This is a genomic window from Spirosoma sp. KCTC 42546, assembly GCF_006965485.1.
Classification (GTDB): Bacteria; Bacteroidota; Bacteroidia; order Cytophagales; family Spirosomataceae; genus Spirosoma.
Map to the genome: position 1 here is coordinate 57,672 of NZ_CP041360.1, position 57,671 is coordinate 115,342.

Consider the following 57,671-nt stretch of genomic DNA (forward strand, 5'->3'; position numbering starts at 1 on the left):
CTACCTATTTACCAACAGAACCTGCCGGTTTATCGGATTCTTTACAAGCCTAAACGGCTCGAATTAAGTTTATTCCGAATTGTTGGTGTGGTTGGCGTAATCGCTTTATTTGCTTCAGGTGGGCTAATTACCGTTCGGCAGTCAATAGCGGGGTATTACAACGGGTTAGGTGACTATTATATAGCCAGCAACGAGCCCACGTCGGCCAATGCGTTTTATCAACTTGCACTGGAGCAGGAGTTTCAGAATCATAAATCCAATTACGGACTAGCCTCGCTGGCGCTGGCGCAAAATAACCAGACGGCGGCTGCTTTTTACTTCCAGCAGGCACTTCTGAAACAGCCCAGCCCGCAGGACTATGCCGGTTTGAGCCAGACATACTTAAAAACAGACTTGTTTTTCGAGGCTGTCAAGGCGTTGCAACGCGGTATTCGGGCGTTTCCGAACAGTGGCGAATTGCAGAATAACCTGGGTTATCTCTACGCCCGCACCAGCGTTGCCGATTCGGCCTATTATTATTTCAAATCGGCAACGGCTACTGCCGATCGTACCGAAGTGCCGGAGTCGAATTTGTTGGCGTTTTATGCCCGCAACCCAAACGTATTAGCCGCTGATTCGACCCTGGCTACTAGTGCAACCGAATCATCGTACGAATCCTATCAGGCAAATGCATTGGTGTTGCGGATTGTGGCTAACCGAGATACCGCACAGGCGCAAAAACCAACCTGGTTATCTGGCGAAGCCGTAAATCAGGGGTTAAGTGTAGGGCGTTTTGCCAGTTTGTATAATTATGCACTAGCAACTCAACAAGCCGATAGCACAGAAACAAACCTGTTCCGAAACCTCTCAGAAAATCCAGCGAACCAGGACTTTACCGATGATCTGTTGTTAGCCCGTGCCGTTGTCGAGTATAAACGACATAACCATTCGGATGCGTTTGGCCTGATGGGGCAGTTGGCTGAGGGCAATCAGCAAAACGGGTCGCCTTACCGGTCTGTTGCTGGTTTGTGGTTACTAGAGCAAGGCTTATACCATAAAGCCGCCGAAACGTTTGGGTATAATTCGGATACAACGTCCATTTACTACCGGGCTGTTGCCTACACGAAAGCCAATGATCTGGCTATTGCGCAGGGATTATGGGAAACCGCAGCTAAAAACGATCCCGCCGTAGCCGCGTTGAAGCAAGTACTTTATCAGGAACATAAACCCGAATCGGATCTGGAAAAAGCCTTCTATGCTACCTATCGACTTGATGACCCCAATCGGGGTGCCTATTGGGAAACGATTCAGGAGCCTAGTCTAAAGACAGTAGCGGGTGTAGCCTTGGCCAACGATTTTCTCGACCATTTACAGTGGCGCAATGCGCAGCTAGTCCTGTCTGGCTTACCTGACTCAAAGCAGGTAAGTCCAGTGGCCATGTCTTTACGAACTGTTGCGGCTATTCGACTATCTGCTTTTCGACGCAGTGTTGGTTCGGCAGAAACAATGGCAAAGAAGATGATTCTGCCCCAACATCAGGCTGATCGTGACTATTGGCTGGGACAAACCTATGAACGAACTCATCGAATTGCCCAGGCGAAGCAGAGTTATCTAAGTGCCCTTCAACAAGCTCCGCTGGCCGCCAGGCTGGTTACAGCAACCGCTCAATTAGACCGGCAACAGAAACAGACAAAACAGGCTTACGATCTGGTTTTAAAGGCTTTATTTTATAATGACGATAATGCCGAACTCCTAAAAATGTACGTCAACTTGTGTCTGGATTTAAGCCTGTTCGACTACGCCGAAAGTGGCCTGTTCCGACTTCGAGCTGCTACTACACCCGCCGATTATCAGGCATTTCAGTTGACTTATCAGGAAAAACTAGCGTCAATCGAAAAGAATAAGGAGAAATTTCTGCAATGAAGTAGCTTTGTTAATCAACCCTAAGCTATGGACCGGAAATTAAATTGGCTCAAAGAAGCCTTCAGCCGCGACCTGAGGATTATGCAGCAAGGTCAGGTAGTAGGTGGTATGCATCGTGATGTATTGAGTCGTGATGTAGAGGCTTATCTGAATAGTACCCGCCTGCGATTTGACGTAACCGGTTTTCTTATTCATTCGGTCAATATTCACGACCTGAATGCCGGCAACCAGATTATTGGGCATATTGCATTTAGTTTCGGAAAACGGGCTGAACTTAAACTGACATCAGGTGAAAGCTACCTCTGGAAACGCCCTAATATGCTTATGCGGGAGTGGGACATGATCCGCGAAGCCCCCGACGGCTCACCTGAAAAAGAATTGGTCAGTTATGACTTAACCCGCCAATTTTTTAAAGAAGCTGGCGATATTAGCGTGAATGAGGATGAGCAGTCCACAGCTACTGTTGATATCATTATTTTAACCGGATTATTCATCCGAAATTATTTTCAGCGCCGTCGCCGGATAGCCGCAGGAGCTATAGCTGCAACCACATAAGCCTACTAGACAACCTGTTATGAATATTATAGAAACGCGCAATATTGCCAAACGCTACGTAATGGGTACCGAAGTAGTTGATGCCCTTAAGTCAATTACGATCAGCATTAAAAAAGGAGAATACGTTGCATTTATGGGACCATCGGGGTCGGGTAAATCAACGCTGATGAATATTGTTGGTTGCCTGGATTCGCCTACGTCGGGCCAGTATATTCTGAATAATCAGGATGTGAGTAGTATGGGCGAAAACGAACTGGCCGAAGTTCGGAATAAAGAAATAGGCTTCGTCTTCCAGACCTTTAACCTGTTGCCCCGACAAACATCGCTCGAAAACGTAGCCTTGCCACTCATTTATGCGGGCTACAGCAAAGCGGATCGTACCGAGAAAGCGATGCTGGCACTCAAAAACGTTGGTCTGGAGAATCGGGCTGGTCACCGGCCGAATGAGCTTTCCGGTGGGCAACGTCAGCGTGTGGCTGTGGCCCGTGCGTTGGTTAATGACCCCAGCATTCTGCTCGCCGATGAGCCAACGGGTAACCTCGATACGAAAACGTCTTATGAAATCATGGATCTCTTCGACCAGATACACAGTAAAGGCAATACTGTAATTATGGTAACTCACGAAGAGGATATCGCTGAATATGCCCACCGTATTGTTCGGCTTCGTGATGGCCTGGTTGAAACGGATCGCTTGAACGCAAACATCCGAAAGGCGCAGGCGCTGATGCAATCGTTAGAGTAAGGCCGAAGTGGATGATTAGGGGTAAATAGTCTATATTTAGCCCATTCCTAACTTATCTTTCTTACCTGGATGTTCCGTAAAATTCTTCTCGCTCTACTGGTTGTTCTGGTCGTGATTCAATTTATACGGCCTGAAAAGAACCAGTCAACAGGCGTATCGGCAAACGACATCACGACGAAATATGCTGTTCCTGCCGATGTGCATGCCGTTCTCAAACGGTCCTGTTTCGATTGCCATTCCAACAATACCGTTTATCCGTGGTACGATAACATCCAGCCGGTCGCTTGGTTTCTCAATCACCATGTTGACGAAGGTAAGGGTGAGCTCAACTTTTCGGAGTTTGCAACCTATACACCTAAGCGGGCTCGTCATAAGCTGGAAGAAATAGGCGAGACGATCTCAGAAGGCGAAATGCCTTTAGACTCATACCTCTGGATTCACCATGATGCCAAACTCAAGCCTGAAGAAGCAAAACTTGTAACTGATTGGGCTAAAGGATTACAGGCGCAGATTCAGGTGCCGCCCGGAGAAGACAAAGAAGGCGAGCATCATCATGAAGAGCATTAAGTAAAGGTCAGTTGTTTAAACTTTTTCCTTTATAGAAAAATCTAGGCTGCTTTTTTGTCATCCCGACGCCAGGAGGGATCTCAAGCTTCTGTGTTAGTTAAGCTTGAGATCCCTCCTGGCGTCGGGATGACAAAAAAGTGTAAACAGCTTCAAGGTTAAAGATCAGCCCTTCTTATTTTTTTACGATTACTTCTCCCGGCAGCAACCACACACCACGAGCAGACTGCCCATAAAACGACGTGCCGAAGGGAATCTCTTCCCGGCGGGTACGCCCATTTTTCAACCGAATACTAACGACGGTTGTGCGGGCATCTACAGGTGTAAATGTTTGTGGTTGTTCCACCGAAAATACACGGAGTGGTCCCCGGTTTTCGGTGACGGCTAATCGGCAACGCCCTTGAGCATTCGGTAAACTAGCCAATGCTTTGGCATTACCCGGTACATAGAAGCCAGTTTGGTCAATCGTGAGTGCTGAAAAGCCACCTTTCCCGTCGCCTTTTAGCACCAGGCCATTGAAGGCATCCATACGCCCGGCAACCATATCGCTTCCGTGCTCATTGCCAACCAGAATGGCATCCAGATTGCCATCCCCATCTACGTCCTGAGCAAGCATACCGAATACGGGGGCTGTTTGTGCCATGATCGGCAATGGGCGAACCTCAAACTTGCCATTCCCTTTATTTTCGATATAGCTACTCATTGTATACGTGGCCGTAAGTTTCAATGCCTGGTTTCGCTCGTCTTCGGTTAAAATCTGGCTTATGGTTGCTTCACCGAATGGGCCGTACTTAATATATCGTTTCTTAATGCCGATCATTTGCTTCACCATATCGTCCCAACCGAAGTAGGGGTATTCTTCGTACTGGCCTTTGGCATTTTTGAAATAGACCGTCGGGAAAGCGTCGTAGAATCCGTTATTATCGAAGTCGCCTGCATAAATCCGTACAGGGTGTTCAGTAGTGGCCCGGAGCAGGGTGTTCTGTCCCATATTTCCCGCCAGATAATCCACATCGCCGTCATTATCGAAATCACCGGGTGTCAACGAGTTCCAGAACCCTAGTTTATCGGTCAACCCGCTATTGCCGAGTGGCTGGAAATGGCCCTTTTCATTCCGAAGCATCGTTAAGGGCGCCCATTCGCTGGCTAGTAGTAAATCAACATAACCGTCGTTATCATAATCCGTCCAGAGCGCGTCGCAGGTTAGGCCGCTTTTGGCGAGCGTTGGGGCCAGTTGAGCCGTTACATCTGTAAAACGTGGCTTCCCTTTCTGGCTATCATTTCGAAGCAGAAAGCTGGGTACGCCCATTGGATATTTATAGGGCTCAACACGCCCGCCAACAAATAAATCGAGGTCACCGTCCTTATCGAAGTCGGCGGCTTTTACACAGGAACCATTGACCCGGAACGGAGGCAATGCATTTGGGTCCAGCGTAAAATTGCCTTTCCCATCATTCACGTAAAGTCGATGGCGTAATGCCTGCTCTAATTGATCGGCTGGGAATTCGGTGCTTCCACTGACGGCATATAAATCTAAATCTCCATCCGCATCGGCATCGAATAGCAGGAGTCCGGCATCTTCAGACAGTTTAGTGGGCAATGGTTTGAGTACAAAATGCCCGTTGGGTTGCTGCAACAGCGCTTCTGTTGAATATTTGGAACTCCCACCAACAACCATATCCACCAGGCCATCACCGTTTACATCGCCGGTAGCCAGGGCTGGGCCGTATTCCGTTAGTTTGTGCAATAAGGTTTTTTGCAGGTTAAAATCAATAATGTCTGTTTCTTCGTGTCGATAGGTGATGCCCAAATCAGCCGTTACATCCTTCAGCAACGTTTTGTACGTTGGAATGGCTTCGTTTGCTTCACCGGGTTTGGCGTCAACTGCTTTGACGATGATTGTCTGATCGGCCTTAACGTTCGGGATAATCTGAATCCGACCACCGGGCCAGGTTACTTTCAGGCTTTTGATACTGGTAACTTTCCCTAAACCAAAATGAGCAATGGGCTCAACGCTCGATAAAAAGCCCCGGTAAGGCGTATGTTCATAAAACTCTTTTCGGCCATCGGGCAGCTCATATTCCACAAGGGCACCAAGCCCCATAATATTAGCTCCGTCGCCCTGAAACTGGATACGCAGATAATGCGACTGTTCGGATTTTTTATCCGTCAGCGTATTTCGATAGACAAAAGCCTCATCGTCGATATTATTGACAATATAATCCAGATCACCATCGCCATCGAAATCCGCGTAGGCGGCACCATTCGCAAAATTTGGTTCGCTTAGGCCCCAGAGGTCTGTTACATTCTCGAAGGCCGGGCCGCCCGCATTGCCCCGATTCCGATAGGCATAGTCACTAACCTTTACCTGGGGAATTTTTGCGGTTAATTCTTTACGGAGTGCGTCTGTCAGATAGGTATTCACGGAACTGTAGTAGTTCGTAAAATCCCGATCTGTTACATCGCGCGGGAAGCCGTTAGTAATCATCAAATCCCGATACCCATCGTGGTCAAAATCGGCTAACAAGGGCGACCAGCTCCATTCGGTTTCGGCTACACCCGCCAGCATGCTGATTTCACTGAAAATGGGCATGCCAGCATGCGATGTATCTGTGGGCCGGACTCCTTGATTGAGTTGCAATGTATTACGGGCATACTGATGCTCATACCCCAGGCGGTCCCATTCCTGATAGGCAAAATAACTGCTGGGGCCCATGAGGCTCTTTTTACGAAGATTATCCTCAGGAAGCATATCTACCGCAATTATGTCGGCCAGGCCATCGCCGTTAATATCGGCCACGTCATTTCCCATGGCTGATGAACTGGTATGCTTAAACGACTCGTGAGCGCGGTTTGTGAACGTACCATCGTGGTTATTGACGTATAGCACATCACTACTGGCGAAGTCATTGGTCACGTAAATATCTTTCCAACCATCGCGGTTGATATCGCAGATGTTTATGCCTAGCCCAAATCCCTCTGCCACTGTGCCTGCCTGCTTGGTTACGTCGGTAAAGAAGGCGTGACCACGTTTTGGATCAAAGTCGTTGCGATAGAGCCGGTCCGTGTTAGGTGATGTACCGTCATCTACTCGAGCACGCAGGTTATTCGGATTTTTTGGATCGGCAATCTGATCAACCAATACGTACAGGTCCAGGTCGCCATCGTTGTCGTAATCAAAAAAGGCGGAGTGAGTCGAAAATGTAGTATCGGCAATGCCATAATCGGCGGCCATTTCGCGGAATTTGGGAGCGCCATCGGCATCATTTCCCTGATTGACATATAATAAGTTGGTTCGTTGGGTCGCCTTTTTCTGGAGTGTGGTTGATATATACACATCCAGCTTGCCATCAGCATTGATGTCAACTATTGATACGCCAGAACACCAGCGTCCCCCGCCCCCTACACCGGCAGATTCCGTAACGTCTTTAAAATGCAGTTTGCTCGTGGCCGATTCAGTTTCGTTGATATAGAGTTTGTTCGAAACCTGATTTCCGGCAAAGAATACGTCCGGTTTTTTGTCCCCATTAAAATCACCAACCCCAACGCCCCCACCATTATAGATATATTGGTAATTGAGAATATTTAGCGTATCGCTATCAGTTATGGTATTAGCGAACGTGATGCCTGTTTCAGAAGAATCGAGTCGCTCGAAAAGGGGTTTCTCGCGACAGGCTGAAAGTACAAATAGAAATGCGACGGGTAAGAGCCAGACGCCATTTCGAGAGGTTGGTTTCATGAATAGGGTTATGCCGTTTTACGGTGGCAGAATAAGCAGATTATCTTGCAATTTACCCATAAAAAATGCCCCGAATACAAGTCTGAGCATTTTTAACATAGTTAGTCTACGGATTGACCCCCGCAGGTTTATTTTTACGGTTTCGGAAGCGAACTAGTGCTGGCTGAAAGGTATCTCGTTCAACGAAAATCACTATACCCAAAAAGAGACCGAATAAAGCCATGTGTACAGGCACCGCGACCCAAAGGTTGGGGATCGGAAATTGCCAGGATGCATAAATCAGTAGACCCGCGCCAAGCAGGTAGCCAATTGCCGAAAGAACATGATAAGGAACGGGATAATACTTCTCGCCCAACCAATAACATAGTACCATCATAACCAGGCTGGATATTGAAAAGGCCACTGCACAGCCCATATAGCCAATAATTGGGATGAGAAGCAGATTGAGGCCAATGGTTACGCCTGTTCCAATAACGGTAATAAGGGTGCCATAGCTCGTTTTGTCGCTCAATTTGAACCAGAAGGAAATATTATAATAAACGCCCAGCAACAGGTTACCCAACAAGAGTAATGGAACTACATCTAACCCAACACGGTACGCCTTCGACCGTAAAAATAGTTGGCCAAGCAGATCAAGGTTCAGGCTCACGCCAACCCAGATCAGCACGCAAACGATAATAAACCATTTTGTAACATTGGCCAGTAAGGTTGGTGCGTTTTTGTCTTCGGCCTGCGAGAAAAAGAAAGGATCGGCGGCAAACTTGAACGATTGAATCGCTAACGCCATAAAAACGGACAATTTGAGGCAGTTACCGTAAATGCCCAATACCGCTTCGGACGATAGACCTGGATAAAAACCCGGTGGCAGCAAATGACGAAGAAACAGTCGGTCGGTGAGTAAATTAAGTACGCTTGCCAGATTGGTAAGCATAATTGGGAACGCGTAAACGATCAAAGCTCGGCTCTGTGATCCATTAAGTTGGAATTGGAAGCCTGAAAATGCTTTCCGGATGATAATAAAGTAAAGGGCATTGCCGATTAGGTTGGCTAAAAAGGTGTAGCCCGGCCCTATTTTCGGGCTGTAAATCAAATCAGCCAGGGGCTGTAATGATGTGAGGTATTTGCCTTCGTAAATGTCTTTGGCAAAAATCAGAAAGAAGACATTTAACGCAACCACAATAACAATGTTCGTGATTTTTGCCCCAACAAACTCACGGGCTCGGTTCTCAACCCGCAACCGGGCAAATGGAATCGCCACGATGGCATCAATGGCAACTAATAACGCCGACCACTGGATAAATCGCTCCTGACCAGGGTAGTTGAGCCAATTGGTTATTGGTGTTGCCAGACTGAACAGGACGATAGAGGACGATACACTGATGCAGATAACAATACTTAGTGATTGGTTGAAAATGCGGTTCTTTTCTTCGACAGGTTGGTTTTTGGAACGAGCAATAAATCGGAAAAACGCGGTTTCCAACCCCAGAGTGTACACAACGAGCAAGACACCAATCCAACCATAAAGCTCAACGTTTGAGGCCATGGCAGCTGGTTTAGCAAATGCATAGGTTTGAATAGGTACCAGCGCGTAGTTGAGTAACCGACCCAGAATTGTACTAATGCCGTAGAGCGCCGTGTCGCCCGCTAATTTTTTAAATGTACCCATTGATAAAAGAATGTCCGGCCAGTAGTAGCCTGCCTTGTTCGGGCAGACAAAGTTAAGACCTTTGGTTATCTTTGCACTTCCAGTCGAAACAGGCTACCGGCTGTTTCGCGTAACTTGCACTTATTCTACTGAAACAGCCGGAGCCTGTTTCGGCCAAGTCCATGTCTCTCAAAATCTCCTCTGCGCTGATTTCCGTTTTTTATAAAGACGGTCTCGAGCCTCTGGTTCGTTTGTTAAACGAACAGAACGTCAAAATTTATTCGACGGGCGGCACCCAGGCATTTATTGAACAACTCGGTATCCCGGTTACGGCCGTTGAAGATATCACCGGCTATCCGTCTATTTTTGGTGGGCGTGTTAAAACGTTGCACCCAGGTGTAATGGGCGGTATCCTGTATCGTCGTGACGTACCCGAAGACCTTGCACAGGCTGAGCGTCACCAGATTCCACCGATCGATCTAGTCGTTGTCGATTTATATCCTTTTGAGGAAACGGTGGCATCAGGTGCTTTGGATGAGGACGTTATTGAGAAAATTGACATTGGCGGTATTTCGCTCATTCGGGCTGCTGCCAAGAATTACAACGATGTGCTGATTGTATCATCGCGCAGTCAATATGCTGAAGTTGTAGCGTTGTTGAGCGAGAAAAATGGCGCTACTGACATTAAGGATCGCCGGGAATATGCGGGTAAAGCGTTCGCGGTTACGTCGCACTATGATTCGGCCATTCAGTCTTATTTTGCCGGAACTACACAACGTGCGGGCACAACCGGGCCCATTTATGATTTCAAAACCCTCCCACCCAATCACCTGCGCTATGGCGAAAATCCGCATCAGCAGGCAACGTTTTACGGTGACCTGGAGGCTATGTTCGATAAGCTCCATGGTAAGGAGTTGTCTTATAATAACCTCGTGGATGTTGATGCCTGCGTGAGTTTGATTGATGAATTTTCTCATGATGAAGCCAAGGCGTTTGCCATCATAAAACATACCAATGCCTGCGGGATTGCTACCGCTCCAACAAGTAAAGGGGCATATCTAAGTGCACTCGCCTGCGATCCGGTATCGGCTTTTGGCGGTGTGGTAATCACCAACGTGCCGGTTGATCTGGAAACCGCCGAAGAACTGAATAAGCTCTTCATGGAAATTCTGATTGCGCCCGATTATGCACCCGAAGCACTGAGCCTGCTCAAGTCGAAAAAGAACCGAATATTGCTCAAACGCAACGCTGTGGCACTACCCACGGTCATGTTCAAAACGATTTTGAACGGAGTATTAGAGCAGGATAAGGACAACCAGACCGAAACAACCGACCAATTCAAGGTTGTTACGCAGAAAGCTCCAACCGATAGTGAAAACCGAGCTCTGGAATTTGCTTTGAAAGTGTGTAAGCACACGAAGTCAAACACAATCGTTCTGGCGAAAGAAGGTCAGCTTTTAGCTAGTGGTGTTGGGCAAACGTCACGCGTGGATGCGTTGAAGCAAGCGATTGAAAAAGCACACTCGTTTGGATTCGATCTGAATGGGTCGGTTATGGCTTCAGATGCATTTTTCCCGTTCCCGGACTGTGTTGAAATTGCGGGTCAGGCGGGAATTACGGCGGTTGTACAACCCGGCGGCTCTATTCGCGATCAGGATTCGATTGATTATTGCAATCAGAACGGTCTGGCCATGGTCACGACTGGGGTAAGGCATTTTAAACACTGACTTTTTTGTCATGCTGAGGAACGAAGCATCTTAAGGCGTCAAAACTTGAGAGTCAACTTACATTAAGATACTTCGTTCCTCAGCATGACAAAAACTAGACTTTATGCGACTCCTTTACACAATCTGGTGCGCTATTTGTTTGATAGTGCTGTACATCGTGCTGTTCCCGTTCCAGTTTGTGTTTTTGCAACGCGACTCATGGAAACCCATCGCCCATAAAATCAACTCAATCTGGGGGATGTTGTTTTTTGTCGGAATAGGGATTCCGGTTCGGATTGATCGCCGGTTTCGACCCGATCCTGACCGAACCTATGTATTCTGCGCGAACCATTTTTCGTATCTGGACATAGCCGTAATGGGCGTGGTTGTGAAAAACTACTACGCGTTCGTTGGTAAAAGCGACGTGAAGCATATTCCCCTGTTGGGCTATATGTTCGCTAAGTTGCACGTTCAGGTGGACCGAAGCCAGCCGAACAGTCGGGCTTATTCATTAGCTAAATCGATTCGGACGTTGGCATCGGGACGGAGCATTATGATTTTTCCGGAAGGAGGCATCAAAGCTCCCGAACCACCCCAGATGGTACCTTTTAAAGACGGTGCGTTTACGATGGCCATTCAGCAACAAGTACCGATTGTGCCGGTTTCGCTGCTGAATAATTATCAGATTCTACCTGATAAAAGTCCGGTTCGGTTTCATTGGCATCCGCTTCGGGCCGTTATTCATCCCCCTATCGAAACAAAAGGGATGACATCAGACGACATAGAACGCTTAAAAGAAGAAACGTATAAAATTATAAACGCTGAATTAATGAGCGGAAAGAAAGTAGTGGCTTAACATTCGCTCTTTCAGTCATTCGCTCTTTCGCTATGAAAGTAGATCACGAAACATTGCAGAAAATTGCCCATCTGGCCCGGCTGGACGTAAAACCAGAAGAGGAAGCCGATCTGCTCAACAGTCTGAATGGCGTATTGACCTGGATGGAGCAACTCAACGAAATTGACACCACGGGCGTTGAACCGTTAACGCATATTTCAATGGAAACTAATGTGTTGCGTGACGATGTGGTAGGTAATCAATTGTCTCGCGAACGGGCGCTTTCCAATGCTCCTCAGCACGACGAGCAGTTTTTTGAAGTCCCTAAGGTGTTGGAATAGAAGAAATAATTAGGGGTTAACATCGGCTGGACCGACCATCCGTAGGCCAATAATGCCTACGGTAATCAGGAGAATAAAAAATAATTCACCCCACGACCAGCTGATCTTCAGCCAGATCACATCGGCCGCTTTGATAAATACCAGTGAGACGGCCATCCAGACCGCAAAAGCGGTTGTTGTGGATATGGTGCGCATGGCAGCTGCCAGCATTACTGTATTAACTATACCGAAAACAACATAGGCTATCCAGGGTAGCAAGGCAGGCATTCCCCCATCGAGTCGGTAAAATGTGGTCCAGCGAAGGGCTTTCAAATCATCCCATCGCATATATTTGAGCGAATACGTCCAGGCCATTTCGCAGGCTGCTGCACCAAATAGATACAGCCACGATAGGATATTTTGCTTTATCACGGCTTTTTCTAAAAAGGCGAAAGAAACGAGTATTCATCCCTGAATCCAACCGTCTCTGGTTAACAAATTGTTTCTATTTTACCATAACAGTTAAGAATGGAATTTGTCTAAAAACCCGTTGTAAGAGCCTAATAATGCGCATAAAATGAATCATTTATTGCATAAAAAAGGACCGAGGTTAGCTCGGTCCTTTTTTAGTATTGGCTAAGGTAGTTACGCCAAGATAGGTTTTACAATCTTGCCCGCCACGTCTGTCAATCTAAAGGGACGGCCCTGGAACTGGTAGGTAAGTTTTGTATGGTCGAAGCCGAGCAAATGTAAAATAGTGGCCTGAAGGTCGTGGACGTGTACTTTATCTTTTACCCCATAATAGCCAATATCGTCGGTTTCACCATAGGAGAATCCTTTTTTAACGCCACCGCCCGCCATCCAAACCGTAAAGGCATCAAGATGGTGATCGCGTCCCATGAAAGGAAGCACCTGCCCGTCGCGATTTTCCTGCATGGGTGTTCTGCCAAACTCGCCCCCCCAAACTACCAGCGTATCATCTAACAAGCCCCGCTGCTTGAGGTCTTGCAGTAGCGCAACAACAGCTTGGTCTGATTCTTTACACTTTGTGTGAAGACCAATGTCAATTGAGCCGTCGGCACTGGTGCCGTGGGTATCCCAACCCCAGTCAAAAAGCTGTACAAACCGTACTCCACGTTCAACCAGCCGACGGGCCAACAGGCAGTTCCGGGCAAACGAGCCTTTGTTTGGATCGACGCCGTAACTTTCCAGAATATACTGTGGCTCGCTCTTAATGTCCATTGCATCAGGTACGGACATTTGCATCCGAAACGCTAATTCGTATTGGGCAATACGGGTCAGGATTTCGGGATCTTTAACATCGTCGTACTGCTGTTGATTGATCTGGCTGATGGCGTCGATGGTTTGCTTCCGAACATCCCGGTTCATGCCACTAGGATCTGATGCGTACAGCACCGGATCGCCATCGGTACGGCATTGAACACCCTGATACACCGTTGGTAAAAAGCCACTGCCCCAGATGGACTTACCTGCATCGGGCTGTTTGCCGCCCGATGCCAAGACGATATAACCCGGCAGATTATCGTTTTCAGTGCCAAGCCCATACGTTACCCAAGATCCCATACTTGGGCGACCCAGCCGGGCACTTCCCGTATGCATAAGCAACTGGGCAGGCGCATGGTTAAACTGGTCGGTGTGCATGGCTTTCAGGAAGGTGATATCGTCTACAACACCCTGCAAATGGGGCAAATAGTCAGACACCCACGCACCCGATTGCCCGTGTTGGGCGAATTTGCCCTGTGGGCCCAGCATTTTCGGAACCCCCCGAATAAAGGCAAACTTTTTGCCTTCGAGCAATTCCTGCGGACAGTCTTTACCATTATACTTAGCTAGTTCAGGCTTATAGTCGAACAACTCCAACTGACTCGGCGACCCAGCCATATGGATGTAAATGACCCGTTGTGCTTTGGGTAAGAACTGCGATGGGTGAGGGGCTGTCGGTTCTCCAGAAGGCAAAGCACTCCCAACGGTATTATTTTGAGGGTCGTTTTTCCCGAAAAAGCCGCAGCTTTCTAAAACAGAGCTAAGTGCCATAGCACCCAGTCCTGTTGAACAGGTATGCAGAAAATGCCGCCTTGTTTCGCGTTCGGCCGCTGCCTGTTGGAGTTCCTGAAGGAGTTTGTTCATTGTGTAATGCGGGTGGAAACCCGCTTTTTGTCACTATGAAATGTAAAAGTGGGTTTCCACCGCACGGACCGCCCGCGTTGCTTATTCTTTCGTAATCACTTCATCCAGATTCAACATCGTATTGGCCGTTACGGTTAAAGCGGCTAACTCAGGCGAAACCTTTTTACAATCGAAGCCCAGTCGATCTAGTAAGTTCTCTGCTTCACCGGGTTTCTGGCGGTAGTATTGCTCGGTATTTTGGTAAAGCCGAAGCAGTACGGCCAGCTTTTTCTGATGTAGGTCGCGGAGCATAACTCGCCGGAAACCGGCTTGAATCTGTCGTTCTGGCGATGAACCATGAGCCTGCATGAAGTCCGCTAAATTCTGGGCGGCTTCAACATAAACAGGGTCGTTGAGGGTCACTAAAGCCTGTAAAGGCGTATTAGTCCGAAGTCGGCGTAGTTGACAGAATTCCCGACTGGGGCTATCGAACGTTACCATCGACGGATAAGGTGCGGTTCGTTTCCAGTAGGTGTACAAAGCGCGTCGGTGCAGGTCTTCTCCCGTGCTTTGTTTCCAGCTTTCGCCATCGTAGGGCGACTGCCAGATGCCGTCGGGCTGCATGGGCATTACGCTGGGCCCGTATAATTTACGGCTCAACAGGCCACTCACGGCTAGGGCCTGATCGTGTACCGCTTCGGAAGATAAACGAACGCGTGGCCCACGAGCCAATAGTTTGTTATAAGGGTCTTTGGCGATCAGTTCCGGCGAAGCATTCGATTGTTGCCGATACGTAGCCGACATCACCATCCTTTTTAAGAGTTTTTTTACACTCCACTGGTCTGTTTCCATGAACTCTACCGCCAAATAGTCGAGTAGTTCCTGATGGGTGGGTTGAATGCCCTGCGTACCCATATCTTCCACGGTTTCAACAATACCCGTACCGAACAGCTGTTCCCAAAACCGGTTCACGGCCACGCGCGCCGTTAGCGGGTGCTCCCGACTCACCATCCAGCGGGCCAGACCAAGTCGGTTTTTAGGCTGGTTAGGGTCCATGGCTGGGAATGATTTTGGTACATCAGGGGTCACCTGTTTTCCCTTCACCATCCAATTGCCTCGTTCAAAAACGTGTGTTTGCCGGGCCAGATCGCCCGAACCATCGAGCATAATTGGCGTTTGCTCCGTGTCTGTATTCAGAAGGTCCAACAGCACTTTAGATTTCTCCCCAATAGCGTTCTGTGGCTGACCGGGTAGGACAGCAACAAAAGCCACCCACTTTATCTGCACCCAGTCTTTTGGTTTTTCGGGACTATTCAGCGATAGATACAAACTATGCCGTCCCTGAATAGGTGGCAGCAGAATCATCTGAACGGTATCTTTCCCCGGCTTGGGTGTGGGAAATTGCGCTAGAACAGGACCATCCAGCTTATCCTGGTGAAGTGTAACTGTAGCATTGGTTGCTTTTGTACCCCATTTTAGTAGTAGTCGTGGTCGTCCGGTTAGCGTTACGTTTTTGATCCGGCATGAGCCTTTATCCTGAAAACCAAAATACTTCGCATCAAGAAGAGACGCATTCACATATTGATCGAAATCGTGCGAATTAATTTTAGGCTCAACCGTTCGAACCAGATGGGTAAACTGATTGATGCTGGCCTTGGCTTGTTGCGGATTACGGAGGGTACTGGCTATGTAGTGTTGTAAACCAACAAGTTTGAGTGAGTCGGCGGGTTTGTAAAAGCGGAGTGTTGGGGTGTCGCTCGTTACATCTTCGTCGCGGGTATTGTTGAAAAACGCGAGGTATTTGTAATATTCGTCGTGCGTAAATGGGTCGTAAGGGTGACTATGGCATTGGATGCAGGCAAAAGTTGTTCCCCCAAATACATCCCAGGTTGTGTTCACCCGGTCGATCACGGCCGCCGTGCGAAACTCTTCGTCCTGCGTTCCGCCCTCGTCATTCGTCATGGTATTGCGATGGAAGCCCGTTGCAATGAGCTGATCATCAGTAGGATCGGGTAACAAATCGCCCGCCAGTTGCTCAATCGTGAATTGATCGAAGGGTTTGTCCTGATTAAAGGCTTTGATGAGCCAATCCCGATAGCGCCATATTTTACGGCCTGGATCGCGTTCATACCCTTTGGTATCGGCGTAACGGGCCAAATCAAGCCACATACCAGTCCAGCGTTCGCCGTAAGCCGGTGACTTAAGCAGCCGGTCAACAACTTTTTCGTAGGCATCCGGCGATTTATCACCCAAAAAATCGGCTACTTCCTTTTCGGTAGGTGGGAGGCCTGTCAGGTCAAGCGATACCCGCCGGATCAACGTTGCCCGATCGGCTTCGGGAGAGGGTTTTAAGCCATCCTGTTTCAGTTTATCAAGAATAAAATTGTCGATTTCATTCGTTGCCCAATCGGTTTCATCATTTGCTGAGATACCCAGCCGACTCAAAAACGTACCAATTGCGGGAACAGCTGGTTTTTGAACAGGTTGGTACGCCCAATGGTCACCCCACTCGGCTCCCTGGTCAATCCATTTTCGAAGTAGATCGATTTCGTCGGGTTTCAGAGCCGGATGATCGAGTGGCATTCGTTCGTCAGGGTCGGTCAGCGTAAGCCGACGGATCATTTCACTGGCATCGGCATCGCCGGGAACAATGGCGAGTTTACCCGATTTGGCTGGAGCAAGGGCTTCCTGCTTAAACAGGAGCGAAAAGCCGGCTGCTTTTTTTACGCCCCCGTGACAGATAATGCAGTTTTTGTTGAGTAAAGGCTTAATTTGGGTATTGTAGTCCACTCGCTTCTCGAAAATTCCGAGAAATGATGAAAGTAGTAAGGCCATTGCCAAGCCTGCCACGCCAACAAGTATCCATTGAGTTCTCATAAAATTGATACAGGCACATCGCCAGCTACTAAAAGCAGATGAACTCGTTTTTGTACTAGTCAACTCACTGAGGAATGTAATTTTAACGAAGAATTAGCCTAAACCGTTCAGGTTGAGCGGCTACGTTACCGCACACGGACGTCTACCTGAGCTGTATCATCTTCGCCATTCGTAGTGCCGTTTCCTGGAACGGAGTCTGGGTCAGATGTTGTAGCAGCCACAATCTGGGCTGTGCACACTCCTCGCCCAACAGCTGTTGCTGTTGCTCGAAAAATCAACGTAAAGCTACTGCCAGCAGGCAAACTGCTTATACCACTTGTAGGATTGCCGCCTGATAAACCAAAGTCGTCACCCGGTAAGAATGCCTGGCCAGCAGGCAAGTAAGCCGTTATACTTAATCCCGTTGCCGATAAACCGCCTTGATTGGTAATAGTCAGTGAGTAACTAATCACTTCATTCAATCTTGGGGTTCGATTATTGACCGACAGGCGTATGCTCACATCGGCTTTGGCGGGGTCGGGTACAGGCTGATTGCTAATGACATTAGGTAATGGAACCTGATTTGGGTTAGGGGACACGAACACAGAGCCACCAACCTGACGGGTTCGGAAGTCTACCTGAGCAGCATCATCCTGACCATCGCCTGTACCAGAATTGGGCTGGCTATCAGGATCGTTGGACGTAGCCTGCGAAATTTCCGCTGCGTTTTGGTAGGTGCCGCTAGCCGTTGGCTGAGCCACAAAACTCAGTGATTGCGTGGTGCCCGCCGGTATATTCATGACCGAACTGGTCAGTACGGAGCCATTAGCCGAAAAATTTGCGGATGATACAAAGGTTAAATTAGTTGGCAACCGATTTTTAACCAGTACATTAGTTGCCTGTCCTGGTCCATTATTACGAACGAGTAAACTGATTGTAACAGGTGTATTCAGGTCTGGCGTTCGTTGCGAAACAGCCATCTCCAGGCTCAAATCTGCCTGCGTTTGGGTGGTTATCTGAAATAGGTTGGACGGTACGGCGGGTATAGCCGGTGATGTCGATACGACCCGAATCTGAAAATGCCCACTTTGCAAATTGCTGGGCAATGTTACCTGAATCGGGCTGGTGGAGCCGCTACCCAGAACACTTTTATATTGCCCCAGCGAATCGAGCAGTTGCACCTGCCATTGGTTACCTGAATTGAATGTGCCGAGCGTAACGAAGGATACCGCTACTGTAGAGCCGGGTAGTACATAATTCGCCAGATTTCCCGTAGCTGCAAATTGAATGGGTGTAATTGGCTGTGCGTTCTGAAAAAATGCATTGTTCAGACTATTATTCCAGTTGCGGGCAAATCGAGACAAACCCATGGTCAGAGGAACTGAAGCTGGGTTCAGGTAATATTGCGGATGGGGAGAAGGACGACTGCTGTTACGAAAGTGTACATCATTTGTCCCTGCATTTCGGAGTTGGATTGTATCATTGTAGGGCCCCTGAAACACGTTTAAACCCGACGTATTAATGACCTGCTGTTGCTTCATGATTACATCAGGCCGTGTTACACTCCCGTCAAAAGAAACACGGGCTACCATCCAGGGTAGATTCCGCCCTCCAAAATCCTGTCGTGACTTTTGAATAAGATTGGTTAAATTAGTTGCGTATGCAGGAATACTACCAGATGATAGATCGCCATATTCTGCTTCTCCCTGATGCCAAAGCACTGCCCGAGCTCCCGACACGGACAGATAATACTGCATTACATTTTTAAGATTTGTGTATGGTTGCAGATTAGGCCAGTTCCCGCTGTCGCAATTATACCGATTGCAGGTTGGAATGCCGTTGGCCGAGTTAATCCAGTTTTCTATCGTTGAGCCGTCCCAGCCTGTCACATAGAAGGCCACCGGAACATTGTACCGATTGACAATGTAATCACCTAATTCACCCCAGCCCCATGAACTCTCGGCCATAGGAAATACACGTCGTTTGGCCGTAAGGGCTTTAAAGACTGGCACTGGAGAAGGATCACCCGATGAGAAAAGGGCAACATTACCCGGCGGATAGTAATGATTGATGGAATCAATAGCGTTGACCCGGTCAGTATTTGTACCAAGGTCATTATCGCCAATGCCCAAACCTCGTGCGTTTGATTGACCAGCTGTAACAAACACTTCGCCAATGCCAACTGGCTGCACGGTGGCTTGTGCTGTTACAACATTGTTTACAATGCTCCTCACTGTAAGTACATACCAGCCGCCAGTGCCAGTTATGTACCCCAGAAAAAGATTATTGGCCGGATTGGTCTGCACGGTTTGCCAGGCCGTTGTTGTGCCCTGCCCTGCTGCAACTGGTGTTAACTGGGCTTCTACCCGATCAACTGTGCTTGTTAACCTGCCTGCTATATAAAGGCGTCCGTTGCCGTCTGCCCCACGTTGCACCACAAGGCGCGACATAGGGTGCGAAATCTGGAGTTGGGCTACACCCAACAACGGAGATAAAATTAGGAGTAAAGCCCATTTAAGAAATGTGGACATGAAGCAACAGGTACATTTACTGCTGCGAAATTACGGGAAAGTTCGTTTGTAGCCTAGAACTACATTTTTGATACCCTAAAGCTCTAGGCCACAATAGATATTAAACTTTCCCCTTCAGATACTCCGCCGTATAATTCCCATCAGTCAGTTTTACCATTTCTTCGGGAGTGCCGGTAAAGGTCACGTAGCCACCTGTTTCGCCACCTTCCGGGCCGAGGTCAATAATGTGGTCGGCATTTTTGATGACTTCCATATTATGCTCGATGATGATGACCGAATCTCCCTGATCGACCAGCGCGTTGATGGCAGAAAGCAATTTACGGATGTCATGGAAGTGCAGACCCGTAGTGGGCTCGTCAAAAATGAATAGGGTACCGCCTTTGTTTGGATTTCCTTTTCCTAAGAACGATGCCAGTTTAACACGCTGGGCCTCACCGCCAGAAAGTGTATTTGCCGATTGCCCCAGCCCAATATAACCCAGGCCTACATCCTGTAGCGGTTGTAGTTTATCAGCCATTTTAGGCTCGAATGTTCGGAAGAAGTCAATAGCTTCATCAACCGTCATAGCCAGAATATCCGACACGTTTTTGTCGTGCAACGTTACTTCCAGGACTTCCTGCTTGAACCGTTTTCCGCCACAACCTTCGCACTTGAGATAAATGTCGGCCATGAACTGCATCTCGATCTTCACTTCGCCTTCGCCCTGACACACCTCACAGCGGCCACCATCCACGTTGAACGAGAAATGGCTCGGTTTATACCCCCGCGATTTTGATACTGGCTGATCGGCCATCACCTGTCGCAGATAATCATAGGCTTTGATATAGGTAACTGGATTCGAACGGCTCGATTTGCCAATCGGATTCTGGTCAATCATTTCAATAGCCGCAATCCGGTCAAGTGAACCCGTCAGGGCATCATATTTACCTGCTTCTTCGGCTGCGTCGCCTTTTTGCCGCATCAGCGCTGGATACAGCACTTTCCGGATCAGTGTACTTTTACCCGACCCTGATACGCCCGTTACAACTGTTAGCGTATTAAGCGGGAAGCGTACATCTACGTCCTTAAGGTTGTTTTCCCGCGCGCCTTTCAGTTCAATAAAGTTGGTTGCTTTCCTTCGAAAAGTAGGCACAGGTACGATCTCGCGGCCTGTGAGGAAGTCGAGGGTGTGGGACTGAAATGGATAATGATTAATGGCTAATGGATAATGCTCGGAGTCTGATGGTCTATTATCTGACGCCCCCTGTTCATTATTCATTAGCCATTTTGCATTATCAACTTCATCCCACGTTCCCTGAAATACCAGATGGCCGCCTAGTGAACCGGCATCAGGACCAATGTCGATGAGCTGGTCGGCGGCCCGCATCACTTCTTCTTCGTGTTCAACCACAATGACTGTATTGCCCATATCACGTAGCGATTCCAGGACACTGACCAGGCGTTTCGTGTCGCGGGGATGCAGACCAATACTGGGCTCATCCAGAATATACATGGAGCCAACCAGTGCTGAACCCAGTGAAGTAGCCAGCTTGATGCGTTGATATTCACCACCCGAAAGTGTGTTGGTGAGTCGATTTAGGGTAAGGTAGCCCAGACCGACGCGTTCCATATAATCCAGGCGATTTCGAATTTCGATCAGTATCCGATTCGCAACCTGCTGCTGCGTTTGAGGAAGTTCGAGCGTCCGAAAAAAGGCTGTTACCTGCGTAATAGGCATCAGTACCAGATCGGTAATGGACTTACCAGCCACTTTTACGTAGCCCGCATCTTTGCGTAACCGTGATCCCCGGCATTCCGGACAGGTCGTTTTACCCCGATAGCGGGAGAGCATAACCCGATACTGTACTTTGAAGGTCTGACTTTCAACAAAGTCAAAGAAGGCGTTCAGCCCATCGAAATAGGTATTGCCCGTCCACAGCAATTCCTGTTCGGCGGGCGTGAGATCTTTGTACGGCCGGTGAATGGGGAAATCAAAACGAATCCCATTTTTAAGTAAAGGACGCAAAAACTCCTCGCTCATTTTCTCGCTTCGCCAGGGGGCAATGGCTCCTTCAAAAACAGAAAGGTTTTTATCGGGAATAACTAAATCAGGATCAATGCCCAGCACTTTCCCAAATCCATCGCACCGGCGGCAGGCACCATAGGGGTTGTTAAACGTGAACAGATTGACACTTGGCTCTTCAAAGACAATGCCATCCAACTCAAATTTATCGGAGAAGATGCGTGATTCCTTCCCAACTATATCGACCCGGCAACTGCCTTCTCCCTCGCTGAAAGCGGTTTGGACGGAGTCGGAGAATCGGTACTGGTTGTCTTCGTCAGGCTGACCGTTCTCGTCGTAAAGTACGGTTCCCCGGTCAACGAGGATTTCCAGATCGTTGGCAGAGAGTTGCTGCTCAACAAGCGTGTCCAGCGGCTGTTGTCCGTCAGTAGCAAACGCTAAAATATCCTCAATTTGTAGCACGTTGCCATCAGCAACAATACGGGTGTAGCCTTTTTGAAGCAGGATATTCAGCTCATACGCCAGTGTCCGGCCTTCGCGAACCCGCAACGGAGCCATAATCATGACCCGCTGACCCGCTTCGTAACCGTACATGTAATTGACAACATCCGTAACCGTATCTTTCCGAACTTCGTGGCCCGAAATAGGAGAATACGTAACGCCTGCCCGACCAAAAAGTAATTTCAGGTAGTCATAAATTTCGGTAGAAGTGCCTACGGTAGAGCGAGGGTTTCGGGTCGATACTTTTTGCTCGATGGCAATGGCTGGCGAAACCCCTTTTATATATTCGACTTCGGGTTTCTCCATCCGGCCCAAAAACTGCCGGGCATAACTGCTCAGACTTTCGACATACATGCGCTGGCCTTCAGCAAACAGGGTATCGAAAGCCAAAGAAGATTTGCCCGAACCCGATAAGCCAGTCAGGACAACTAATTTGTTGCGGGGTATGGCAACGTCAATTCCTTTTAGATTATGTACTTTCGCCCCTTTGATGATAATGAACTGTTTGGGGTCAAGATGGTCAACCGAACGCATCGGACTGGCCGTCTGGCGTTCTGTTTCCGTGATCTGGGTCATTCTATAGTATTGAGGGTAAACTCTATCTAAATTTTAACGGTTTATTTCGAAATATGGTTTCTCCTGGCAGCTTTTCTTCGCGGACAAATACAACGCTGTGCGGTTTCTGAGGGTCATCTAGTTGCTAACGAAACAAATGGATTTTGCAGAAGAAGACATTATTCGATTAAGTGCCGCGCTGGTTATTGGTGGGCTGATTGGGATTGAACGCGAGTATCACGGTAAGGCCGCTGGTTTTCGGACCATGATTATGATCTGTGTCGGCTCGGCTCTATTTACCATGGTCTCGGGCCGAATTGGTGGATCTGGAGATCGGATTGCGGCCAACATTGTTAATGGTATTGGCTTTCTGGGGGCTGGGATCATCTTTCGGGAAGATAGTCGTGTAAAAGGCCTTACTACGGCTGCAACGGTTTGGGCTGTATCTGCGTTAGGTATGTGCGTGGGCGCGGGTCATTATGATATTGCTATCGTTGGGTTCGTGTTTATTTTAGGCTCTCTGCTGTTATTGGTAGGATTTGCCAATCGGATTCAGAAAATGAACCAAACCCGCGACTATAAAATTGTGACAGCGTTCCATAATAAAACGCTGAATCAATACGAGACATTTTTCGAAGAATGCGGCCTGTCACCAACGCGAAGCCAGCAGCAACGCATTGGTACCGAAATTATTGGACACTGGCGTGTTGATGGTTCGGAGAAAAACCATGAAAAATGTATTAAACGTTTATTGAATGACCCTGAAGTAAAAGAATTTACGTTCTGATTTCGTTACTTAGTATAAGTTTTATTCTGTACAAAACAACATGAATCATATTCGAAAGTTACTGTTTATCACCGCTTTATTGAGTAGTAGTCTGGCATTTGGGCAACTTACCGAGGATCCTGATGATCGGCGTGACCAGGGACGTGATCCGTTACGGACACAAACACCCGAAGGCCGTCCTTTACCCTTCGGACAGCGGCTTCGGTTTGGGGGCGGCATCAATGGATTTCGTTTCGGCAATCCGTTTAGTTTGGGCATTTCACCCGTTGTTGCTTACCAGGCTACGGAGCGAATGATTGTTGGTATTGGTGGAAGTTATACCTACACACGTTATAAAGCGTATACAAACACCGGAGCAACTGTTCCGTACCTGACTTATAACCAGTATGGTGGCCGGGGTTTTGTGATGTATGAATTTATTCCGTCGATTCTACCGAATCTGTATCTGCATGGGGAACTTGAGAGCACCACTATTCAGGAAACGGAGAACCAAACCGGACTTAAGTCGAGTGCAGCCTTAACCTCTCCATTGGTGGGTGTAACATACTCACAACCGATTTCGCGCCGATTTGGGGTCAATCTAACTGCGTTATACAACTTGAATTATAACGATAACTCATTAGCCCGTACCATTTACGGTAGCCCGTTTGTGTTGCGGTTATCGTTCTTTTAGAGAGCTGGCGAGGGAATTAGGCAAAGGGATCAGGGAGGTATAATGGCTCTTTGATCCCTTTTCACATTCTGGTCCTTTCCGCTAACTTTGGCCTGACTTATTGTCTGGAGTATGCTCTTTAGTTCGGCCATCTTTTTATTTCTGTTTCTCCCGTACTTCCTGATTATCTATTACTTGCTGCCTCAGCGTTGGCATAATGCCTTTTTGTTTGGCGCCAGTTTATTGTTTTATGCCTGGGGAGAAGGAATAATTGTGTTGGTGTTGCTGCTGTCGGCGGGTATAAATTTCCTGGCCGGATGGCTTGTTGAAAAAGGGCAGCGACGGGCCGGGGTACTGCTGTCACTGATTGGTAGTTTGTCATTACTGTTCTATTACAAATACACCAATTTTCTGGTCGATTCGGTACATGGTTTTGCGGAAGCATTTGCGTTACCTTTCTCCGATAGTCTTACCGTATCACCCATTGCACTCCCGATTGGCATCAGTTTTTATACATTTCAGGGCATTTCCTACACCTTAGACATTTACTGGGGTCGTATTCGGGCCAACCGTAGTTTTCTGGATTATGGTACGTATGTGGCCATGTTTCCGCACCAGATTGCAGGTCCCATTGTTCGATATGCCGACATTGCCCCCGAACTCGCCGATAGAACTGTTAGCCTGGAAAAGGTTGGCGTTGGGGCTGAACGCTTTGTTATTGGTCTGGCTAAAAAAATCATACTCGCCAACACATTTGCCGGTGTGGCCGATACAATTTTCAAGGCTCCGACGGATAGTTACTCCACCGCAACGGCCTGGCTGGGAATCGTTGCCTACTCACTTCAGATCTACTTCGATTTTTCGGGCTATTCCGATATGGCAATTGGCTTGGGAAAGATGGTAGGATTCGATTTCAAAGAGAACTTCAATTATCCTTATATTGCCCGTTCTATTCAGGATTTCTGGCGACGCTGGCATATCTCCCTGTCAAGCTGGTTTCGTGATTACCTATACATTCCACTGGGTGGAAACAGGGGGAGCAAAGCCCGAACCTACCGTAATCTGCTGATCGTATTTTTTGTAACGGGCCTTTGGCATGGAGCCAGCTGGACGTTTATTATCTGGGGATTGTATCATGGTGCCTGGGTAATGGTGGAGCGGGCAGGGCTGGGTAAATGGCTGGAACGGGTATGGGCTCCAATTGCTCACCTGTATACGATCCTGGTGGTGTTGATTGGCTGGGTATTCTTCAGGGCTGAAGACCTGGCATCAGCAGTGACTTACTTGCAGAAAATGGCTGGTATGGGGTCAGTAGGACGTCTTGCTTTTCCATTGACTTATTTCCTGAATACTGAAGTCAGCAGTGCGCTTATACTTGGGTTCATCTTGTCGATGCCTGTTTATCAACGGTTTCAGTTGGTCTGGTATCGGTTGCTACTACGTATCGTGTCACTGCCAGTCCAGACTACATTAAGTGTAGCCTACATGTTGGGGCTTGTTGGTCTCTTTGTGCTTTCAGTAGCGTATCTGGCCGCTGACACCTACAATCCATTTATCTATTTCCGGTTCTAACGTTTGACCAGGCTCCCGTAACTCATGCAAGTACGATCACGCTTAATTGCTGTTGTTTTCGCCATTATGCTGCTCCTTCCAACGCTTGATCAAGTTGTTGGACTGTCAGCCTTGTTCAGAAATACCGAGAACCGGCAACGTAGTCGTATGCCGTTGTTGCATTTTCCCTACGTTCGGCAATTTGTAATCCGGTTTGATCGGTATTACAAAGAGAATTTTGGGGGACGGAATGCGCTGTTTTATGTGTATAGCCGATGGAAATACAAGGTACTGGGACAATCGCCTTTACCCGAAAAAGTTGTTGTTGGAAAAAAAGGCTGGTTTTATCTGGGGAACAGTTATAACCGGGTTGTCGATCAGCATCGAGGGTTAGTTCCACTAGCTGATACATCAGCCGCACGCATTGCCACTCATCTGGCCCAAAAGCAGCAGGAGTTAGCTGAGCAGGGAATTAAGCTCTATGTGTTGATTGCTCCTGATGCACAAACAATCTACCCTGAATACGTGCCCGACCATCTACAGCAAACGAAAGGACCTTCACGTCTGGATGTACTCAAACAGGCAATTGCCAAGACTAGCCTACCATTTATCGACATTCGGGATACGCTACTGGCTGCCAAGCGCGATCATATAGTGTATTATCAGACTGATACTCATTGGAATAAGTACGGAACACTGGTTGGCTGCGCGACTTTACTGAAACGTATCAGACAGGATTGGCCTATGTTTCCGCTGATGAATGCATCAGATTATACCATTAGGCATTGCCAGGGTACAAGTGGCGATTTAACCACCATGCTGACCTTGCAGGATGCTATAAATGAAAATGGAGAGTACGTAATTCGCCCTGACGCTAAGCTGGTAAGCCATCAACTAGCTTCTATACCGAGCGCAAATATCGCGTTCCCATCCCAACGTTTTTCGGGATCAGGATCCGGCCGTTTGCTGTTCATCGGCGATTCATTTAGTAACAGTATGATGCTGTACTTGCCCGCCTATTTCCGTGAATCCTATTTTGTGCGGGATGGTAAACTAGATCTCACACTTATTCAGTCCGAGCGGCCTACTATTGTTGTACTAGAAATTGTGGAGCGAAATATCAATCAACTGGTAAGTTTTTGATTTGGTGGGGTAGGTGAAGTGAGTGGAGTAAGGCTAGGGTATGAAGTAGTGCTTGGGATTTACTTCACCTATTTCACTCACTCAACTTACTTCACTAAATTCCCAAAATAAGATCGGCGGCTTTCTCCGCAATCATAATAACGGGTGCGTTGGTGTTGCCTGATACAATCGTTGGCATAATAGACGCATCGACTACCCGGAGGCCTTCAATGCCATATACCCGAAGCTTATCATCCACCACGGCTAGCTCATCAGACCCCATTTTGCAAGTGCCTACGGGATGGTATACCGTTTCGAGCACGGACAGAATATGCTCCCAGAGTGCATCATCGGAGCTATGGTGAATGGGTAAGTTAATGCCTTGGCTGTAGGGACGAAATGCATCAGCATTCATTATATCGATGGCTTTTCGAACCCCACTAATCAACACCAATCGATCAGATTCTTCGGTTAAATAGTTTGGCTGAATAACTGGGGCATCAAGCGGATTGCTGGAGCGTAAGCCGATATAGCCTCGGCTTTTAGGCTTGAGTAGTGTCGGTAAAATGGTATAGCCATCCGTGAAGGGATAAGTCGCTAGATCATAAAAATCAGCCTTGCCGTCATTGCCAAAGTGAACTGGTGCAAAATGCAACTGCATATCGACTCGGCCTAAATTGCCATTCGTTGATGCATACTCGGTTTTCAGGAAGGCAACGGCTTCGAGCGGGCTCATCGTTAGTGGCCCTTTATGGGTTATGAAAAACTGAGCTAATCCCTTCAGTTGATTGAGTGGTTTGAGATGGAAATTGGCCGATGCGCCCCGTTGCGAACACAGGCTGCTAACGCCCGTAAAAACATGATCCTGCAAGTTTTGCCCAACTCCCGGCACTTCTTTTTTTATTGTAATACCAGCCGACCGGAGTGTATCCACAGGACCAATTCCTGATAACATCAACAACTGAGGTGAATGGAAGGCCCCTGCCGATAAAATGACTTCTTTGCGGGCAATGGCTCTTTCTGTCTGATTTTTACCCGTACGAAACTCAACCCCGGTCGCCCGGTCATGCTGAATATGTATCTGAGTGGTTTGTGCCTGCGTAATAACGGTCAGATTAGGCCGATTGAACGCTGGTTTTAAGAAGGCTGAGGCTGTACTATGTCGTCGACCATCTTTAATGGTAAACTGAAAGAGCCCCGTACCTTCTTGTTTAGCTCCATTATAATCGGAATTGGCACAAATGCCCATTTGAAGGCAGGACCTTACGAATGCGCCCGCCAAAGGTGTTTGGAAACCAGTTGCGAACGTGACATTCAAAGGACCTTTATTGCCATGATAGCCCGAATCAAGCTGATCGTATTGCTCATTGTGTTCTGAGCGGATAAAATAGGGAAGAACATCCTGGTAGCTCCATCCTCGATTACCCAGTGCTGCCCAATCGTCGTAATCAAGTCGATTGCCACGCACATAGGCCATGGCATTGGTTGATGAACACCCACCTAACGTTTTACCCCGTGGTTGATACATCCGTCGATTATTGAGTGCCATCTGGGGTTCCGTCCAGAAGCCCCAATCAACAGCTGAACCGTGCAGTTTGGTGTAGGCAGCAGGAATTTGAATCTCCATTTTTGTATCCGGACCACCCGCTTCTAATAAAAGCACTGATAAAGACGGATCTGTCGACAGGCGGTTTGCCAGTACACAACCTGCCGATCCAGCACCAATAATTATGTAGTCGAACCTCATACCGGAGAGGGGTTATTTGTTCGTTGAATATATAATTAATTCATCAAATAGTTTAAATTTTAGTGTATAGGCAGTCGTTAGCCAGTAGCTGATTTTTGTGCTTACCTGTTCGTATGATAAGGTTTATGAACAAAAATTGATTGGCTGTCTTTACACTTAATGGTCAAAATTTTAATGTAGCCATTAGTGGATAGCACGGCACATTTTTTGAATGGAATACAACGACTCAACGATGATATGTTATGGATACTATACGTGTACTGGCAGAAGGCTTACGCTTTCCCGAAGGCCCGGCATTCGATACGAACGGTAACCTTTGGTGTGTAGAACAAGAAGGAGAAGGGCTTTTTTGCCGCTACAGCAATGGCAAAACAAAACGAATTCAGACGGGTGGACGCCCCAATGCACTCGCCTGTAACATGGGTTTTATGTGGTTCTGCGACTCGGGCCAGAATGCCATCCGGCGCTTAAACCTAAAAACAGAAGCTATTGAAACGGTCATTAGTCATGTCAGCGGTCAGCCATTGAATATGCCTAATGATTTGACCTTTGATGATCGTAACAATTTATTAATTACATGTCCAGGGCCGCCCGATGCAGGCCAACAAGGATATGTGGTAGTTTATTCAGCTAATGGCTCTGTTGAAATTATTGCCGATGGATTACTGTATCCAAATGGATTAGCTTTTTATCCAGATAAACAGACACTACTGATCGCGGAAACACATCAACAGCGGATTTGGAGTGGCTATTGGGATTCAGAAGGATTAAGTTGGGAGACCATTCGTGTATGGGCAACTGTTATTGATGCACCTGTTGGAGCGTCGATCCCTGGTCCGGATGGGATAACACCTGGTCCCGATGGAAACCTATACGTAGCGGTTTTTGGCGCAGGTATTATTCGAGTTTTTTCAGCTGACGGTGCCTTTGTCCGTGATATTAAATTGCCTGGGCAAAATCCATCGAACTGTATTTATGATCTTTCCGGAAAGCTGGGCCTTATTGTCACAGAGACCGAGAAAGGACAACTATTGAGTATCGTATAGTAGTGAAGTGAGTGGAGTTTGCAAACTCCACTCACTTCACTTACTTCCCTACTTCAGTTCTGCAATAACAGTAACGCCCCCTTTGGTAACATCGCCGATATTCACTTTAATTTCAGCGTCTAAAGGAAGAAACACATCAACACGCGAGCCGAATTTAATAAACCCAAATTCGTCACCCTGTTTTACGGGTTGTCCCTCTTTTACGTACCAGATAATCCGTCTGGCAACGGCGCCGGCTATCTGGCGTAAAAGTACTTCTACGCCATTGGCTGTTTGGATAACTACAGTTGTCCGTTCGTTCTCAGTACTGGACTTTGGGTGCCACGCCACTAAATATTTACCTGGAAAATACTTGAAATACCGAACAATACCCGATACGGGATTTCGATTCACGTGTACGTTCAGGGGCGACATAAAGATAGACACCTGCCGCCGACGATCTTTAAAATACTCGCCTTCATTGGTTTCCTCGATCACTACCACTTTTCCGTCTGCGGGAGCTATAACTTGCGTGTCACCGGTTGTTAATAACCGGTTTGGGATGCGAAAAAACTGCACAACCAGCAGAAACAGCACCAGACTCACGACCCCTAATAAAGTTGTGGCAGTTGGGTTATCAGAAAACAGGTAAAAATAAGCAAGCAGGTTCAGGGCCAGTAAAACCAGCCCTGTTGTAAGCATTATTGTATTGCCTTCACGATGTAAGCGCATAGAAAGATGTGTGATATATTATGTATGATGTATTCTTAATGCATCAAGTACGAGCAAAATTATACATCATACAGTATACATCATACATTTTAAAATAAATCAATAGCCTCCCCGGTATTTATAAGTGCTGGCGACTTTATCAATGGCTACAATATAAGCGGCCAGACGCATAGGAACCTGGTAGCGCTGTGAGGTTTCAAAGACGCGATCGAAGGCATCTTTCATAACACGGTCGGCCCGGCGGTTGACACGGTCAAGTGTCCATTTGTAGCCAATACGGTTTTGTACCCACTCGAAATACGAGACAGTAACCCCACCAGCGTTGGCCAGAATGTCGGGTACCACCAGAATGCCTTTGCTGTTAATAATTTCGTCGGCACTCGCTGATGTGGGCCCATTCGCGCCTTCAACAATCATTTTGGCCTGAATGGAAGCCGCATTGTCTTCTGTGATTACGTCTTCTTTGGCTGCTGGTACCAGCACATCAACCGCTAGCGAGAGCAGTTCCTCATTAGAGATTTTCTCTGCTCCGTTAAACCCTTCCAGCGTTCCTTTGTTCGAGTTACGATAACTAACAGCGGCCGTAATGTCAATACCGCTTTTGTTATAATATCCTCCCGAAATATCGCTTACAGCTACTACTGTAACTCCTCGCTCGTGGAGTAACTCAGCCGCAAATGAGCCCACATTACCAAAACCCTGAACAGCCGCCGTAGTCCGGTATGGGTTCATCCGCAATTTGTCCATAGCCGCTAGCGCAGCTACGGTAACGCCCCGTCCAGTTGCTTCAGTGCGTCCTAGTGAACCACCTAATACTAGTGGTTTGCCCGTTACTACATTATTGACGGTCATGCCTTTTGCTTTGGAATACTCATCCACGATCCAGGCCATTTCACGAGGGCCAGTTCCCATGTCGGGTGCCGGAATGTCGCGATCAGGCCCAATAACGTCGAGCATAGCAACGGTATACTGGCGGATAAGTCGCTCAATTTCACCTGCCGACATTTCGCGGGGGTTACAGGCAATCCCTCCTTTGGCACCCCCATACGGAATATCGACAACGGCGCATTTCCAGGTCATCCAGGCGGCCAACGCGCGAACTTCATCGAGATGGACAGCCGGATCAAGCCGGATACCTCCTTTAGCGGGCCCCAGAATGTTGGAGTGAATAACCCGGTAGCCCTCAAATACTTTGATACTTCCGTTATCCATTGTAACGGGTAGCCCAACAATTACCTGCCGGGCTGGCACTTTAAGAATATCATACATTTCATCAGAAATGCCCACTAATTTGGCCGCGGCATCAAATCGCGACATCATTGACTCAAGCGGATTCTCTTTATCTTTTATTGGAGCTGGTTCAATATATCCCATGGCTATACGTTGACTTCGGTTTTAAAACAAATTTGGTGATGAAGTGTCCCACAAACTTAATAAATCATGTATGATATTGTGAAAGGTATATTTTTTCTAAGATTAATATAATGTTAATAAACCATAGAATTAATCTCAATATTTTCTCTTTGCCAAAGACTTTTCCATAAAAAAAACAATATACCAAAGATTCATTTGGAAAAGGATTGAATGCCAATTTGAGAAAATTTTATAAAAAAAGGCCTAATATTAAACGAATCATTGAAATACCGGATACAAAACATTAATTTTGTGGCTGAAAAACAGAGCACACCGTCTAACGTAGGATTGGGTATGGTTATGGAAGAAAAAAAGCGTTATTCAGAAGAAGATCTGAAAGAGTTTGAAGTGCTGATCAGCCAGAAGCTCGACGCAACCCGGAGTGAGTTAAACTATATTAAAGAAACGCTTAGCAAACGCAATGATAGCGGTACCGACAATACCTCGGGCAACTCTAAGCTGCTCGAAGATGGTGCCGACACTAGCGAACGCGAAAATTTGAGCCAGTTGGCCGCCCGGTTGCAGAAATTTATACAGCAACTAGACGCAGCTATGGTTCGGATCAAAAATGGAACTTACGGTATTTGTAAAGACACCGGTAAATTGATTCCGAAAGAGCGACTTCGGGCTGTACCACATACACAGCAAACGATTGAAGCTAAACTGCGTCAGTCGCGCTAATTCGCTAACAATCCTATTGCTTGATTTTAGACTGCTAAAATTGATGGCAGAGTAGTCGACTTTATGCGCTGCTGTTATCTGTTTATTGTAGATTAAAAACGGGCAATCAGACGAGTTGGTCATTACGGAAGAGTTTAAAGAATTTTGTAGAACCTACCCTCACTTTTTGTTACCAGCTAGGCAGCAATTCGTGCGTAATGTAGGTAATACTGAAACGGCTTCAGCACACCAGTGTTGAAGCCGTCTTTATTTTTATCGCTTTTTTGAACAAATTGAGCGGTTATTTGTAAATACCGAGGAGCGAAACTAATTATTGACGACCATGCTGGAACATTTGGAAGAAATTCGGGAGAATATATTCCGTTATCTGGAAGCCCGCATCGAATTGTTTACGCTGGAGAGCCGGGGCAAAATAGAGGAAGGAGTTGTTGTAGGGATACATGGCATCATACTGGCACTGTTCAGCACGATGACGCTTATTTTTCTGTTTATTCTGCTAGCAGCCTACCTCAATCAGGTACTGGATAGTAAATACCTTGGTTTTTTAATCGTAGCTGCCTTTTTCCTGCTAATAACTATTCTATTAGTGGCAGCTAAAGATTTCGTTAAGGGGAAAATTCGGGTTGCCGCGTATAGCGCAATGAAAAAAAGCCAGGAGAAAAAAAGTGAAGAAAAAACGGAAGCTGTTGAGGAGTTGATGGCCCAGACGCGCTCGTCAATAAACGAGTCGGGAAGTTTGACCCGGAAAGCATAATAATGAGTTCACCCGTTTACGAAGCAGATACGAAATTTGACGCAGTGTATTTTTACACACATTCAGTATAAATAAAATGGAAGATCCTAAAGTGCTATTTGCTGACACAACAGCCCGTCGGGCACAGTTGATGGCTGCTACTGAGCGATTTAAAACATCAATTAATGATGGAGTTGAGTCGATAAAAGAAGACGCAACTGAGATTGGTAAAACAACTGCGTTTGTTGCAGGTGCCGCTTTAGCCGTATATTTGGTAGTTAATGCCATTCTGCCAAAGTCCGATGAGTACCGGTATGCCGAGAAGTACGGCGAACCAGACGAACTGGACTATGACGACGAGGCTATTGAGGATGACGAAACAAACGTTCAACCGTCAAATCCGAGAGCTGTCAGGCAGCAGGCAACTGAAATTAAAAAGTCGGCAGCCGCGAGCGGATTAATTGGAGGAATTATTACTTCTGTATTAACCAATATTGCTCGTGAGCAGCTAACTGGATTTTTAGCCCGCATCCGTACAAATAATGCCATCAATCCAACTGCCGAACCAACTCAATATCACGAACAGGCCCCAACCGAGCCTGTTGACTATACTTCGTACTAATAGGCTATCCGGCCAGAAATCAATTGGTGTCCTGCTCGATCCTGACAAAATTGAGCAGGACTCATTAATTAATTTACTTACCCAAACGGCTGAGTACCCTATCGACTTTTTTTTGGTTGGCGGGAGTTTGGTGACCGATTACCTGCATAAAGAACTGATTGCCGTTATTCGATCTCATACAAATACACCTATTATCCTGTTTCCGGGCAACCCACTTCATATTGAGCCGTCGGCTGATGCAATTCTTTTTCTGTCGCTTATTTCGGGCCGAAACCCAGAGTTTCTGATTGGGCAACACGTTATTGCAGCTCCATTACTGAAAAAAAGTGGCCTGGAAATTCTTCCAACAGGCTATATGGTTGTAGATAGTGGCACACAAACGACTGTTTCTTATATAAGCGGTACAATGCCGTTACCGCATGATAAGCCCGGTGTAGCTGCCTGTACGGCTATGGCGGGCGAGATGCTGGGCTTGCAACTTATGTATCTGGATGCAGGCAGTGGTGCAAGGCGTCCAGTATCTCCTGAAATGATTGCCGCTGTTCGTTCTGTAATTGAACTACCCATCATTGTTGGGGGGGGGATTAATTCAGGCGAAAAAGCCTATCAGGCTTTAAAGGCTGGAGCCGATATGATTGTGATCGGAAATGGGATTGAACAGGATCCGGATTTGTTACCACAATTATCGACCGTAGTGCGGGAGTTTAACCAATCAGTTGTACGCGCCTAATTCATGAAACGTTTTGTATTCGTAATCCTTTGTCTGACCAGCTCGGTTTGTACACTCCCATTTATCTGTTCCCATGCCGTTGCCCAGACCCAAACCGGGAAAGTATATACGGTTGCTGAGCGTCAACCTGAATTTCCTGGTGGTAAGGCTGCTCTAAGCCTCTATCTGGCAGAAAATATTAAGGTTCCAGGTATGCTCGTACGGAAAAATTATAATACGGGCCAGATTGCTGCCAAATTTATCGTGGATGAGCTTGGCTATGTGCACGATGTTCGAGTAGTCACGAAACCGCTCGACAAAAAGACGCGCAAGGGTATGGAAGACTTTATGGCCAGTATTATCACTGCCGTTGAAAAAATGCCTCGCTGGGAGCCTGGAGAAGTGGGTGGTAAGCGCGTACCAGTGTTTTATACCTTGCCGATTGAGGTGAATATGCAATAGAGGGAGAAAAGGAGGAGAGGCAGGAAAGGGAAAAAAGGAATACAATCGTTTTTCCTTTTGTCCCTTTCCTGCCTCTCCTCCTTTTCTCCCTCTTTCTATACATTCATCAGGGATTCCCGACGGCGCATTTTGCCTGCTGGGATTCCGAACATCATTTTAAAGCGTCGGCAGAAATAAGCTGTGTCTTTATAGCCAACTTCCGCACCAATGGCCCGAATGCTCTTTTTGCTTGTGCGTAATAGGCCCACAGCGGCTTCCATTCGCTGGTATTCAATGTAATCCTGCGGATTAATACCCGTCAGCATCTTAAAATACTGGCCAACGTAATCTTCCGACACGTTCGCTACGTTCGCTAACACTTTGTTAGAAAGATCTCCACCAAGGTTTTCTTTGATGTAAGCGAAAATATCAATCAGGCGCGGGTCTTTGAAATACGTGCTGTTTGTGACCAGTTGTTCAACAAACAGGTGATTTTTCAGAATATATCGAACAACCTCGATAACAATTTCTTCGGTTTTAATCTTGATGATCCGCCCTTTACCCGCCAGATCGGTCATTTCTTCGGCCAGAATCTGGTCAATGGTTAAGGCTAAATGCTCTTCCCGTTTAATGATAAACGGTGGTACATCGAGTGAGTTGAAGAAGTTAACCGAATCGAATACTTTGGCTTCGAAGGACACATAACCGAACGAGTTAGGCAAATGCCCAATCAGTTTAGGGTCATGATTTCCTTCCCAGTACGATTCGCGGTGCGTCATGAATTCTTCATTCGAGACGGTTTTGGGATTTGTAGGGTCGCCGTAGGTGACGGTAACGTGTTTGCCGCCCGGAATGAACAGCATATCACCTACTTCTACCTTTATTTTTTCGTCGCCGATGGATACGTCGCCATTGTACAAAATCAGCAGCGTGTTCTCAACATCATAGAAGTTCTTGATGGTGATTGGCTGCAGAATCCGAATGTTGCGGGCCTTAATAAACTTCACGCCCAACGATTCGATAATTTTATTATAGTCTTCCATAGCTGAAAGGAGTGTATCCGTAAATATAGGTTTTGCACAAAGTTGCACAAAACTAATAATTTGTACAAAACTAATACAACTATAAAAGTTTCCAAAAAATAAAAAAAATAATGCGTATTCGCTTTGAACACGCATTATGCAGTGAGAAAAATTCTATTTTAAGGAGAAATACCCTATCGAATGAGTTCGCGGGCAATCACTAATTTTTGGATTTCAGACGTACCTTCGTAAATCTGAGTGATTTTTGCATCACGCATTAGACGCTCTACATGAAATTCTTTGACGTAGCCATACCCACCATGAATTTGTACGGCTTCGGTGGTGGCCCACATGGCTATTTCTGAGGCAAATAACTTAGCCATTGCAGCAGCCTGCACGTAGTCTTTGTGCTCGTCTTTGAGCCGGGCGGCTTTATAAACCAACAGTCGAGCCGCTTCGATCTTGGTGGCCATCTCGGCTAACTTGAACTGAATGGCCTGATGTTCAAAGATTTGCTTTCCAAACGATTTGCGTTCCTGACTGTATTTTAGGGCTAATTCGTAAGCACCAGCGGCAATACCCAGTGCTTGCGCAGCAATACCAATCCGACCTCCATTCAGGGTTGACATGGCAAATTTGAATCCGAATCCATCGTCACCAATACGGTTTTCTTTAGGTATTTTTACGTCGGTAAAGAGTAATGAATGGGTGTCTGATGAGCGGATACCCATCTTATCTTCTTTTTTGCCGACCACAAAACCGGGTGTTCCTTTTTCAATGATCAGGCAATTGATACCCCGATGTTTCTTCTCCCGATCAGTTTGGGCAATAACGAGGCAAATACCGGATGAATTGCCATTTGTGATCCAGTTTTTGGTGCCGTTCACTAAATAATAATCGCCTTTATCTTCGGCTGTTGTGCTTTGTGAAGTCGCATCGGAGCCTGCTTCGGGTTCTGACAGACAAAAAGCACCAATCGTTTCGCCCGTGGCTAGGCGGGTTAGGTATTTCTGCTTTTGCGATTCGGTACCAAATGCTTCGAGCCCGTAACAAACCAGCGAATTATTAACCGACATGATTACGGAGGCTGACGCATCGATTTTAGAAATTTCTTCCATCGCCAATACGTAGGAGACCGTATCCATGCCACCACCGCCATACTCGGGCGATACCATCATGCCCAAAAAGCCAAGTTCACCCATCCGCTTGACTTGTGAAGCTGGAAAACGGGCTTCGTTATCCCGCTCAACAATACCGGGTAATAGTTCATTCTGAGCAAAATCGCGGGCTGCTTCCTGCACAGCCATATGCTCTTCTGATAAATTAAAATTCAATCCCTGTAACTCCAGCGATGCCGTTGCCATCTGAATTGGGTTAAGTTTGGTTGATGATTACTATTTGTTGTGAAGTACGAAAGATAAGAATTAGTTCGAATAAATAGTATGCTTGCATACTGTTTATTCGAATAACAACGTAATCAATTCTGCTACACAGGCTGGTTTTGGATTGCCTTCTAGTTCAAACGTACATTCGGTAATGACACGGACACCGTTGGTTTGTGCGTCAACGCTTTGCAATTGGGCTGATAGGCGCAGACGACTGCCAACGGGTACTGCATTCGTAAAGCGAACTTTATTGGACCCATAATTAATTCCCATTTTCACGGAGTTGATCCGGTAAAGCTCGGCCATAAGTTTGGGAGCTAGCGAGAGTGTCAGGAAACCATGCGCAATAGGTGTTTTATAAGGAGAAAGTTGGGCCGCTTGCTCAGGGTCGGTATGAATCCACTGATGATCGCCGGTAGCTTGTGCAAATAGATTGATCATTTCCTGTGTAATGGTCATATAGTCGGATTCGCCGAGCGATTGGCCGGCATGGGCTGAAAATTCAGCCAGATTGGCAAAGGTTAGCATAGGTGTTGGGGTTTTTGCAATTTTGTTGATATGACCAGGGCCAATAGATATACGTTTCAGGTTGAAGGTAATGGTATTGCTTACCAAAAAATCGGGAATGGGCCGTCTATTCTATTAGCCTTTCATGGTTTCGGGCAGAGTGGCGAAATCTTCCGGACACTGGAAGCATCACTCGGTGCCCAATTTACCATTTTCGCGATTGATTTGTTTTTTCACGGCCATAGTCAATATACAGGGAATCAGCTACTAAAGAAGCATGACTGGCAGCGGTTTATAGCCGCATTTTTAAAAGACCGACACATCGACCGCTTTTCGTTGATGGGGTTTAGTCTGGGCGGACGGTTTTCGCTGGCACTTGCGGAGGCTTTTGCAGATCGACTGGATCAATTGATCTTACTGGCACCCGATGGCATTACACGTAGCTCCTGGTATCGCCTGGCCACCGTTTCGGCTGTAGGGCGTGGCTTATTTCGGTATGTGCTCCGGCATTTGTCAGTGTTAAATGCGTTCGGGCATATGCTCACAAGGCTTGGCTTATTGAACCGAACGGTCATGCGCTTCGCTGAGATTTCACTTGGCACGCCCGAACAACGCCAATTGGTGTATCGGAGCTGGACACAGTTCCGGCTGATTACACCCGATCTGACGAACATAAGTAGGTTGCTGAATGCCAATCCCGTGCAAGTGCAATTTTTTATCGGCGCGTTTGACCGGATTGTTCCGGGTAGCTATATTCTTCCGTTAACGAAACGACTTCGGCATTACGAAGTCACTGTGTTGAAAACGGGCCACAATCGGTTGATTGAGTTAATGAGCGAAAAATTCGCATAACTTGATTTTCAGCCGACCGTTCCGATTGGTTTTACTTTAACGAACGCTGAATAACCTGCCAAAGTCCGGCAATGGAAACGATAATCAATCCAACTACCACTATTTGTGTCCAGGAGCTTTGGTTGGGATTTTCCAGTAATGCTTTAATTTCCCGTGCTTCATGACCCGACCATATGGCTAGCAATGTTCGGGGAGTCATACCCAGAAAGCCACCCAGCAAAATATTTCGGAGTTTAGCGCCCGAAAGGGCAAACAATAAATTAGTCAGTCCAAATGGAAGGATAGGCGATAGCTTTGCAAAAAAAATGACCTCTAATTCATTGTTCAGAATACGGTCGAGTACGGATTGGGCCTTGGGGTTTCGCTGAATAAAAGCCAGAAATCGGTCATGGTCCAGCCAGCGAACAAGCAGGTTGATGAACAGAATACCACCAAAATTGATAACAAAAAGGGGCAATACTGCCTGCCAGCCCAGAAAATAGCCAAAGATCAGCGCAAGCATTGTTGGCGGGGTCAGCCCTGCCGAGGTGATAGCACAGGCAACGGTGATTCCTGCCCATTGCCAGGCCGAAAGCTCGGCAATAGCAGCCTCATGAACTACTGCATAGTAGGTCAATAACGATGTAAATACAATTGGTGTTACCGATAATGCAAGACCAGCAAGGGCCGGACCAGTAACTGATTTAGGAATAGCTAATTTCACACTCTATCAAACGGGTAAATGGTGGTTGTGGTTTAAACCCAGTTTACAAGCTCGGCTCTATAGTATATTCTTCGTTACATTTGACTATGAAATTCGGAACCAAAGCCATCCATGCCGGTATTGAGCCGGACCCCACAACGGGTGCCATTATGACACCTATTTACCAGACGTCGACCTACGTACAGGAGTCGCCGGGAAAGCATAAAGGGTATGAATACGCCCGGACCCAGAACCCTACCCGAACGGTGCTGCAAAATAACCTCGCAGCACTCGAAAACGGTAAGCACGGTATTTGTTATTCATCTGGACTTGGCGCTACGGATGCCATTTTAAAGCTGTTCAAGCCCGGTGATGAAATTATTGCCAGCAATGATTTATACGGTGGCACCTACCGGATTATGGTACGCGTGTTTCAGGAGTTTGGGCTAAAATTCAAGTTCGTCGATTTGTCGAACCCGACTAATCTGGATGGGCTTATTACCCCCGCTACAAAGATGGTCTGGATTGAAACGCCAACAAACCCCCTGCTGCGGCTAGTGGATATTGCGGCTATTGCAGCTATTACTAAGCCACACAACATCAAACTGGTAGTCGATAATACGTTTGCCTCGCCCTATCTGCAAAACCCACTCGATTTGGGTGCTGATATTGTCATGCATTCCGTTACGAAATACCTGGGGGGACACTCGGATACGGTTATGGGAGCTATTGTCCTGAATGACGACGAAACGGCCCAGAAGCTAGCCTTTATCCAGAATGCCTGCGGGGCCGTGCCAGGTCCGCAAGATTGTTTTCTGGTCCTTCGGGGCATCAAAACGCTACATATTCGGATGCAGCGGCATTGCGAAAACGCTATGAAAGTGGCGCAGTATCTACAGCAGCACCCAAAGATAAGCCAGGTTTATTATCCCGGACTGGAATCGCACATTGGCCATGAACTAGCAAAGAAACAAATGCGGGGTTTCGGTGGTATGCTATCCTTTGAGCTCAAGGGCGATTCGATGCCCGAAGCTGTGCGTGTGATGGAAAGCTTCCATGTATTCTCCCTGGGCGAATCCCTGGGTGGTGTGGAGTCGCTTTGTACGCACCCGGCCAGTATGACCCACGCCAGTATTCCGAAAGAAGAACGCATCAAGAATGGTCTGAAAGACACTCTTATCCGGCTCAGCGTTGGTATTGAAGATGTTGAGGATCTGATTCAGGATCTGGAGCAGGCAATCTAAACCGGGATTTAGCTGATTTGTGGATTTACTGGATTTTGCTCTGCGCTTCTTTGAAGCGAATCATAAAACAAAATCCAGTAAATCCCCGAATCAGCTAAATCCCGGTTTAGAAACGAACCCTCACCCCCGCCAGAAAATTCCGTCCGGCCTGTGGGTAATATGCATTATCCGCGGCCACTTTCCCTTCCGAGATGTAAGCGTAGGTGTAGCCATTTGATTCATATAGCTCATTCAGTACGTTGTTGAAGAGCAGCGTAAAGGCGATTTCCTGCGCGAATTTTGGCTTGATACTGTAAATGAGTCGGATATCATTTGTGAAATAGGAATTCAGTTTCCGGCTATCGTTGGATGTATTATCCAGATACTGCTTGCTTACATATTTCGAAAGCAGCCCCAGTTCCAGTCCTTTTGCGGGTGTGAATAATAATTGAGAGCCTGAAATTACATTGGGAGAAAACGAAATATCCGTTTGGCCATATTGACGGCTGTCCTGATTTCCGGTATCGAAATTATCCAGGTATTCAGTGAAATTCTTGACCTTATTACGGCTAAACGTAGCGTTCACATTCCAGCGAAGTTGTTTCGCCAGTCGGGCACCCACTTCCAATTCAAGCCCGGCGCGGTAACTGGTGGGGATATTCACCCGGTTATAAGCGCCCACATCATTTATTTGCCCCGATAAGACCAACTGATTCTGGTAACTCATGTAGTAGCCATTGACCGTAAACGCCAGTTTTTCTGATTGGATTTTATAGCCAGCCTCATAATCAATCAACTGCTCAGCTTTTGGCCGACTCTCAGGCGTTGATTGAGTGTAATCGTCGCGGTTGGGTTCACGGTGGCCAACGCCTACCGATGCATAAGCTGTGCTATGGTCATTGATTGTATAGGTTAGCCCCGCTTTGGGATTGAAAAACGTCAGGTTGGCATTCTGTTGCACATTCTGGAGCTTACTGTTAAAGCCCAAAAACGAGTAACCAACCGTTCGTACCTGCAAGTCGAGAAATCCAGTGAGTTTATTGCTGAATTGATAAAATGCCTTTGCATACAGATTAAAGTCTGTTTTTGTGGCATTGTCGTCGTAATAATGGTCCCGGATGTTGGTGTTCCCGGCTACGCGCGCCCAGATAATCTCGCCGAAGTGGGCACCCTGATATTGATTCCAGCCACCGCCAATGTTGGCCGTGAGTTTGCCAAAGCTGTTGTAGTCGAGGGAGAAAACGCTGCCGAAGAAATCGTTGTCCAACCATTTCCGACGGATGATGTCGGTGCTTTTGATAATCGAATCACCAATGACTACGTTAGGCAGATTGTACTTGCTAAAAGGGTCGTTGGGCTTAAGTTCTTCATAATATCCTTTCCCTTTTGTGTAGAATAAAGACGCATTTAGACGCCAGTTTTTACTTAACCCAAATGAGCTAATTAGCTGATAATTATCCTGTTGATAATTGTCCGTCTGATTGTCATACGTGAATGAGTTATATGTCCGATTCGTCTTCAGAATATCTTCTGGAACACCATTCCAGGCCTGGTATGTTTGTTCCTGACCTGAAAAGACATTCAGGCGTATAAAACTCTTATCCGTATAATAACCCCCCGACAGATAAAACGATTTCAGGTTTGAAAAGGCCCGGTCAATAAATCCGTCGGAATGGATGGTTGACAAGCGGGCATCCAAGACAAAATGATTATTAATCAGGCCAGTACCTGCCAGAACATTCGCTTTCCGTGTCCCGAACGAACCACCCGAAAGATTAACTTCGGCATAGGGTTTCGTTTCCAGCTTGTTCGTCTGGATATTAACCGATGCCCCAAAAGCCCCGGCACCATTGGTTGAGGTACCAATACCTCGTTGAATCTGAATACTGCTCACTGATGAAGCAAAGTCGGGCATATCTACAAAATACGTTCCCTGCGATTCGGCGTCATTATAAGGAATCCCATTCAACGTTACGTTTACCCGTGTGGCATCAGACCCGCGGATACGAATGCCGGTATAACCCACGCCCGCCCCTGCATCGGAGGTTGTTACTATGGAAGGGGTAAAATTCAGCAGTTGCGGCACATCCTGACCCAGATTCAGCTTGTCTAAATCCCGGCGTGTTACATCTGTATAAGCAATAGCTGATTTCTGATTAGCGCGCGTCGCACTGACCACGACTTCATCGACCGCAACTGCTGTTTTGGTCAATTTGATTGCAAGCGTCGTGTTTTCAGTCAGGTTGACTGGCTGGATCTGGGGCTCGTAACCCAGCAGCGATATGCGCAGAGATAAAGTACCTGACTTAAGGTTTGTGAGCTGAAATGCGCCTGTTGCGTTTGTGAACGTTCCCTTGTAGGTGCCTTCAAGTGTAATGGCTGCGCCTGGCAGCGTACCCCCATCGGCATCTGAAACCGTGCCGGTAATAGATAATTGAGCCCAGGTGGACAGTGGCGATAGCCACAATAGGGCCATCAGCATAAAGTAGGTCGTCGGTTTTTTCATGACGAAAAAGCGTGACGATAGGCAAGGGGCCAAACCTACCTTTGGTTAGAGATGATTGTTTGTAAACACTCACAGATTAGTTCTGTGAATTCATTTCCCTTCGCAGCATTACCCGCGCAGGTTCAATGGGTATAATCTCAGCCCGTTGTATTGGGGCACCCCTTAATAAGATTAGCGCAGCAAAGTTAAGTTAATTTTACGAAATAAGGGGTAGGATATAGCGTTTCTCTACTTAAAAGAGGGTACTTATGTAGATATGAGCGAATTCGATTTAGTTGTATTGCAGGAAGATTTGGCAGACGGAAATCTGAAAGCTGGCGATGTTGGCACGATTTTAACAGTGTATAATGGAGGAAAAGCATTTGAGGTTGAATTTGTAACGTTAACCGGCGAAGCAGTCGCTATTGAGACGTTACTGGCCCATCAAATTCGGGAAGTTCGGGCATCAGAGATCATGGCCGTGCGAGATATATCTCAATAAGTAGCACAGGATTCATAAACTTTTGAGGCTTACGCTTTTCCGCAATGGTAAATATTCCTAATTTTGCGATCCAAATTGCAAAAGCATGAGCAAAAAGAATAGCGGACTGGAGTTTCTGGAAGACCCAGACGCATTAGAAGGAAAGTTAGAGGATGTTGGCGATTACTTCCAGCAGAACAAGAATATTGTATTAGGTATTCTCGGCGGCATTGTATTGCTGGTTGCTGGGTACTTTGGCTATCGTTATTATATCAGTAGCCAGGACGAAACGGCACAAATCGAAATGTTCCCTTCGGTTTATCAACTCGAAGCCGATTCGCTGAAAAAAGCCCTGAATGGCGATGGTAAAACCCCAGGTTTGTTAGCGGTCGCTGACAATTATGGCTCTACCAAAGGCGGTAATCTGGCCGAATTCTATTCGGGTGTTGCATTGCTGAAAGAAGGGAAATACGATGACGCTATTGAGCACCTGAAAAGCTTTAGTTCGTCGGATCTGCTGGTACAGGCGCGTGCTTATGCGCTTACGGGTGATGCTTACATGGAGAAGAAAAGCTTTGACGAAGCTGCTGACTACTATAGAAAGGCTGCTGACTATAAGGCGAACAAATTCTTTACGCCTGGCTATCTCATGAAGCTGGCTATTGCTTACGAGCAAGCCAAGCAAAATGATAAAGCGATAGAAACGTATAGCGAAATTATTGAAAAGTACGGCGAGTCCGCAGAAGCTGGTAGTGCTAAGAAGTACAAATCCGTACTTGAAGCAACCGTCGGTGAGTCGTAAGCGTACTTGACTAATCAATACAGCAAAGGACAAAACCGACTCAGGTTTTGTCCTTTTTGTTTTTGTCATACTGACGAAGGAAGCATCTTCGGTAAGAGCGTTTAAATATAGTGGTAGCTAAAAACTCATTCGACGAAGATGCTTCCTTCGTCAGCATGACAAAAAACACATGGCATCAGACTTAAAAAACCTAAGCGTCTTTTCAACCGACGCGCTACCCGATATCAGCCGTCGACGGTTCGCTATTCTGGTTTCAGAGTGGAATACGGAAGTTACAGAAGCGCTTTTCGAAGGTGCTTACCAGGTCTTGCTTCAGCATGGCGCAAAATCCGAAAATATCATTCGGGGTAATGTGCCGGGGAGCTATGAGCTAAGTCTGGGAGCCCAGTGGTTTGCTCAGCGCGATGACATTGATGCCGTGATTGCACTCGGTTGTGTCATTCAGGGAGAAACCAAACACAATGACTACATCAACCACGCTGTAGCACAGGGCTTAACAAACGTTAGTCTGAAAACCGATAAGCCCGTCATATTTGGTGTCCTAACGCCTAACGACCAGCAGCAGGCTCTTGATCGAGCGGGTGGGAAGCATGGTAACAAAGGTGACGAAGCCGCTATTACAGCAATCAAAATGCTCGGATTACAACAACAAGTTTATAGTAAATTTTAAAGAGCGAAATCGGACCGCCGAAGCGGAGTGAATGAGTGAAAGAGCCACTAGTACTGTCCTTTCCAATTCGCTCTGTCGCTCATTCACTCTTTCTCTTAAAAAAATGTACGTCTGGAAATTTGGCGGTACGTCTGTCGGGAAGCCCGAGCGTATGCGGTCGATTCGCAACTTGATTACCGAAGATAACACGCGCAAGATTGTTGTCTTGTCAGCTTTGTCTGGCTCAACGAATAACCTGCTGGCCATTGGCGAATCGCTTAAAGCGAACAATGATGCCGAAGCTAATGCTAAAATTGATACGCTTAAAGCGCATTACGACAGCTTTATCGACGAGTTGTACAGAACGACCGATGGCAAAGCGGCCGGACAAAAAATTATAGATAACGAATTTTCCTTTATCCGGTCTCTAACGGGTATCAAGCCATTCACGCTGAAGCAGGAGAAAGAGTTAGTGGCTGAAGGCGAATTACTCAGCACACAAATTTTTCAGGCCTATCTGGATGAGGAAGGTGTAACATCCACTTTACTACCTGCGCTGGAATTCATGCGGATTGATGCCGATAACGAGCCGGAAATCCATTATACCGAGCAAAAGTTAGCCGAGATATTGCCTCAGCATGCCGATAAACAAATTATTGTTACACAAGGCTTTATCTGCCGAAACCCGCGTGGAGAAGTCGATAATCTCAAACGAGGAGGCTCGGATTACACCGCTTCGCTGATTGGTGGTGCCATACGCGCGGAAGAAATCCAGATTTGGACCGATATCGACGGGATGCATAATAATGACCCGCGTATCGTGAAAAATACATTCCCGGTTCGCGAACTAACGTTCGATGAAGCGGCTGAACTGGCCTACTTCGGGGCGAAAATTCTGCATCCGTCCACCATTACGCCTGCGCGTATGTTCGGTGTACCGGTTCGCTTAAAAAACACAATGGACCCCAGCGCCCCTGGTACGCTCATTGCCGACAAAACCAGTGATCAGGTGTTTAAAGCGATTGCGGCTAAGGATGGCATTACCGCTTTGTATATACACTCAACCCGTATGCTAAATGCCTATGGTTTTCTACGCCGGATTTTCGAGATATTCGAGAAATACAAAACGCCGGTCGACATGATAACTACATCCGAAGTGTCGGTGTCGGTCACAATCGATAACACAGAGCGTATTCAGGAAATTACGGATGAACTTAATACATTCTGCACGCTGGAAGAACCCGATTATGATCAGACGATTATTTGCATTGTAGGGAATTTTAGTGCTGATAATGAAGGTGTTGCACTTCGAGTGTTCAATGCCATGAAGAACATTCCAATCCGGATGGTTTCCTACGGAGGTACGGAAAGTAACCTGTCGTTACTCGTTCATGGTCGTTACAAAGCAGAAGCTTTGAATGCACTGAATGATGGACTGTTTGCTAAAGCGTAGCTTACTAACTACTATTGACTCACTATCAGCCTTTTGCAAAGGGTACTGAACCTTAATTACACGAATGCTTCAACTCAATTTTATCCGCGAGAATAAAGACACCACCCTGGCGGGACTGCGCAAACGAAATTTTGCCAATGCCGAGGCTGTTGTTGAACAAGTGCTCACGCTCGATCAGCAACGACGGGATACTCAACGCGAACTTGACGATGTATTAGCCCAATCCAATGCTAAAGCAGGCCAAATAGGCGCGTTGATGAAAGCCGGTGATAAAGTTGCTGCCGAAGCTGCTAAGGCTGAAACGGCGGATCTGAAAGCACGCTCTAAAGATCTTGCCGATACGCTTCGCCAGATTGAAGCCGATCTGCAAGCGGTTTTAGTGACGATTCCCAATATACCTCATAGTAGCGTTCCCGCAGGGCGTACTGCCGATGATAATGAAGTGGTATTGGAGCATGGAGAAAAGCCAGCACTTCACGAAAAAGCACAACCGCATTGGGAGCTGATCAAGAAGTATGACATTATTGACTTTGAACTTGGAGTCAAAATTGCAGGAGCTGGTTTTCCGGTTTACAAAGGAAAGGGTGCCCGGATTCAGCGGGCGATGATTAACTTCTTCCTCGATGAAGCCCTAAAAGCCGGATACGTAGAAGTACAGCCGCCTATTCTAGTTAATGAAGATTCGGGCTTCGGCACCGGCCAGTTGCCAGATAAGGAAGGGCAAATGTATTTTGCCACGGAGGATAAATTATACCTGATCCCAACGGCCGAAGTACCCATCACCAATATTTACCGGGATGTGATTCTGCCCGAAAATCAGTTGCCGGTTAAAAACGTGGGTTATACGCCCTGTTTCCGTCGTGAAGCGGGTTCGTGGGGAGCGCACGTTCGTGGATTGAACCGGTTGCATCAGTTTGACAAGGTCGAAATTGTTCGGATTGAGAAACCAGAAAATTCATACGCAGCTCTGGAAGAAATGAGCCAGCATGTGCAGGGATTATTGCAGAAACTAGAACTGCCTTATCGGGTGCTGCGACTTTGCGGTGGTGATATGGGCTTCACATCGGCGCTTACATATGACATGGAGGTCTGGTCGGCGGCTCAACAGCGTTGGCTGGAGGTTAGCTCAGTTTCTAATTTCGAAACGTACCAGGCTAATCGACTCAAACTTCGCTCGAAACTTGAGGCTAAGATGCAACTGATGCATACGCTGAATGGCTCGGCCTTAGCCTTGCCACGTATTCTGGCGTCAATTCTCGAGAATAATCAAACCCTAGAAGGTATTCGAATTCCAAAGGTGCTAGTGCCGTATTGTGGGTTTGAGATGATTGATTAAAAGACACTAGGTTACTGTTACAAGAAAATCCCCGTAGAAATAGCTCAGGCTATTTCTACGGGGATTTTCTTGTAACAGTATTCTGGTTTAACAATCACATGAATAGTTGCCATAACCAGGATATTTCGGGGATAGTTTGCTTGAAACGCTCACAACTCGATCAAGTGGTATTGTCTCGCCAGTAGCTAACTCAAGCCACTCTGCCCCATTTTCCACAACAAGTTGCTTGATCATCACGTCGGCTTTGATAAACTCACTAAGATCGGTCAGGTATTCAAGCCGCACGAATTTGCCAGGAACAATAGCCGCACGAAAGTCAGTATCGGAGACAATAAAATCAGATTTAACCAGGTTCGTTTCCATGTCCTAATAACAATACCAAAACGCGAAACGTGCCCCGTTTTGTAGTCAGGGCACGTTTCGCGAAATTAAACCTGTAGTATAAGAATCTTAATACCCTGCTGTTTCCAGTTGTTTCTGTAGCTCACGCAGAATCGTTTCTTTCATCGCGATTTTACGCTTCTGAGTATTGATTTTATTCAGAATCTGCTTGTCTTCGTCATTGTTCGGGTCGAGACCGTCGGCATCCTGTAACGCAAACTGAAGATCGTTTTTCTCGCGTTTTACAAGATATTCCATCTCCCGGATTTTCGTCCGAATCTGTTCTGACTGGCTTTTGAGTTCAAAGGCCGGGTATTTCCGCGTTAGCACACGGCCTAGATAACTCAGTTCAAAAATTTTGTCGCAGGCAGCCCGGAAGCGTTCATTAACAACTTTGTCCTGTAGTTTAAACGGCACCCGGATTTCTTTCCAGCTATTCAGCAATACTTTGGCTCGTTCGGCAGCCGCGAAGATGTCGGATTGTTTGGACAGTTTTTCCGCTTCATCGGCCATTTTCATTTGAGCCTCTATGCGGGGGTCAATCTTTGGAACCAGAACAATGCCTTTCGCGTCGTTGTACTTCGCGTAGAACATGGTTGTGGCTTTCTTAAACTGCTTGTACAGTTTACCACTTTTCTTGATCGGAACCTCGCCAACCGCCTTCCAGGCATTATTGAGTCGCCGGACTTCCTGGAACGCAGCATCCAGATCGCCCAAGCGATTAGCCCGGAAAGCCAGCCGGATAAGCTCGTCGTATTTATCCAGGCGTTCCTGAATAACCTTGTTCTGTTCGTTGAAGAACTCACGTCGACGCTGAAAGAACCCATCCAGAAGCTCCTGGAACCGACCCTCCACTTCTTCCTCAACCGACTTGTCTACAGGGCCGGTTTTAATCCACTTGGTCTTGATTTCCTGTAACTCATCGGCCGTTGTTCGCCAGTCAGTACTGTCAACAATGGCTTCAGCTTCGGCAATCAAGGCCCGCTTAATGTCATGATTTTTCCGTTGGTTGACCGTAATCAAATCGGCCAGCAACTTCTCTTGTTCGTCCAGCCGATCGAGCAGCGGGGGGAAATCCCCTAATGCATCGAAGCCGAGCAGTTTCTTGCGGAGTTGAACCAGTTTCGTCAGGTACGAACCTTTGTTCTGAGCTTCGTCGATGTCTTTTTCTAACTGACTGACTTTGTTCTCAGCAATGATGAAGCGGTTTTTAAAATAATCGAGCGCTTCCTGCTCGGTGCGTTTGACTTCGCCGATCTGGCGGTCTTCGTAATTCAGGTAGCCTTTCAAAAATACCTTTCCGTCTTTGACGTAACCGTATTCATCTACCAGTGAAGCGTTTTCCATTACTGTGCTTGGTTAAGGCTGCGCTGTGGGTTAAATTTGAGGATTATTGCCAACACAAATCTATCAGAAATTAATGAGTCAGGAAACCATAATTTTCTCTATGGCAGGCGTGAGTAAAAATATTCCGCCTAACCGACAAATCCTAAAGAACATCTACCTTTCCTTTTTTTATGGTGCAAAAATCGGCGTTCTGGGGCTGAATGGCTCCGGTAAGTCGACCTTATTGCGCATCATTGCAGGAATAGACAAAAATTATACCGGAGAAGTTGTTTTCTCCCCCGGCTACTCAGTTGGGATGCTTGAACAGGAACCAAAATTTGAGGCTGGCAAAACAGTACGAGAAGTTGTAGAAGAAGGTGTACAGGAAGTAGTGAGCCTTTTGAAAGAATTTGACGAAATCAATGAAGCCTTTGGCGATCCTGATGCCGACTTCGATAAACTTATTAACCGGCAAGGTGAGGTTCAGGAGAAACTTGACCATTACAACGCCTGGGAGCTTGATCAGAAACTGGAACGAGCAATGGATGCCCTGCGCTGCCCTCCATCTGATGCGCTGATTGATAATCTATCCGGAGGTGAAAAACGTCGGGTAGCGTTGTGTCGTTTGCTACTCCAGCAACCTGATGTATTATTGCTTGATGAGCCTACTAACCACCTTGATGCAGAATCTGTATTATGGTTAGAAGAGCACCTTCGTCAGTATACGGGCACGGTTATCGCCGTAACCCACGATCGCTATTTTCTGGATAATGTAGCCGGCTGGATTCTTGAACTTGATCGGGGCGAAGGTATTCCCTGGAAAGGCAATTATTCTTCCTGGTTAGAGCAGAAACAAAATCGGTTGGCCAAAGAGGAAAAAACAGAATCGAAACGTCAGAAAACGTTGCAACGTGAGTTGGAATGGGTGAAAATGGCCCCTAAAGCTCGTCAGGCCAAATCAAAAGCTCGTTTAGGGGCCTATGAGCGACTCTTGAATGAAGACGCCAAACAGCGCGATGAAAAACTCGAAATTTTCATTCCTGCCGGGCCGCGTTTAGGCGCTAAAGTCATTGAAGCTGAGGATGTCTCTAAAGCTTTTGGCGATCGACTTCTGTTCGAACATTTAGAGTTCCGGTTACCGCAGGGTGGTATTGTAGGAATTATTGGTCCCAACGGAGCTGGTAAAACGACGCTCTTTAAACTAATTACAGGGAGAGATAAACCCAATTCAGGTACGTTTGATGTTGGTGAAACGGTAAAAGTGGCTTATGTTGATCAGGAACACGACGGTCTTGACCCCAATAAAACGGTCTATGAAACGATTTCTGGGGGCAACGATTGGATTATAATGGGCGGAAAGCAGTCCAATGCGCGGGCCTATGTAAGTCGGTTTAACTTTGGTGGAGCCGATCAGGAGAAGAAAATTGGAACTCTATCAGGTGGGGAGCGCAACCGGGTCCATCTAGCCATGACCCTTAAGGAAGGCGCGAATCTGTTGCTCCTGGATGAGCCTACCAATGATCTTGATATCAACACATTGCGAGCGCTGGAAGAAGGTCTGGAAAACTTCGCGGGTTGTGCAGTTGTCATCAGCCACGATCGCTGGTTCTTAGATCGTATTGCAACCCACATTCTAGCCTTCGAGGGTGATTCGCAGGTGTATTGGTTTGAGGGTAATTTTTCGGAATACGAAGAGAACCGCCGTAAACGCTTAGGATCGGAGGCAACGCCCACTCGGATAAGGTATAAGAAACTGGGGTAAATTAAAAGGGACTGATTTTAAAATCAGTCCCTTTTAATTTAGAAAAGTAGAATCAAAACTTCGGACAAGGCAATTTCTTATCCCGGCGTTTTACACCCGGCCGACGGCCTTCTGGCTTGTCGAAAATATAGGAGAGCGACAACTCATGTGAGCCACCGCTGTTACCGAGGGTCGAAATTGTGACATCGTAGCTGTAGCCGATGGAGAACTTTTCCATACGCCAGCCAATCAACGCAGCTACCGCATCATGATTGTTAAGCGTCTGGTCATATTTTTTAAAAGGAATACCTCGGTAGTATGCTCCGATTGTTAGCGGAGAGTAGGTCAGGTAAGCGCCTAAATCCAATTGATCATACTTGCCCTGATGCTTGTACATAATCACGGGCGATATACTAATTTCCCGATCCTGTTCATCAGCTAAACCTGTAAAGCCAGCCAGTGGAATGCGCAGACCAGCCTGAATGCTGGTTTTCATCGGCAATCGCTCGTTCTCGCTGTTGAAGAACCCCTGAGATGGGCGATTGATATGGTGTGCTGATGCACCAATCCAGAACCAATCGGAGTAAAAAAGGCCACCCGTCGAAAAGTCAAGATATTTATTCGTGGGTAAACCTCCTTGCAACGCTGGATCGCCGGAAACGCTACCTGTTATAAAGCCCCGATCCGTAAATTGATCGCCGGTTGTCAGGCCGAAATAGTTAATACTACGGTTCACGTAAGAACCCTGCAAGCCTAAACGTACAAATGATGACTCACTTACCTGGAATTGGTATGCATATTGCAACCCTATATCCGTTGACTGAATCCTTCCCTGTCCCTGGTTGTCACTCTGAATCATCAGACCAACACCGCTATTATATTTTTCGATAAAATGATCTACCGCAACCATCGTTGTCACATAGTTGGTAATGGCAGGCCATTGATTTCGGTAATTTGCCGTGATACGCGGAGCCAGTGCCGAACCAGCAAAGGCTGGGTTCAGATAAAGAGGGGCAGCATAAAACTGAGTGAACTGAGGGTCCTGGGCAAAGGCCATCCGGCTCAGGGTCAGTGTCAACATCGTCAGTAAATATTTCTTAAGCATGATAACAAAATCAGGGCAAAGACTGGGCCAACTTTATTGTTGCAACGTTATCAGTACGAACGAAGTATTTAACAACACAACAATCTATAAAATTAGGCGAATTTTAAGGGCTTTTACGGTGCTCAGGGAATAAAATTTTAACGAAACACCGTCGTTTATACTAACGTAATGCCCCTGTTGTTGTTATGCCGAGGGAGTGAATTTGAGAGGGTGGCTTTATTCAGCGTTTCTTCATGTTAAGGTTTAGCAGTTATATCCGTGTAGTTGGAGTTTGGGCTGTGCTGTTTCTAATGGCAGGACTGACTACGTCCTGGGCACAGGAAATTAAAATTAGTGGAAAGGCCTGCATTCCCGATCAGGAATGCAAAGCGGATTCCCTAACGTTTACAGATAGCGTAACAACGGGCGTAACAACCCGGGTCTGGAGTTTTGGTGACGGTGGCACAATTACGACGCAAAAGGATTCCGCGGCCCGGCATGTTTATCTGATGCCTGGTAACTACACCATCACCTTGACCCGTACCGTCAGTGGAACGGTACAGACAGCAACGCGAAGTATTAATATCAGTACTCCTCCTCCGTCTTTTACCAACTGGCGGACGGATACCACCATTTGTAAAGGCGAGAAAATAACACTTGATCCCTACGCTGGCACTACTCAATCGGGTTATCGGTATATATGGTACCCCAAAGGAGATACGACGCAAAGTATACAGGTCGATAGTTCTGGCTGTTATTCGGTGGAAGCTATTAGTCCTAATGGCTGTTCATATCAGAATCGGATTAACGTCGATGTTTGTGGCGAAAAGAAAGAGTCGCAGGGGGTGAAGTGGTATTTTGGCCAGAACTCCGGTTTGGATTTTAGTGGTGGCGGTACACCTAAACCCATCACAGATGGAAGTTTAAGTACTATTGAAGGTTCTTCGTCCATTGCCAATACCAAGGGCGTTTTACTGTTTTATACGGATGGTATCATTATTTACGGCAAAGATGGTAAGCCACTGAAATCACTCGTGCCGGGAGATACAACTACCGTCCAGATTCCGCTGGATGGTAGTACGCACTCTACACAGTCGGCTTTGATTGTCCCAAAACCAACCTGCCGGGGCTGCGAGTACTTGTATTATGTGTATACCACTTCCGAAATTCGGGGTAAGAAAACACTAACGTATAGTGTTGTTGATATGCGCCAGAATGGTGGGAAGGGTGCCATTGTTGAAAAGAACGTTCCGATCTCTAATCAGAGTACCGAGCAGTCGGCTTCCGTAGAAAATACACGCGATTCAACCTTTTGGGTTATTACACGGAAATACGGAACAAATGAATTTCAAATTCAGCATTTAACCCGGGCCACATCGCCTATTGTCACTACATACAAAGGTGGACAGGTCATTGACTCGCTGGCTAATGCCGAAGGATATATGAAAATTGGACCAGCCGATACAACAAGTGGGAATGAAGGCAATCGCCCATTGGCTGTTGTTATTCCTGGGCCACCCAAAAACTCCATTGATCTCTATACGTTCAATGATTCGACGGGTGCAATGACGTTCAATCGAACGCTTGATTTAGGCCCGGCACCGCCCAAAGCATATGGGGTAGAGTTTTCGCCCGATGGCAAGAGTCTGTATGTTACAATGCTCGCCGATACAAATAGTGACGGTAGTTTGAAAGGAGCTTCTTATATTTTAAAGTATGACCTGAGTCAGAAGGATTCGCTATTAACCAGTTCAAAAACGGTTGTTGATAGTAGTACAACGAGGCAGTACGGGTCCATACAGATTGGTCCCGACGGTCGAATTTACGTAGCGATAAAGGGAAGTACTTCATTGGGTACCATCGAAAATCCAAATGGGGGGCTGCTTGATAGTTTACAATTTAATCCAGCGGGACAATCGCTCGGCGGAAAAACCAGCCAATTAGGGTTGCCTAACTTAGTGGCCAACTTTAACGATAATTCCAGTGGACCGGGGCTAACGTATGCGGATACATGTGTTAGCGCACCAACAGTATTTCAGATAGGACCAAACTGCCCGAAATTGAAGGAGGCTTATACCTTAGATTATGGAGATGGAAGCCGCCCGTATTCAACCACGTCGGCGCAGCCCGTTACACACAATTACACGAAGCCTGGACAATACTTCGTCAGCCTTCGAATTATCACGAAAACAAGCACAGGAGGGATCTGTAAAGACACCCTGATTAAAGATACACTGACCATTTTAGAAACACCACCCGATATACATTTGGGAGCGGATACCGCTATCTGCAATAAAAAAGGCATTACACTGGATATAAAAGTGCAGGCAAAAGTATATGTCTGGCTTGTGAATGGAGCGGTAGCGAGTAGGCAAAAGACAATCACACTCACCAGGCCCGGTTATTACATCGTAGTAGGTCTGGCTGCTAACGGTGAATGTTTTAAGAGTGATACCATTGAGGTGCAGATAAAGCCGACGCCATCGCTCGATCTTGGACCCGATACCGTTTTCTGTTATCGATCATCAGTCAATTTAACCGTTCCCCAACAAACCTGGACACAGTTTCAATGGAGTAACGGTGGGGATACACGAACAATTACCGTTTCCAAAGGCGGTACTTATACGGTTACGGCGCAGTCAACCGTAAACGGCACTACCTGCGAAAACTCGGATACGATCCGGGTTAGTGAACTGCCTAAGTTGCGTTTGGCTGCGAATCTGACCGGTCCAACAACCTGTACATCGGCAGATGGTTCTATCCAATTAACGCCTACTCCGGCTGGTACCTATGAGTACGTATGGACTCGTTCAGATGGTGCTATTTTAACCGGAGTGGGTAGTCAGCAAACAAGTCTGGCCGAAGGTGGGTACAAAATTAGCGTTACTGATAGTGTTCATGCCTGTAAGGCTGATACGGCCTTTACCCTGAAATCGCCAGCCAATCAACTAGTGCTTACGCCACTGGTTAAGGATGCCTTGTGTAGTGTTCCCAATAGTGGCACTATTAGTCTGACTGTTTCAGGAGGGACAGCGGCCAGTTATACCTGGCTGGACCAGAATAATAACCTGATCACAACGACGACTAATCTGGATAAGGCCTCCCCTGGGCTTTATACAGTTCAAGTGATTGATACAAAAGGGTGTAAAGCGTTGCTGGATAGTATTAAGGTAGGCCTTGATAGTACTGGATTTGCCCGACTGGGACCTGATACGCTTAAGTGTAACGGGCTTGGGGTTGTATTGGTACCTCTGTCAGGCGATCAGCCGGGTAATGTCTATCAGTGGAGTACTGGGGCCTCTACACCATCAATCACGGTGGTGCAGGCGGGCGCGTATAGCCTTATCGTTAGGAATACACAGACAGGTTGCGTTGGACGCAGTAGTATTCGTGTCGGGGATCGACCACCGCCAGCGTTTTCGCTCACACAATTGGCTTCCATTTGCGAAGGCGATCTGGGTAAAGCACAGCTCTCAGCCAATGGTGCGCCTGGCTTGCGCTATTTATGGCTGACACGAAATGACACCACCAAAACGATAACCGTAGATCGAGCGGGCAATTACTCCGTTCAGGTGACCGATCCGCAGGGTTGCACGGCAACCGGCTTAGCCCGCGTGATCAATCAGTGCGAACCGCGCGTTAATGTACCCGATGCGTTTACGCCAAACAACGACGGTGTAAACGATGTGTTACAGATTTTTACGGCTTATATTACCGACTATGACTTCAGGATTTATAACCGCTGGGGGGAGGTAATTTTCTCTAGTAATAATCCAGAGCAAAAATGGGATGGCACCTATCGCGGATCTACCTATCCATCAATGCTTTATCCCTATATAATCACCTTTAAAAGTGAGTCGTTTCCTGAGCGCGAACGCGTTGTAAAACGGGGTTCTGTATTGCTGATTCGATAGCGGTTTTCTGCTCTTTTTTTTGTAAATTTGACGTAAACGACCTGGCAAAATAAGGCTGTTTTCTGGCTGAAATTTTGCCAGGTCTACACGAATCAAAACCATGCGAAACGACTTTTTGAAAGGCTCGACAGATGGCATGAGTGCTACCGACAAAGAGATTGAACGGGCGCTGAGGCCGCTCTCATTCGAAGATTTTACAGGGCAGGCTAAGATCCTCGAAAATCTCGAAGTATTTGTTCGGGCCGCCATGCAACGCGGTGAAGCCCTCGATCATGTGCTCCTTCACGGCCCTCCGGGTCTGGGCAAGACAACGCTGTCGCACATTATTGCCAACGAGCTTAATGCCAACATAAAAATGACCTCGGGTCCTGTGTTGGATAAACCCAGCGATCTGGCTGGCCTGCTAACGAATCTGCAGCCTAACGACGTATTATTTATTGACGAAATTCACCGGCTCAACCCAATTGTGGAAGAGTATCTGTATTCAGCAATGGAGGATTATAAGATTGACATCATGCTGGACTCTGGGCCCAATGCCCGGACTGTGCAGATTAAACTGAATCCATTTACGCTGATTGGGGCTACTACTCGTGCGGGTATGCTTACATCGCCCTTGCGAGCTCGTTTCGGTATTAGCTGTCGGTTGGAGTATTATGATGCCAAACTGCTGACGACCATTGTACAGCGGTCGGCTGCAATTCTGGGGACGCCTATTGATGAGACGGGTGCTTATGAGATTGCTCGCCGAAGCCGGGGAACACCTCGTATTTCCAATAACCTCCTGCGCCGAACCCGGGACTTTGCTCAGGTTAAAGGTAATGGATATATCAACGTCGACATTGCCGAAATTGCGCTGAGCGCGCTTGAAGTTGATCAGAATGGCCTGGACGAAATGGATAATCGGATTCTGACAACAATCATTGAAAAGTTTAAAGGAGGGCCGGTTGGCCTCTCAACGATAGCTACTGCCTGTGGCGAAGAAGCTGAAACGATTGAGGAGGTCTATGAGCCCTTCCTGATTCAGGAGGGTTTTCTGAAGCGAACTTCGCGTGGGCGTGAAGCGACTGAAAAAGCCTATATTCACCTTGGTATTGTGCCTAATTACCGTACCGGGGAGTTATTTGGGTAACTAGCTAACGGACAAAAAAGTGTGCCAGAAAAGACTAACAAAACTGTCTTTTCTGGCACACTTTTTTGTCCTTTTTAAACGAACTAGCTTAAAAGTTTACTCTGGTAAATACAATCAATGATCTCTGCTACTGCGGAGTCAACCAGGAAGTAGTAAATATTTTTGCCGCTGCGCCGGATGTCCAAAATGCCCTTATCCCGCATATTAATTAAGTGGTGCGAAATCAGTGATTGTTCCGCATTCAGATTCTTATAGATTGCTGAAACGTTCAGTTCTTTGTTCTCATTCAGCATCTGAATAATCTTGATTCGCAAGGGGTGAGCTACGGCTTTAAGCACATAAGCTGCTTTATCAATACGCTTCTCATCATCTAAAATTTTTTCGGTAGCCATGATAGGGTGGGTTATTGTCCAGAGGATAATTG

General features: G+C 46.9%; 46 protein-coding genes and 1 riboswitch (1 of these 47 only partly in view). Of the genes, 27 read left to right on the top strand and 19 right to left on the bottom strand.

Annotated elements, in window-relative coordinates; all coding sequences use genetic code 11:
- The 4 genes from EXU85_RS00255 to EXU85_RS00270 all read left to right on the top strand — a co-directional run.
- On the top strand, positions 1-1,902 hold the 3' portion of the coding sequence (locus tag EXU85_RS00255) for a hypothetical protein (RefSeq protein ID WP_142770161.1). It extends 1,119 nt beyond the left edge of the window; 1,902 of the gene's 3,021 nt are visible here — the last part of the coding sequence; its start codon lies off the left edge, out of view; it ends in the stop codon at positions 1,900-1,902.
- Positions 1,903-1,929: 27 nt separating this feature from the next.
- Entirely contained in the window at positions 1,930-2,457 is a 528-nt protein-coding gene (locus EXU85_RS00260; protein WP_142770162.1) for a hypothetical protein, read from the top strand.
- A 19-nt stretch (positions 2,458-2,476) separates the two neighbouring features.
- On the top strand, positions 2,477-3,199 hold the full coding sequence (locus EXU85_RS00265; protein WP_142770163.1) for an ABC transporter ATP-binding protein: 723 nt from the start codon (positions 2,477-2,479) through the stop codon (positions 3,197-3,199).
- A 69-nt stretch (positions 3,200-3,268) separates the two neighbouring features.
- Entirely contained in the window at positions 3,269-3,766 is a 498-nt protein-coding gene (locus EXU85_RS00270) for a heme-binding domain-containing protein (protein ID WP_142770164.1), read from the top strand.
- 172 nt (positions 3,767-3,938) lie between these two features.
- Here EXU85_RS00270 and EXU85_RS00275 read toward each other — a convergent pair whose 3' ends face one another.
- Both EXU85_RS00275 and EXU85_RS00280 read right to left on the bottom strand, forming a co-directional pair.
- Entirely contained in the window at positions 3,939-7,502 is a 3,564-nt protein-coding gene (locus EXU85_RS00275; protein WP_142770165.1) for a VCBS repeat-containing protein, read from the bottom strand.
- 106 nt (positions 7,503-7,608) lie between these two features.
- Positions 7,609-9,168: an oligosaccharide flippase family protein gene (locus tag EXU85_RS00280; protein ID WP_142770166.1), complete on the bottom strand. Its 1,560-nt coding sequence runs from the start codon at positions 9,166-9,168 to the stop codon at positions 7,609-7,611.
- Between the two features lie 161 nt (positions 9,169-9,329).
- Here EXU85_RS00280 and purH point away from each other — a divergent pair, with 161 nt between their 5' ends.
- The 3 genes from purH (at position 9,330) to gatC (ending at position 12,029) form a co-directional block, all read left to right on the top strand.
- A complete protein-coding gene (gene purH, locus EXU85_RS00285) occupies positions 9,330-10,874 on the top strand; it encodes a bifunctional phosphoribosylaminoimidazolecarboxamide formyltransferase/IMP cyclohydrolase (protein WP_142770167.1) in 1,545 nt (514 codons plus the stop codon).
- Between the two features lie 103 nt (positions 10,875-10,977).
- The gene (locus EXU85_RS00290) at positions 10,978-11,709 is read left to right on the top strand and encodes a 1-acyl-sn-glycerol-3-phosphate acyltransferase (RefSeq protein WP_142770168.1); all 732 of its coding nucleotides are present in this window, start codon (positions 10,978-10,980) and stop codon (positions 11,707-11,709) included.
- A 32-nt stretch (positions 11,710-11,741) separates the two neighbouring features.
- Positions 11,742-12,029 carry an Asp-tRNA(Asn)/Glu-tRNA(Gln) amidotransferase subunit GatC gene (gene gatC / locus EXU85_RS00295; RefSeq protein ID WP_142770169.1) on the top strand — a complete coding sequence of 96 codons (288 nt, stop codon included), beginning with the start codon at positions 11,742-11,744 and terminating at the stop codon, positions 12,027-12,029.
- Between the two features lie 9 nt (positions 12,030-12,038).
- Here the strand turns inward: gatC and EXU85_RS00300 are convergent, their stop codons facing one another.
- The 5 genes from EXU85_RS00300 to EXU85_RS00320 all read right to left on the bottom strand — a co-directional run bounded on the left by EXU85_RS00300 (position 12,039) and on the right by EXU85_RS00320 (position 22,601).
- Positions 12,039-12,440: a multidrug efflux SMR transporter gene (locus tag EXU85_RS00300; RefSeq protein ID WP_246859377.1), complete on the bottom strand. Its 402-nt coding sequence runs from the start codon at positions 12,438-12,440 to the stop codon at positions 12,039-12,041.
- Positions 12,441-12,653: 213 nt separating this feature from the next.
- A complete protein-coding gene (locus EXU85_RS00305; RefSeq protein ID WP_142770170.1) occupies positions 12,654-14,156 on the bottom strand; it encodes a DUF1501 domain-containing protein in 1,503 nt (500 codons plus the stop codon).
- Positions 14,157-14,237: 81 nt separating this feature from the next.
- A complete protein-coding gene (locus tag EXU85_RS00310; protein ID WP_142770171.1) occupies positions 14,238-17,012 on the bottom strand; it encodes a DUF1553 domain-containing protein in 2,775 nt (924 codons plus the stop codon).
- Between the two features lie 125 nt (positions 17,013-17,137).
- The gene (locus EXU85_RS00315; RefSeq protein WP_142770172.1) at positions 17,138-19,522 is read right to left on the bottom strand and encodes a sialate O-acetylesterase; all 2,385 of its coding nucleotides are present in this window, start codon (positions 19,520-19,522) and stop codon (positions 17,138-17,140) included.
- A gap of 100 nt (positions 19,523-19,622) precedes the next feature.
- On the bottom strand, positions 19,623-22,601 hold the full coding sequence (locus tag EXU85_RS00320) for an excinuclease ABC subunit UvrA (RefSeq protein ID WP_142770173.1): 2,979 nt from the start codon (positions 22,599-22,601) through the stop codon (positions 19,623-19,625).
- 136 nt (positions 22,602-22,737) lie between these two features.
- Here EXU85_RS00320 and EXU85_RS00325 point away from each other — a divergent pair, with 136 nt between their 5' ends.
- The 4 genes from EXU85_RS00325 (at position 22,738) to EXU85_RS00340 (ending at position 26,713) form a co-directional block, all read left to right on the top strand.
- Positions 22,738-23,367, top strand: coding sequence for an MgtC/SapB family protein (locus tag EXU85_RS00325; RefSeq protein ID WP_142770174.1), 630 nt, complete (start codon positions 22,738-22,740; stop codon positions 23,365-23,367).
- A gap of 40 nt (positions 23,368-23,407) precedes the next feature.
- Positions 23,408-24,040 carry a hypothetical protein gene (locus EXU85_RS00330; RefSeq protein ID WP_142770175.1) on the top strand — a complete coding sequence of 211 codons (633 nt, stop codon included), beginning with the start codon at positions 23,408-23,410 and terminating at the stop codon, positions 24,038-24,040.
- Between the two features lie 111 nt (positions 24,041-24,151).
- A complete protein-coding gene (locus EXU85_RS00335) occupies positions 24,152-25,591 on the top strand; it encodes an MBOAT family protein (RefSeq protein WP_142770176.1) in 1,440 nt (479 codons plus the stop codon).
- A gap of 24 nt (positions 25,592-25,615) precedes the next feature.
- The gene (locus EXU85_RS00340; protein WP_142770177.1) at positions 25,616-26,713 is read left to right on the top strand and encodes a hypothetical protein; all 1,098 of its coding nucleotides are present in this window, start codon (positions 25,616-25,618) and stop codon (positions 26,711-26,713) included.
- Positions 26,714-26,807: 94 nt separating this feature from the next.
- Here EXU85_RS00340 and EXU85_RS00345 read toward each other — a convergent pair whose 3' ends face one another.
- Positions 26,808-28,439, bottom strand: a complete 1,632-nt coding sequence (locus EXU85_RS00345) for a GMC family oxidoreductase (protein WP_142770178.1) — start codon at positions 28,437-28,439, stop codon at positions 26,808-26,810.
- A 242-nt stretch (positions 28,440-28,681) separates the two neighbouring features.
- On the opposite strand from EXU85_RS00345, the gene EXU85_RS00350 reads away from it, so the two are divergent.
- Positions 28,682-29,485, top strand: a complete 804-nt coding sequence (locus EXU85_RS00350) for an SMP-30/gluconolactonase/LRE family protein (protein ID WP_142770179.1) — start codon at positions 28,682-28,684, stop codon at positions 29,483-29,485.
- A gap of 48 nt (positions 29,486-29,533) precedes the next feature.
- Here the strand turns inward: EXU85_RS00350 and EXU85_RS00355 are convergent, their stop codons facing one another.
- On the bottom strand, positions 29,534-30,196 hold the full coding sequence (locus EXU85_RS00355; protein WP_142770180.1) for a phosphatidylserine decarboxylase family protein: 663 nt from the start codon (positions 30,194-30,196) through the stop codon (positions 29,534-29,536).
- Between the two features lie 99 nt (positions 30,197-30,295).
- Entirely contained in the window at positions 30,296-31,570 is a 1,275-nt protein-coding gene (locus EXU85_RS00360; RefSeq protein WP_305851948.1) for a Glu/Leu/Phe/Val dehydrogenase, read from the bottom strand.
- Positions 31,571-31,903: 333 nt separating this feature from the next.
- On the opposite strand from EXU85_RS00360, the gene EXU85_RS00365 reads away from it, so the two are divergent.
- From EXU85_RS00365 to EXU85_RS00385, 5 genes are all read left to right on the top strand, one after another.
- Positions 31,904-32,290: a TraR/DksA C4-type zinc finger protein gene (locus EXU85_RS00365; RefSeq protein WP_142776569.1), complete on the top strand. Its 387-nt coding sequence runs from the start codon at positions 31,904-31,906 to the stop codon at positions 32,288-32,290.
- A gap of 322 nt (positions 32,291-32,612) precedes the next feature.
- The gene (locus EXU85_RS00370; protein ID WP_142770181.1) at positions 32,613-33,044 is read left to right on the top strand and encodes a phage holin family protein; all 432 of its coding nucleotides are present in this window, start codon (positions 32,613-32,615) and stop codon (positions 33,042-33,044) included.
- 76 nt (positions 33,045-33,120) lie between these two features.
- Positions 33,121-33,645 carry a hypothetical protein gene (locus EXU85_RS00375; protein ID WP_142770182.1) on the top strand — a complete coding sequence of 175 codons (525 nt, stop codon included), beginning with the start codon at positions 33,121-33,123 and terminating at the stop codon, positions 33,643-33,645.
- Positions 33,626-34,375 carry a geranylgeranylglyceryl/heptaprenylglyceryl phosphate synthase gene (locus EXU85_RS00380; protein WP_142776570.1) on the top strand — a complete coding sequence of 250 codons (750 nt, stop codon included), beginning with the start codon at positions 33,626-33,628 and terminating at the stop codon, positions 34,373-34,375. Before EXU85_RS00375 ends, EXU85_RS00380 begins: the two co-directional genes overlap by 20 nt.
- 3 nt (positions 34,376-34,378) lie before the next feature.
- A complete protein-coding gene (locus EXU85_RS00385; RefSeq protein ID WP_142770183.1) occupies positions 34,379-34,816 on the top strand; it encodes an energy transducer TonB in 438 nt (145 codons plus the stop codon).
- A gap of 95 nt (positions 34,817-34,911) precedes the next feature.
- Here EXU85_RS00385 and EXU85_RS00390 read toward each other — a convergent pair whose 3' ends face one another.
- The 3 genes from EXU85_RS00390 to EXU85_RS00400 all read right to left on the bottom strand — a co-directional run bounded on the left by EXU85_RS00390 (position 34,912) and on the right by EXU85_RS00400 (position 37,730).
- The gene (locus EXU85_RS00390) at positions 34,912-35,838 is read right to left on the bottom strand and encodes an AraC family transcriptional regulator (protein WP_142770184.1); all 927 of its coding nucleotides are present in this window, start codon (positions 35,836-35,838) and stop codon (positions 34,912-34,914) included.
- A gap of 173 nt (positions 35,839-36,011) precedes the next feature.
- Entirely contained in the window at positions 36,012-37,181 is a 1,170-nt protein-coding gene (locus tag EXU85_RS00395) for an acyl-CoA dehydrogenase (RefSeq protein WP_142770185.1), read from the bottom strand.
- A gap of 93 nt (positions 37,182-37,274) precedes the next feature.
- Positions 37,275-37,730: a MaoC family dehydratase gene (locus EXU85_RS00400; protein ID WP_142770186.1), complete on the bottom strand. Its 456-nt coding sequence runs from the start codon at positions 37,728-37,730 to the stop codon at positions 37,275-37,277.
- A 30-nt stretch (positions 37,731-37,760) separates the two neighbouring features.
- Here EXU85_RS00400 and EXU85_RS00405 point away from each other — a divergent pair, with 30 nt between their 5' ends.
- The gene (locus tag EXU85_RS00405; RefSeq protein WP_142770187.1) at positions 37,761-38,561 is read left to right on the top strand and encodes an alpha/beta fold hydrolase; all 801 of its coding nucleotides are present in this window, start codon (positions 37,761-37,763) and stop codon (positions 38,559-38,561) included.
- 31 nt (positions 38,562-38,592) lie between these two features.
- Here the strand turns inward: EXU85_RS00405 and EXU85_RS00410 are convergent, their stop codons facing one another.
- Positions 38,593-39,264, bottom strand: a complete 672-nt coding sequence (locus tag EXU85_RS00410; protein WP_142770188.1) for a TVP38/TMEM64 family protein — start codon at positions 39,262-39,264, stop codon at positions 38,593-38,595.
- An 86-nt stretch (positions 39,265-39,350) separates the two neighbouring features.
- On the opposite strand from EXU85_RS00410, the gene EXU85_RS00415 reads away from it, so the two are divergent.
- A complete protein-coding gene (locus tag EXU85_RS00415; RefSeq protein ID WP_142770189.1) occupies positions 39,351-40,487 on the top strand; it encodes a cystathionine gamma-synthase in 1,137 nt (378 codons plus the stop codon).
- A 106-nt stretch (positions 40,488-40,593) separates the two neighbouring features.
- Here EXU85_RS00415 and EXU85_RS00420 read toward each other — a convergent pair whose 3' ends face one another.
- The gene (locus EXU85_RS00420; RefSeq protein WP_142770190.1) at positions 40,594-42,972 is read right to left on the bottom strand and encodes a TonB-dependent receptor; all 2,379 of its coding nucleotides are present in this window, start codon (positions 42,970-42,972) and stop codon (positions 40,594-40,596) included.
- A 78-nt stretch (positions 42,973-43,050) separates the two neighbouring features.
- Positions 43,051-43,145: riboswitch (TPP riboswitch) on the bottom strand.
- A gap of 83 nt (positions 43,146-43,228) precedes the next feature.
- Here EXU85_RS00420 and EXU85_RS00425 point away from each other — a divergent pair.
- The 5 genes from EXU85_RS00425 to serS all read left to right on the top strand — a co-directional run bounded on the left by EXU85_RS00425 (position 43,229) and on the right by serS (position 47,672).
- Positions 43,229-43,453 (top strand): DUF4926 domain-containing protein, encoded by a 225-nt coding sequence (locus tag EXU85_RS00425; RefSeq protein ID WP_142770191.1) that lies wholly within the window; start codon positions 43,229-43,231, stop codon positions 43,451-43,453.
- Between the two features lie 85 nt (positions 43,454-43,538).
- Positions 43,539-44,234 carry a tetratricopeptide repeat protein gene (locus EXU85_RS00430; protein ID WP_142770192.1) on the top strand — a complete coding sequence of 232 codons (696 nt, stop codon included), beginning with the start codon at positions 43,539-43,541 and terminating at the stop codon, positions 44,232-44,234.
- A gap of 169 nt (positions 44,235-44,403) precedes the next feature.
- On the top strand, positions 44,404-44,904 hold the full coding sequence (ribH, locus tag EXU85_RS00435; protein WP_142770193.1) for a 6,7-dimethyl-8-ribityllumazine synthase: 501 nt from the start codon (positions 44,404-44,406) through the stop codon (positions 44,902-44,904).
- A gap of 103 nt (positions 44,905-45,007) precedes the next feature.
- Positions 45,008-46,336, top strand: coding sequence for an aspartate kinase (locus EXU85_RS00440; RefSeq protein WP_142770194.1), 1,329 nt, complete (start codon positions 45,008-45,010; stop codon positions 46,334-46,336).
- Between the two features lie 64 nt (positions 46,337-46,400).
- Entirely contained in the window at positions 46,401-47,672 is a 1,272-nt protein-coding gene (gene serS / locus EXU85_RS00445) for a serine--tRNA ligase (protein WP_142770195.1), read from the top strand.
- 87 nt (positions 47,673-47,759) lie between these two features.
- Here serS and EXU85_RS00450 read toward each other — a convergent pair whose 3' ends face one another.
- Complete coding sequence (locus EXU85_RS00450; RefSeq protein ID WP_142770196.1) at positions 47,760-48,035, bottom strand: hypothetical protein; 276 nt, start codon at positions 48,033-48,035, stop codon at positions 47,760-47,762.
- 87 nt (positions 48,036-48,122) lie between these two features.
- On the bottom strand, positions 48,123-49,400 hold the full coding sequence (locus EXU85_RS00455) for a DUF349 domain-containing protein (RefSeq protein WP_142770197.1): 1,278 nt from the start codon (positions 49,398-49,400) through the stop codon (positions 48,123-48,125).
- 73 nt (positions 49,401-49,473) lie between these two features.
- On the opposite strand from EXU85_RS00455, the gene ettA reads away from it, so the two are divergent.
- Positions 49,474-51,141, top strand: a complete 1,668-nt coding sequence (gene ettA, locus EXU85_RS00460; protein ID WP_142770198.1) for an energy-dependent translational throttle protein EttA — start codon at positions 49,474-49,476, stop codon at positions 51,139-51,141.
- A gap of 52 nt (positions 51,142-51,193) precedes the next feature.
- On the opposite strand, the gene EXU85_RS00465 is transcribed toward ettA, so the two are convergent.
- Positions 51,194-52,225, bottom strand: a complete 1,032-nt coding sequence (locus EXU85_RS00465; RefSeq protein ID WP_142770199.1) for a type IX secretion system membrane protein PorP/SprF — start codon at positions 52,223-52,225, stop codon at positions 51,194-51,196.
- Between the two features lie 233 nt (positions 52,226-52,458).
- Here EXU85_RS00465 and EXU85_RS00470 point away from each other — a divergent pair, with 233 nt between their 5' ends.
- Both EXU85_RS00470 and ruvB read left to right on the top strand, forming a co-directional pair.
- Positions 52,459-56,118: a gliding motility-associated C-terminal domain-containing protein gene (locus EXU85_RS00470; protein WP_210422426.1), complete on the top strand. Its 3,660-nt coding sequence runs from the start codon at positions 52,459-52,461 to the stop codon at positions 56,116-56,118.
- Positions 56,119-56,218: 100 nt separating this feature from the next.
- Positions 56,219-57,247, top strand: coding sequence for a Holliday junction branch migration DNA helicase RuvB (gene ruvB, locus EXU85_RS00475; RefSeq protein ID WP_142770200.1), 1,029 nt, complete (start codon positions 56,219-56,221; stop codon positions 57,245-57,247).
- An 83-nt stretch (positions 57,248-57,330) separates the two neighbouring features.
- On the opposite strand, the gene EXU85_RS00480 is transcribed toward ruvB, so the two are convergent.
- The gene (locus tag EXU85_RS00480) at positions 57,331-57,639 is read right to left on the bottom strand and encodes a helix-turn-helix transcriptional regulator (RefSeq protein ID WP_142770201.1); all 309 of its coding nucleotides are present in this window, start codon (positions 57,637-57,639) and stop codon (positions 57,331-57,333) included.
- Positions 57,640-57,671 lie beyond the last annotated feature (32 nt).

Coding starts and splice junctions, on each gene's coding strand:
- EXU85_RS00400 (WP_142770186.1), bottom strand. CDS start 37,730: ATGCTAACCTTTGCCAATCTGGCTGAATTTTCAGCCCATGCCGGCCAA.
- EXU85_RS00305 (WP_142770170.1), bottom strand. CDS start 14,156: ATGAACAAACTCCTTCAGGAACTCCAACAGGCAGCGGCCGAACGCGAA.
- EXU85_RS00415 (WP_142770189.1), top strand. CDS start 39,351: ATGAAATTCGGAACCAAAGCCATCCATGCCGGTATTGAGCCGGACCCC.
- EXU85_RS00365 (WP_142776569.1), top strand. CDS start 31,904: ATGGTTATGGAAGAAAAAAAGCGTTATTCAGAAGAAGATCTGAAAGAG.
- EXU85_RS00350 (WP_142770179.1), top strand. CDS start 28,682: ATGGATACTATACGTGTACTGGCAGAAGGCTTACGCTTTCCCGAAGGC.
- EXU85_RS00420 (WP_142770190.1), bottom strand. CDS start 42,972: ATGAAAAAACCGACGACCTACTTTATGCTGATGGCCCTATTGTGGCTA.
- serS (WP_142770195.1), top strand. CDS start 46,401: ATGCTTCAACTCAATTTTATCCGCGAGAATAAAGACACCACCCTGGCG.
- EXU85_RS00425 (WP_142770191.1), top strand. CDS start 43,229: ATGAGCGAATTCGATTTAGTTGTATTGCAGGAAGATTTGGCAGACGGA.
- EXU85_RS00470 (WP_210422426.1), top strand. CDS start 52,459: ATGTTAAGGTTTAGCAGTTATATCCGTGTAGTTGGAGTTTGGGCTGTG.
- EXU85_RS00280 (WP_142770166.1), bottom strand. CDS start 9,168: ATGGGTACATTTAAAAAATTAGCGGGCGACACGGCGCTCTACGGCATT.
- EXU85_RS00265 (WP_142770163.1), top strand. CDS start 2,477: ATGAATATTATAGAAACGCGCAATATTGCCAAACGCTACGTAATGGGT.
- EXU85_RS00310 (WP_142770171.1), bottom strand. CDS start 17,012: ATGAGAACTCAATGGATACTTGTTGGCGTGGCAGGCTTGGCAATGGCC.
- EXU85_RS00440 (WP_142770194.1), top strand. CDS start 45,008: ATGTACGTCTGGAAATTTGGCGGTACGTCTGTCGGGAAGCCCGAGCGT.
- EXU85_RS00395 (WP_142770185.1), bottom strand. CDS start 37,181: ATGGCAACGGCATCGCTGGAGTTACAGGGATTGAATTTTAATTTATCA.
- EXU85_RS00450 (WP_142770196.1), bottom strand. CDS start 48,035: ATGGAAACGAACCTGGTTAAATCTGATTTTATTGTCTCCGATACTGAC.
- EXU85_RS00345 (WP_142770178.1), bottom strand. CDS start 28,439: ATGAGGTTCGACTACATAATTATTGGTGCTGGATCGGCAGGTTGTGTA.
- EXU85_RS00340 (WP_142770177.1), top strand. CDS start 25,616: ATGCAAGTACGATCACGCTTAATTGCTGTTGTTTTCGCCATTATGCTG.
- EXU85_RS00355 (WP_142770180.1), bottom strand. CDS start 30,196: ATGCGCTTACATCGTGAAGGCAATACAATAATGCTTACAACAGGGCTG.
- EXU85_RS00320 (WP_142770173.1), bottom strand. CDS start 22,601: ATGACCCAGATCACGGAAACAGAACGCCAGACGGCCAGTCCGATGCGT.
- EXU85_RS00370 (WP_142770181.1), top strand. CDS start 32,613: ATGCTGGAACATTTGGAAGAAATTCGGGAGAATATATTCCGTTATCTG.
- EXU85_RS00385 (WP_142770183.1), top strand. CDS start 34,379: ATGAAACGTTTTGTATTCGTAATCCTTTGTCTGACCAGCTCGGTTTGT.
- ribH (WP_142770193.1), top strand. CDS start 44,404: ATGGCATCAGACTTAAAAAACCTAAGCGTCTTTTCAACCGACGCGCTA.
- EXU85_RS00270 (WP_142770164.1), top strand. CDS start 3,269: ATGTTCCGTAAAATTCTTCTCGCTCTACTGGTTGTTCTGGTCGTGATT.
- EXU85_RS00315 (WP_142770172.1), bottom strand. CDS start 19,522: ATGTCCACATTTCTTAAATGGGCTTTACTCCTAATTTTATCTCCGTTG.
- EXU85_RS00465 (WP_142770199.1), bottom strand. CDS start 52,225: ATGCTTAAGAAATATTTACTGACGATGTTGACACTGACCCTGAGCCGG.
- EXU85_RS00375 (WP_142770182.1), top strand. CDS start 33,121: ATGGAAGATCCTAAAGTGCTATTTGCTGACACAACAGCCCGTCGGGCA.
- EXU85_RS00335 (WP_142770176.1), top strand. CDS start 24,152: ATGCTCTTTAGTTCGGCCATCTTTTTATTTCTGTTTCTCCCGTACTTC.
- EXU85_RS00360 (WP_305851948.1), bottom strand. CDS start 31,570: ATGGGATATATTGAACCAGCTCCAATAAAAGATAAAGAGAATCCGCTT.
- EXU85_RS00290 (WP_142770168.1), top strand. CDS start 10,978: ATGCGACTCCTTTACACAATCTGGTGCGCTATTTGTTTGATAGTGCTG.
- EXU85_RS00325 (WP_142770174.1), top strand. CDS start 22,738: ATGGATTTTGCAGAAGAAGACATTATTCGATTAAGTGCCGCGCTGGTT.
- EXU85_RS00330 (WP_142770175.1), top strand. CDS start 23,408: ATGAATCATATTCGAAAGTTACTGTTTATCACCGCTTTATTGAGTAGT.
- gatC (WP_142770169.1), top strand. CDS start 11,742: ATGAAAGTAGATCACGAAACATTGCAGAAAATTGCCCATCTGGCCCGG.
- EXU85_RS00405 (WP_142770187.1), top strand. CDS start 37,761: ATGACCAGGGCCAATAGATATACGTTTCAGGTTGAAGGTAATGGTATT.
- EXU85_RS00430 (WP_142770192.1), top strand. CDS start 43,539: ATGAGCAAAAAGAATAGCGGACTGGAGTTTCTGGAAGACCCAGACGCA.
- EXU85_RS00275 (WP_142770165.1), bottom strand. CDS start 7,502: ATGAAACCAACCTCTCGAAATGGCGTCTGGCTCTTACCCGTCGCATTT.
- EXU85_RS00260 (WP_142770162.1), top strand. CDS start 1,930: ATGGACCGGAAATTAAATTGGCTCAAAGAAGCCTTCAGCCGCGACCTG.
- ettA (WP_142770198.1), top strand. CDS start 49,474: ATGAGTCAGGAAACCATAATTTTCTCTATGGCAGGCGTGAGTAAAAAT.
- EXU85_RS00480 (WP_142770201.1), bottom strand. CDS start 57,639: ATGGCTACCGAAAAAATTTTAGATGATGAGAAGCGTATTGATAAAGCA.
- EXU85_RS00390 (WP_142770184.1), bottom strand. CDS start 35,838: ATGGAAGACTATAATAAAATTATCGAATCGTTGGGCGTGAAGTTTATT.
- ruvB (WP_142770200.1), top strand. CDS start 56,219: ATGCGAAACGACTTTTTGAAAGGCTCGACAGATGGCATGAGTGCTACC.
- purH (WP_142770167.1), top strand. CDS start 9,330: ATGTCTCTCAAAATCTCCTCTGCGCTGATTTCCGTTTTTTATAAAGAC.
- EXU85_RS00455 (WP_142770197.1), bottom strand. CDS start 49,400: ATGGAAAACGCTTCACTGGTAGATGAATACGGTTACGTCAAAGACGGA.